63 protein-coding genes are annotated in these 47755 nt (G+C 72.1%); 54 read left to right on the top strand and 9 right to left on the bottom strand.

Features of this window, described 5'->3' with window-relative positions; genetic code table 11:
* Window positions 1-138 precede the first annotated feature (138 nt).
* The 34 genes from ABGA99_RS34480 (at window position 139) to ABGA99_RS34315 (ending at window position 21219) form a co-directional block, all read left to right on the top strand.
* Window positions 139-963, top strand: a complete 825-nt coding sequence (locus ABGA99_RS34480; RefSeq protein WP_347581495.1) for a hypothetical protein — start codon at window positions 139-141, stop codon at window positions 961-963.
* 410 nt (window positions 964-1373) lie between these two features.
* Window positions 1374-1682 (top strand): 30S ribosomal protein S10, encoded by a 309-nt coding sequence (gene rpsJ / locus ABGA99_RS34475; protein ID WP_014054162.1) that lies wholly within the window; start codon window positions 1374-1376, stop codon window positions 1680-1682.
* Between the two features lie 14 nt (window positions 1683-1696).
* Window positions 1697-2341 (top strand): 50S ribosomal protein L3, encoded by a 645-nt coding sequence (rplC, locus tag ABGA99_RS34470; protein WP_018834848.1) that lies wholly within the window; start codon window positions 1697-1699, stop codon window positions 2339-2341.
* Between the two features lie 4 nt (window positions 2342-2345).
* Window positions 2346-3029, top strand: a complete 684-nt coding sequence (gene rplD / locus ABGA99_RS34465) for a 50S ribosomal protein L4 (protein ID WP_347581496.1) — start codon at window positions 2346-2348, stop codon at window positions 3027-3029.
* Window positions 3029-3397: a 50S ribosomal protein L23 gene (gene rplW / locus ABGA99_RS34460; protein WP_181785223.1), complete on the top strand. Its 369-nt coding sequence runs from the start codon at window positions 3029-3031 to the stop codon at window positions 3395-3397. The genes rplD and rplW overlap by 1 nt, the downstream gene beginning before the upstream one ends.
* Before the next feature lie 43 nt (window positions 3398-3440).
* Window positions 3441-4277, top strand: coding sequence for a 50S ribosomal protein L2 (rplB, locus tag ABGA99_RS34455; protein ID WP_347581497.1), 837 nt, complete (start codon window positions 3441-3443; stop codon window positions 4275-4277).
* Between the two features lie 17 nt (window positions 4278-4294).
* A complete protein-coding gene (gene rpsS / locus ABGA99_RS34450; RefSeq protein ID WP_018834844.1) occupies window positions 4295-4576 on the top strand; it encodes a 30S ribosomal protein S19 in 282 nt (93 codons plus the stop codon).
* Window positions 4577-4619: 43 nt separating this feature from the next.
* Window positions 4620-4967 carry a 50S ribosomal protein L22 gene (gene rplV / locus ABGA99_RS34445; protein ID WP_018834843.1) on the top strand — a complete coding sequence of 116 codons (348 nt, stop codon included), beginning with the start codon at window positions 4620-4622 and terminating at the stop codon, window positions 4965-4967.
* Complete coding sequence (gene rpsC / locus ABGA99_RS34440; RefSeq protein ID WP_347581498.1) at window positions 4967-5839, top strand: 30S ribosomal protein S3; 873 nt, start codon at window positions 4967-4969, stop codon at window positions 5837-5839. The genes rplV and rpsC overlap by 1 nt, the downstream gene beginning before the upstream one ends.
* Before the next feature lie 3 nt (window positions 5840-5842).
* Complete coding sequence (gene rplP, locus ABGA99_RS34435) at window positions 5843-6262, top strand: 50S ribosomal protein L16 (RefSeq protein ID WP_027754754.1); 420 nt, start codon at window positions 5843-5845, stop codon at window positions 6260-6262.
* Entirely contained in the window at window positions 6262-6486 is a 225-nt protein-coding gene (gene rpmC, locus ABGA99_RS34430; protein WP_281622657.1) for a 50S ribosomal protein L29, read from the top strand. Before rplP ends, rpmC begins: the two co-directional genes overlap by 1 nt.
* Window positions 6486-6773, top strand: a complete 288-nt coding sequence (gene rpsQ, locus ABGA99_RS34425; protein ID WP_145898344.1) for a 30S ribosomal protein S17 — start codon at window positions 6486-6488, stop codon at window positions 6771-6773. The genes rpmC and rpsQ overlap by 1 nt, the downstream gene beginning before the upstream one ends.
* A gap of 99 nt (window positions 6774-6872) precedes the next feature.
* Entirely contained in the window at window positions 6873-7241 is a 369-nt protein-coding gene (gene rplN, locus ABGA99_RS34420; RefSeq protein ID WP_018834838.1) for a 50S ribosomal protein L14, read from the top strand.
* 3 nt (window positions 7242-7244) lie between these two features.
* Window positions 7245-7568, top strand: coding sequence for a 50S ribosomal protein L24 (gene rplX, locus ABGA99_RS34415; RefSeq protein WP_027754750.1), 324 nt, complete (start codon window positions 7245-7247; stop codon window positions 7566-7568).
* Complete coding sequence (gene rplE / locus ABGA99_RS34410) at window positions 7568-8128, top strand: 50S ribosomal protein L5 (protein ID WP_347581499.1); 561 nt, start codon at window positions 7568-7570, stop codon at window positions 8126-8128. Before rplX ends, rplE begins: the two co-directional genes overlap by 1 nt.
* Before the next feature lie 3 nt (window positions 8129-8131).
* On the top strand, window positions 8132-8317 hold the full coding sequence (locus ABGA99_RS34405; RefSeq protein WP_018834835.1) for a type Z 30S ribosomal protein S14: 186 nt from the start codon (window positions 8132-8134) through the stop codon (window positions 8315-8317).
* Window positions 8318-8446: 129 nt separating this feature from the next.
* The gene (gene rpsH / locus ABGA99_RS34400) at window positions 8447-8845 is read left to right on the top strand and encodes a 30S ribosomal protein S8 (RefSeq protein WP_018834834.1); all 399 of its coding nucleotides are present in this window, start codon (window positions 8447-8449) and stop codon (window positions 8843-8845) included.
* Between the two features lie 23 nt (window positions 8846-8868).
* Complete coding sequence (gene rplF, locus ABGA99_RS34395; protein ID WP_347581500.1) at window positions 8869-9408, top strand: 50S ribosomal protein L6; 540 nt, start codon at window positions 8869-8871, stop codon at window positions 9406-9408.
* A gap of 3 nt (window positions 9409-9411) precedes the next feature.
* Window positions 9412-9795, top strand: coding sequence for a 50S ribosomal protein L18 (rplR, locus tag ABGA99_RS34390; RefSeq protein WP_347581501.1), 384 nt, complete (start codon window positions 9412-9414; stop codon window positions 9793-9795).
* Between the two features lie 13 nt (window positions 9796-9808).
* The gene (gene rpsE / locus ABGA99_RS34385) at window positions 9809-10411 is read left to right on the top strand and encodes a 30S ribosomal protein S5 (protein WP_125936648.1); all 603 of its coding nucleotides are present in this window, start codon (window positions 9809-9811) and stop codon (window positions 10409-10411) included.
* Window positions 10411-10593 (top strand): 50S ribosomal protein L30, encoded by a 183-nt coding sequence (gene rpmD, locus ABGA99_RS34380; protein ID WP_347581502.1) that lies wholly within the window; start codon window positions 10411-10413, stop codon window positions 10591-10593. Before rpsE ends, rpmD begins: the two co-directional genes overlap by 1 nt.
* Before the next feature lies 1 nt (window position 10594).
* The gene (rplO, locus tag ABGA99_RS34375) at window positions 10595-11065 is read left to right on the top strand and encodes a 50S ribosomal protein L15 (RefSeq protein ID WP_018834829.1); all 471 of its coding nucleotides are present in this window, start codon (window positions 10595-10597) and stop codon (window positions 11063-11065) included.
* 196 nt (window positions 11066-11261) lie between these two features.
* Window positions 11262-12575, top strand: a complete 1314-nt coding sequence (gene secY, locus ABGA99_RS34370) for a preprotein translocase subunit SecY (protein ID WP_347581503.1) — start codon at window positions 11262-11264, stop codon at window positions 12573-12575.
* A complete protein-coding gene (locus ABGA99_RS34365) occupies window positions 12575-13243 on the top strand; it encodes an adenylate kinase (RefSeq protein WP_347581504.1) in 669 nt (222 codons plus the stop codon). Before secY ends, ABGA99_RS34365 begins: the two co-directional genes overlap by 1 nt.
* Window positions 13244-13497: 254 nt before the next feature.
* Window positions 13498-14334, top strand: a complete 837-nt coding sequence (gene map, locus ABGA99_RS34360; RefSeq protein ID WP_347581505.1) for a type I methionyl aminopeptidase — start codon at window positions 13498-13500, stop codon at window positions 14332-14334.
* A gap of 179 nt (window positions 14335-14513) precedes the next feature.
* Window positions 14514-14735, top strand: a complete 222-nt coding sequence (gene infA, locus ABGA99_RS34355; RefSeq protein ID WP_003948620.1) for a translation initiation factor IF-1 — start codon at window positions 14514-14516, stop codon at window positions 14733-14735.
* A gap of 58 nt (window positions 14736-14793) precedes the next feature.
* Window positions 14794-14907 carry a 50S ribosomal protein L36 gene (gene rpmJ / locus ABGA99_RS34350; protein WP_009740505.1) on the top strand — a complete coding sequence of 38 codons (114 nt, stop codon included), beginning with the start codon at window positions 14794-14796 and terminating at the stop codon, window positions 14905-14907.
* Between the two features lie 196 nt (window positions 14908-15103).
* Window positions 15104-15484: a 30S ribosomal protein S13 gene (rpsM, locus tag ABGA99_RS34345; RefSeq protein WP_027772208.1), complete on the top strand. Its 381-nt coding sequence runs from the start codon at window positions 15104-15106 to the stop codon at window positions 15482-15484.
* 69 nt (window positions 15485-15553) lie between these two features.
* Entirely contained in the window at window positions 15554-15958 is a 405-nt protein-coding gene (gene rpsK, locus ABGA99_RS34340; RefSeq protein ID WP_018834824.1) for a 30S ribosomal protein S11, read from the top strand.
* 27 nt (window positions 15959-15985) lie between these two features.
* Window positions 15986-16612, top strand: coding sequence for a 30S ribosomal protein S4 (gene rpsD / locus ABGA99_RS34335; RefSeq protein WP_347581506.1), 627 nt, complete (start codon window positions 15986-15988; stop codon window positions 16610-16612).
* A 119-nt stretch (window positions 16613-16731) separates the two neighbouring features.
* Window positions 16732-17754, top strand: a complete 1023-nt coding sequence (locus tag ABGA99_RS34330; protein ID WP_347581507.1) for a DNA-directed RNA polymerase subunit alpha — start codon at window positions 16732-16734, stop codon at window positions 17752-17754.
* 77 nt (window positions 17755-17831) lie between these two features.
* A complete protein-coding gene (gene rplQ, locus ABGA99_RS34325) occupies window positions 17832-18389 on the top strand; it encodes a 50S ribosomal protein L17 (protein ID WP_347581508.1) in 558 nt (185 codons plus the stop codon).
* Between the two features lie 75 nt (window positions 18390-18464).
* Window positions 18465-19319 (top strand): tRNA pseudouridine(38-40) synthase TruA, encoded by an 855-nt coding sequence (truA, locus tag ABGA99_RS34320; RefSeq protein WP_347584175.1) that lies wholly within the window; start codon window positions 18465-18467, stop codon window positions 19317-19319.
* A 91-nt stretch (window positions 19320-19410) separates the two neighbouring features.
* Window positions 19411-21219, top strand: coding sequence for a glycoside hydrolase family 3 protein (locus ABGA99_RS34315; protein ID WP_347584174.1), 1809 nt, complete (start codon window positions 19411-19413; stop codon window positions 21217-21219).
* 83 nt (window positions 21220-21302) lie between these two features.
* Here ABGA99_RS34315 and ABGA99_RS34310 read toward each other — a convergent pair whose 3' ends face one another.
* Together ABGA99_RS34310 and ABGA99_RS34305 are read right to left on the bottom strand one after the other, a co-directional pair.
* Entirely contained in the window at window positions 21303-22265 is a 963-nt protein-coding gene (locus tag ABGA99_RS34310) for an NAD(P)-dependent oxidoreductase (protein ID WP_347581511.1), read from the bottom strand.
* 102 nt (window positions 22266-22367) lie between these two features.
* Entirely contained in the window at window positions 22368-23237 is an 870-nt protein-coding gene (locus ABGA99_RS34305; protein WP_347584173.1) for a hypothetical protein, read from the bottom strand.
* A gap of 163 nt (window positions 23238-23400) precedes the next feature.
* Between ABGA99_RS34305 and ABGA99_RS34300 the strand changes: the two genes are divergently transcribed.
* The 4 genes from ABGA99_RS34300 (at window position 23401) to glmM (ending at window position 27800) form a co-directional block, all read left to right on the top strand.
* Complete coding sequence (locus ABGA99_RS34300) at window positions 23401-25020, top strand: ATP-binding cassette domain-containing protein (RefSeq protein ID WP_347581513.1); 1620 nt, start codon at window positions 23401-23403, stop codon at window positions 25018-25020.
* Between the two features lie 252 nt (window positions 25021-25272).
* Window positions 25273-25716, top strand: coding sequence for a 50S ribosomal protein L13 (rplM, locus tag ABGA99_RS34295; RefSeq protein WP_027772201.1), 444 nt, complete (start codon window positions 25273-25275; stop codon window positions 25714-25716).
* Window positions 25717-25758: 42 nt separating this feature from the next.
* Window positions 25759-26256: a 30S ribosomal protein S9 gene (gene rpsI, locus ABGA99_RS34290; protein ID WP_047017585.1), complete on the top strand. Its 498-nt coding sequence runs from the start codon at window positions 25759-25761 to the stop codon at window positions 26254-26256.
* A 179-nt stretch (window positions 26257-26435) separates the two neighbouring features.
* A complete protein-coding gene (glmM, locus tag ABGA99_RS34285) occupies window positions 26436-27800 on the top strand; it encodes a phosphoglucosamine mutase (RefSeq protein ID WP_347581514.1) in 1365 nt (454 codons plus the stop codon).
* Between the two features lie 48 nt (window positions 27801-27848).
* On the opposite strand, the gene ABGA99_RS34280 is transcribed toward glmM, so the two are convergent.
* Both ABGA99_RS34280 and coaA read right to left on the bottom strand, forming a co-directional pair.
* Window positions 27849-28832 (bottom strand): DUF389 domain-containing protein, encoded by a 984-nt coding sequence (locus ABGA99_RS34280; RefSeq protein WP_347581515.1) that lies wholly within the window; start codon window positions 28830-28832, stop codon window positions 27849-27851.
* Between the two features lie 28 nt (window positions 28833-28860).
* The gene (coaA, locus tag ABGA99_RS34275; RefSeq protein ID WP_347581534.1) at window positions 28861-29823 is read right to left on the bottom strand and encodes a type I pantothenate kinase; all 963 of its coding nucleotides are present in this window, start codon (window positions 29821-29823) and stop codon (window positions 28861-28863) included.
* 128 nt (window positions 29824-29951) lie between these two features.
* Between coaA and ABGA99_RS34270 the strand changes: the two genes are divergently transcribed.
* The gene (locus ABGA99_RS34270; protein ID WP_347584172.1) at window positions 29952-30218 is read left to right on the top strand and encodes a hypothetical protein; all 267 of its coding nucleotides are present in this window, start codon (window positions 29952-29954) and stop codon (window positions 30216-30218) included.
* Window positions 30219-30226: 8 nt separating this feature from the next.
* Here ABGA99_RS34270 and ABGA99_RS34265 read toward each other — a convergent pair whose 3' ends face one another.
* The 3 genes from ABGA99_RS34265 to ABGA99_RS34255 form a co-directional block, all read right to left on the bottom strand.
* A complete protein-coding gene (locus ABGA99_RS34265) occupies window positions 30227-30601 on the bottom strand; it encodes a holo-ACP synthase (RefSeq protein ID WP_347584171.1) in 375 nt (124 codons plus the stop codon).
* A 38-nt stretch (window positions 30602-30639) separates the two neighbouring features.
* Window positions 30640-31110 (bottom strand): ATP-binding protein, encoded by a 471-nt coding sequence (locus ABGA99_RS34260; protein WP_347584170.1) that lies wholly within the window; start codon window positions 31108-31110, stop codon window positions 30640-30642.
* Between the two features lie 81 nt (window positions 31111-31191).
* The gene (locus ABGA99_RS34255; protein ID WP_347581519.1) at window positions 31192-31923 is read right to left on the bottom strand and encodes a GntR family transcriptional regulator; all 732 of its coding nucleotides are present in this window, start codon (window positions 31921-31923) and stop codon (window positions 31192-31194) included.
* Between the two features lie 64 nt (window positions 31924-31987).
* On the opposite strand from ABGA99_RS34255, the gene ABGA99_RS34250 reads away from it, so the two are divergent.
* The 7 genes from ABGA99_RS34250 to ABGA99_RS34220 all read left to right on the top strand — a co-directional run bounded on the left by ABGA99_RS34250 (window position 31988) and on the right by ABGA99_RS34220 (window position 38679).
* Window positions 31988-32806: a class I SAM-dependent methyltransferase gene (locus ABGA99_RS34250; RefSeq protein WP_347584169.1), complete on the top strand. Its 819-nt coding sequence runs from the start codon at window positions 31988-31990 to the stop codon at window positions 32804-32806.
* 52 nt (window positions 32807-32858) lie between these two features.
* Window positions 32859-34367: an NAD(P)H-hydrate dehydratase gene (locus ABGA99_RS34245; RefSeq protein WP_347584168.1), complete on the top strand. Its 1509-nt coding sequence runs from the start codon at window positions 32859-32861 to the stop codon at window positions 34365-34367.
* Window positions 34368-34393: 26 nt separating this feature from the next.
* Complete coding sequence (alr, locus tag ABGA99_RS34240; RefSeq protein WP_347584167.1) at window positions 34394-35599, top strand: alanine racemase; 1206 nt, start codon at window positions 34394-34396, stop codon at window positions 35597-35599.
* Window positions 35592-36884 carry an alpha/beta hydrolase gene (locus ABGA99_RS34235; protein ID WP_347581523.1) on the top strand — a complete coding sequence of 431 codons (1293 nt, stop codon included), beginning with the start codon at window positions 35592-35594 and terminating at the stop codon, window positions 36882-36884. Before alr ends, ABGA99_RS34235 begins: the two co-directional genes overlap by 8 nt.
* Window positions 36885-36895: 11 nt before the next feature.
* Window positions 36896-37480 (top strand): tRNA (adenosine(37)-N6)-threonylcarbamoyltransferase complex ATPase subunit type 1 TsaE, encoded by a 585-nt coding sequence (tsaE, locus tag ABGA99_RS34230; RefSeq protein WP_347584166.1) that lies wholly within the window; start codon window positions 36896-36898, stop codon window positions 37478-37480.
* Between the two features lie 87 nt (window positions 37481-37567).
* Entirely contained in the window at window positions 37568-37768 is a 201-nt protein-coding gene (locus tag ABGA99_RS34225; protein WP_347581525.1) for a hypothetical protein, read from the top strand.
* A gap of 44 nt (window positions 37769-37812) precedes the next feature.
* Window positions 37813-38679 (top strand): LLM class flavin-dependent oxidoreductase, encoded by an 867-nt coding sequence (locus tag ABGA99_RS34220; protein ID WP_347581526.1) that lies wholly within the window; start codon window positions 37813-37815, stop codon window positions 38677-38679.
* A 51-nt stretch (window positions 38680-38730) separates the two neighbouring features.
* Here ABGA99_RS34220 and ABGA99_RS34215 read toward each other — a convergent pair whose 3' ends face one another.
* Window positions 38731-39249 (bottom strand): hypothetical protein, encoded by a 519-nt coding sequence (locus ABGA99_RS34215; protein WP_347584176.1) that lies wholly within the window; start codon window positions 39247-39249, stop codon window positions 38731-38733.
* Window positions 39250-39490: 241 nt separating this feature from the next.
* Between ABGA99_RS34215 and tsaB the strand changes: the two genes are divergently transcribed.
* Genes tsaB through ABGA99_RS34195 form a run of 4 tightly spaced genes read left to right on the top strand, consistent with a single transcriptional unit; the run spans window position 39491 to window position 42072 of the window.
* On the top strand, window positions 39491-40162 hold the full coding sequence (gene tsaB, locus ABGA99_RS34210) for a tRNA (adenosine(37)-N6)-threonylcarbamoyltransferase complex dimerization subunit type 1 TsaB (RefSeq protein WP_347581536.1): 672 nt from the start codon (window positions 39491-39493) through the stop codon (window positions 40160-40162).
* A gap of 37 nt (window positions 40163-40199) precedes the next feature.
* Entirely contained in the window at window positions 40200-40670 is a 471-nt protein-coding gene (gene rimI, locus ABGA99_RS34205; RefSeq protein WP_347581527.1) for a ribosomal protein S18-alanine N-acetyltransferase, read from the top strand.
* A gap of 8 nt (window positions 40671-40678) precedes the next feature.
* Complete coding sequence (gene tsaD / locus ABGA99_RS34200) at window positions 40679-41788, top strand: tRNA (adenosine(37)-N6)-threonylcarbamoyltransferase complex transferase subunit TsaD (protein ID WP_347581528.1); 1110 nt, start codon at window positions 40679-40681, stop codon at window positions 41786-41788.
* Complete coding sequence (locus ABGA99_RS34195) at window positions 41785-42072, top strand: hypothetical protein (protein ID WP_347584165.1); 288 nt, start codon at window positions 41785-41787, stop codon at window positions 42070-42072. Before tsaD ends, ABGA99_RS34195 begins: the two co-directional genes overlap by 4 nt.
* Here ABGA99_RS34195 and ABGA99_RS34190 read toward each other — a convergent pair.
* Window positions 42035-43288: a class I SAM-dependent methyltransferase gene (locus ABGA99_RS34190; RefSeq protein WP_347584164.1), complete on the bottom strand. Its 1254-nt coding sequence runs from the start codon at window positions 43286-43288 to the stop codon at window positions 42035-42037. The genes ABGA99_RS34195 and ABGA99_RS34190 overlap by 38 nt on opposite strands.
* Before the next feature lie 105 nt (window positions 43289-43393).
* Here ABGA99_RS34190 and ABGA99_RS34185 point away from each other — a divergent pair, with 105 nt between their 5' ends.
* The 4 genes from ABGA99_RS34185 to groL all read left to right on the top strand — a co-directional run bounded on the left by ABGA99_RS34185 (window position 43394) and on the right by groL (window position 47554).
* Window positions 43394-44326, top strand: coding sequence for a polysaccharide deacetylase family protein (locus ABGA99_RS34185; RefSeq protein ID WP_347581531.1), 933 nt, complete (start codon window positions 43394-43396; stop codon window positions 44324-44326).
* Window positions 44323-45258 (top strand): polysaccharide deacetylase family protein, encoded by a 936-nt coding sequence (locus ABGA99_RS34180; RefSeq protein WP_347584163.1) that lies wholly within the window; start codon window positions 44323-44325, stop codon window positions 45256-45258. The genes ABGA99_RS34185 and ABGA99_RS34180 overlap by 4 nt, the downstream gene beginning before the upstream one ends.
* Window positions 45259-45494: 236 nt before the next feature.
* Entirely contained in the window at window positions 45495-45803 is a 309-nt protein-coding gene (groES, locus tag ABGA99_RS34175) for a co-chaperone GroES (protein WP_047017603.1), read from the top strand.
* A 125-nt stretch (window positions 45804-45928) separates the two neighbouring features.
* Window positions 45929-47554: a chaperonin GroEL gene (gene groL / locus ABGA99_RS34170; protein ID WP_347581533.1), complete on the top strand. Its 1626-nt coding sequence runs from the start codon at window positions 45929-45931 to the stop codon at window positions 47552-47554.
* Window positions 47555-47755 lie beyond the last annotated feature (201 nt).

Raw genomic sequence — 47755 nt, 5'->3', positions numbered from 1 at the left:
CTCCCCCCCCACCGCCGCCCCACCCCCCACCCGCCTCCGCGCGGAAGCCGTCGCCCTGGGCTCCCCTCCCCGCCCAGTGACTACCTACAGGCCCCCGATGGATACTGAACGTGGATATCCAGCCGAGGGGGAACACACATGGCGCGTCCAGAGATCCCGGGAAACCCCGAGCGCGACCGGCCCCGTATCCGGCCCCGCGAGGCGCCCCGGGAGCTGCCCCGGCAGGCCCCCCGGGAGTTACCCGCCCCCGGCGGACGTCCCCTCCCCGCCCGCCGCCGCGGCGAGGAAGCCGCCGCCCGGATTCACCCGCCCGGCGAGCTCCCCCTCGAAGACGTCCCCACCCGCGAGGAGTGCTGGGACATGCTCGGTTCCGACGTACGGGCCCGGCTCCAGGCCAGGGCCGGCACCATCCTGGAGTGGTGGGCCCGCCTCGACCGCACCGGCCGCCCCCGCGCCGTCGTCCTCGGGCCCAACGGGCTGTGCAAGGCGAACCCCGTCAGCCTCCACGGCAGGGAGACCCACGTCGTCGCCCCGCTTCGGCTGGACCCCCGCGCCATGCGCCGGCAGTCCTTCACCGGCCGCCAGTCCTCCGACACCGGCGGCCAGTCCTTCGACGCCACCGGTACGCCCCCCGCCGCCCGCGCGACCGGCGGCGCCCGCCCCGTCCCCACCATCGACCTCGGCCTCGACGCCGACACCACAGCCGTCCTCGGGAACTTTCCCCCCGCCGTCCAGGACTTCCTCCAGCGCCCCTTCCTGCACGGCGACTCCCGCGGCGTCGTCTCGGACTGGGACTACCAGGAGGCGACCGAGTTCACCCACCGGCGCCTCTCGCTGCTCTTCGTCCTGTCCGCCGACCGCAACGTGACCTTCGCCTCGGGCGTACGCATCCTGCCCCGCGGGCACTCCCCGGAGCACGCACACTGGGAAGTCGAGTGCTACCACGCGCCCGTACGGGGGTAGGGGCGCGCCGCTGAGGCCGTGTGGTATTTGGGCCGATTGGCGCGAGCCGAGCGCCGTATGGCACACTATCCGGGTTGCTCGGCTGAGCGTCGATGCTGCGCGCCTCCCGCCGGGAGGACCGGAAGCGAGTCCCACGTATTCGTCGCCCCTCATCAGGGGCGGAAGTACGGGAATCTTCCGGGAAGCGTCAGCGGGGTGCAGGCCAGGGCACTCGGTGGGATCTTCCCCCCTCTTCCTGCAAGGAAAACTCCTGCGGACCACGGACCTCCGTGGGTGTCCGTAGGAGAAATGCTTTCGCGGGAGAAATGCGGGGAGGGTTGCGACACGCCCGACCGCGTGGGTCGGGGAACGGGTACGCGACGAGACCACCGGGCGCCGGAGCGCTACGAGAACAGGACTGCTGAGAAGCCATGGCGGGACAGAAGATCCGCATCCGGCTCAAGGCCTACGACCACGAGGTCATCGACTCCTCGGCGAAGAAGATCGTCGAGACGGTGACCCGCACTGGTGCGTCGGTCGCGGGCCCGGTGCCGCTGCCCACTGAGAAGAACGTGTACTGCGTCATCAAGTCGCCGCACAAGTACAAGGACGCGCGCGAGCACTTCGAGATGCGTACCCACAAGCGTCTGATCGACATCCTCGACCCGACCCCCAAGACCGTTGACTCGCTGATGCGCCTGGACCTCCCGGCCGGCGTCGACATCGAGATCAAGCTCTGAGAGGTCGCGAAGAGATGGCTAAGCAGATCAAGGGTGTCCTGGGCGAGAAGCTCGGCATGACCCAGGTCTGGGACGAGAACAACCGTGTCGTCCCCGTGACCGTGGTCAAGGCCGGCCCCTGTGTCGTCACCCAGGTCCACACCGCAGACTCCGACGGCTACGACGCCGTCCAGATCGCCTTCGGCGAGATCGACCCGCGCAAGGTGAACAAGCCCCTCAAGGGCCACTTCGCCAAGGCCGACGTCACTCCCCGCCGCCACCTGGTGGAGATCCGCACCGCGGATGCCTCCGAGTACACCCTCGGCCAGGAGGTGACCGCCGAGACCTTCGAGGCCGGCGTGAAGGTCGACGTGACCGGCAAGAGCAAGGGCAAGGGCTTCGCCGGTGTCATGAAGCGCCACGGCTTCGCCGGCGGCAAGGCCAGCCACGGCGCCCACCGCGTGCACCGCAAGCCGGGCTCCATCGGTGGCTGCGCCACCCCGGGCCGCGTGTTCAAGGGCATGCGGATGGCCGGCCGGATGGGCAACCAGCGGGTCACCACCCAGAACCTGACCGTCCACGCCGTTGACGCGGAGAAGGGACTGCTGCTCATCAAGGGCGCCGTCCCCGGTCCGAACGGCGGCCTCGTCCTGGTCCGTAGCGCGGCCAAGGGGGCCTGAGGTAATGAGCACCGTTGACATCCTTTCGCCGGCGGGCGAGAAGGCCGGGACCGTCGAACTCCCCGCGGAGATCTTCGACGCGCAGGTCAGCATTCCGCTGATCCACCAGGTCGTCACCGCCCAGCTGGCCGCTGCCCGCCAGGGCACGCACAAAGTGAAGACCCGCGGCGAGGTCCGCGGCGGCGGCAAGAAGCCGTACCGCCAGAAGGGCACCGGCCGTGCCCGGCAGGGCTCGATCCGCGCCCCGCAGTTCGCGGGCGGCGGCGTCGTGCACGGCCCCGTGCCGCGCGACTACTCGCAGCGGACCCCGAAGAAGATGAAGGCCGCCGCGCTGCGCGGCGCCCTCTCGGACCGGGCGCGCCTCGGCCGGATCCACGTCGTCACCGGCGTGGTCGACGGCGAGGTCTCGACGAAGGCCGCCAAGACCCTCCTCGGCAAGGTCAGCGAGCGCAAGAACGTGCTGCTGATCATCGAGCGGGACGACGACCTGTCGCTGCTGTCCGCCCGGAACCTGCCCGACGTGCACATCCTGGACGCCGGTCAGCTCAACACGTACGACGTGCTCGTCTCCGACGACGTGGTCTTCACGCAGGCCGCCTTCGAGCGGTTCGTGACCGGCCCCGTCAAGGGCGGCAAGGCCGTGGCCGACGAGGTCGAGCTCCAGAAGGCTGAAGGGAGCGACGCCTGATGGTCGACATGGACAAGACCGAGACCGAGGCCGCGGACGAGACGGCGACCGGGTTCACCGTCACCAGCAAGACCTACGACGACCCGCGCGACGTGCTGCTCAAGCCCGTCGTCTCGGAGAAGAGCTACGCGCTGCTCGACGAGAACAAGTACACGTTCATCGTCGACCCGCGGGCGAACAAGACCCAGATCCGGCAGGCCGTGGAGAAGGTCTTCCAGGTCAAGGTCATCGGGGTCAACACGATCAACCGCCAGGGCAAGCGCAAGCGCACCCGCACCGGCTACGGCAAGCGCGCCGACACCAAGCGCGCCATCGTGACCGTCGCCGAGGGCGAGCGCATCGACATCTTCGGCGGCCCGGTCTCCTGACGGGGACCGACAGGGCTGTCCGTCACGGACGAGGACTGAAGAAATGGGTATCCGCAAGTACAAGCCGACGACTCCTGGCCGTCGTGGCGCCAGCGTCGCCGACTTCGTCGAGGTAACGCGGTCCACGCCGGAGAAGTCGCTGGTCCGCCCGCTGCACAGCAAGGGCGGCCGAAACAATTCCGGTCGTGTGACCGTCCGCCACCAGGGCGGTGGCCACAAGCGCGCCTTCCGCGTGATCGACTTCCGTCGGCACGACAAGGACGGCGTCCCCGCCCGGGTCGCGCACATCGAGTACGACCCGAACCGCACCGCGCGCATCGCGCTGCTGCACTACGCCGACGGCGAGAAGCGCTACATCCTCGCGCCGGCCGGCCTGAAGCAGGGCGACCGGATCGAGAACGGCGCCGGCGCGGACATCAAGCCGGGCAACGCGATGCCGCTGCGCAACATCCCGGTCGGTACCGTCATCCACGCCATCGAGCTGCAGCCCGGCGGCGGTGCGAAGTTCGCCCGCTCCGCCGGTGCGCACGTGCAGCTGCTGGCGAAGGAGGGCCGCATGGCCCACCTGCGGATGCCGTCCGGCGAGATCCGGCTGGTCGACATCCGCTGCCGCGCCACGGTCGGCGAGGTCGGCAACGCCGAACAGTCGAACATCAACTGGGGCAAGGCCGGCCGCATGCGCTGGAAGGGCGTGCGCCCGACCGTCCGCGGTGTCGTGATGAACCCGATCGACCACCCGCACGGCGGTGGCGAGGGCAGGACCTCCGGTGGTCGCCACCCGGTCTCGCCCTGGGGCCAGAAGGAAGGCCGTACGCGCTCGCCGAAGAAGGCGAGCAGCAAGTACATCGTCCGCCGCCGCAAGACGAACAAGAAGCGCTAGGAGCGGGTGGAGTAGAGATGCCGCGCAGTCTGAAGAAGGGGCCCTTCGTCGACGACCACCTCATCAAGAAGGTGGACACGCAGAACGAAGCAGGCACCAAGAACGTCATCAAGACCTGGTCCCGCCGCTCGATGATCATCCCGGCCATGCTGGGTCACACGATCGCGGTGCATGACGGCAAGAAGCACGTCCCGGTGTTCGTCACCGAGTCGATGGTCGGGCACAAGCTCGGCGAGTTCGCGCCTACCCGCACCTTCAAGGGCCACGTCAAGGACGACCGCAAGTCGCGTCGTCGCTGACCTGCGGAGTGCGAAGACCATGACTCACACCGAAGGGACAACCATGGAAGCCAGGGCCTCCGCGCGCTATGTGCGCGTCACGCCCATGAAGGCCCGCCGTGTGGTGGACCTCATCCGTGGCATGAATGCCACGGAGGCTCAGGCGGTCCTGCGTTTCGCCCCGCAGGCCGCGAGCTTGCCCGTCGGCAAGGTGCTGGACAGCGCCATCGCCAACGCGGCGCACAACTACGACCACACCGACGTCGACAGCCTCTTCGTCAAGGAGGCGTACGTCGACGAGGGCCCGACCTGGAAGCGGTTCCGGCCCCGCGCGCAGGGCCGGGCGTACCGGATCCGCAAGCGCACCAGCCACATCACGCTGGTCGTCGGCAGCAAGGAAGGGACCCGGTAATGGGCCAGAAGGTAAACCCGCACGGGTTCCGGCTTGGCATCACCACCGACTTCAAGTCGCGCTGGTATGCCGACAAGCTGTACAAGGACTACATCAAGGAAGACGTCGCCATCCGCCGGATGATGACGAAGGGCATGGAGCGCGCCGGCATCTCCAAGGTGGAGATCGAGCGCACCCGTGACCGCGTCCGCGTCGACATCCACACCGCCCGGCCGGGCATCGTCATCGGCCGCCGCGGCGCGGAGGCCGATCGCATCCGCGGCGAGCTGGAGAAGCTCACCGGCAAGCAGGTGCAGCTCAACATCCTTGAGGTCAAGAACCCCGAGACCGACGCGCAGCTCGTGGCCCAGGCCGTCGCCGAGCAGCTCTCCTCGCGTGTCTCCTTCCGCCGGGCCATGCGCAAGAGCATGCAGTCCTCGATGAAGGCGGGCGCGAAGGGCATCAAGATCCAGTGCGGCGGGCGGCTCGGCGGCGCCGAGATGTCCCGCTCGGAGTTCTACCGCGAGGGCCGGGTCCCCCTGCACACCCTGCGCGCCAACGTCGACTACGGCTTCTTCGAGGCCCGTACGACCTTCGGCCGCATCGGTGTGAAGGTCTGGATCTACAAGGGCGACGTGAAGAACATCGCCGAGGTCCGCGCCGAGAACGCCGCGGCCCGTGCCGGCAACCGCCCGTCCCGTGGCGGTGGCGGTGGCGGCGGCGGTGGCGGTGGCGACCGTCCGCGTCGCGGCGGTGAGCGCGGTGGCCGTGGCCGTCGTCCGCAGCGCGAGCAGCAGCAGGCTCCGGCTGCCGAGGCCCCCCGGGCCGAGGCCGCGAGCGCCGCAGGTAGCGCCGCGGGCCCGGCAGCCGACAGCACCGGAACGGAGGGCTGACCCATGCTCATCCCTCGTAGGGTCAAGCACCGCAAGCAGCACCACCCGAAGCGCCGCGGTCTCGCCAAGGGCGGCACCGAGCTGGCGTTCGGTGACTACGGCATCCAGGCCGCCACGGCCGCGTACGTCACCAACCGGCAGATCGAGGCCGCGCGTATCGCCATGACGCGGCACATCAAGCGTGGCGGCAAGGTGTGGATCAACATCTACCCGGACCGCCCGCTGACCAAGAAGCCCGCCGAGACCCGCATGGGCTCCGGTAAGGGCTCGCCGGAGTGGTGGGTCGCGAACGTCAAGCCCGGGCGCGTGATGTTCGAGCTGTCGTACCCGAACGAGAAGACCGCTCGTGAGGCGCTGACCCGCGCGGCTCACAAGCTTCCGATGAAGTGCCGGATCGTCCGGCGCGAGGGTGGTGAGTCGTGATGGCCGCCGGCACCAAGGCGACCGAGCTGCGTGGGCTGTCCAACGATGACCTCGTGGAGAAGCTGCGCGAGGCCAAGGAAGAGCTGTTCAACCTCCGCTTCCAGGCGGCGACCGGACAGCTTGAGAACCACGGTCGGCTGAAGGCCGTCCGCAAGGACATCGCCCGGATCTACACCCTCATGCGGGAGCGCGAGCTCGGCATCGACACGGTGGAGAGCGCCTGATGAGCGAGACGAATGTGACAGAAGAGACCAAGACCGAGCGCGGCTTCCGCAAGACCCGCGAGGGCCTCGTCGTCAGCGACAAGATGGACAAGACCGTCGTCGTCGCCGTCGAGGACCGCGTCAAGCACGCGCTGTACGGCAAGGTCATCCGCCGTACGAACAAGCTCAAGGCACACGACGAGCAGAACAGCTGCGGCGTCGGCGACCGAGTCCTCCTCATGGAGACCCGGCCGCTGTCGGCGACCAAGCGCTGGCGCGTCGTCGAGATCCTCGAGAAGGCCAAGTAAGTATTCCTGGGGGGAGCCCCCAGGACGGTTCCGCCAGGCTCGGCGGGTCCCCGCGTAGGCGGGTCCCGCCGGGAACCGGCAGACGATCAGGAGATAGACGTGATCCAGCAGGAGTCGCGACTCAAGGTCGCCGACAACACGGGTGCAAAGGAGATTCTTTGCATCCGTGTGCTCGGCGGATCGGGCCGCCGCTACGCAGGTATCGGTGACGTGGTCGTCGCCACCGTCAAGGATGCGATCCCGGGTGGCAACGTCAAGAAGGGCGACGTCGTCAAGGCGGTCGTCGTGCGCACCGTCAAGGAGCGCCGCCGGCCGGACGGCTCGTACATCCGCTTCGACGAGAACGCCGCCGTCATCCTCAAGGCCGACGGCGACCCCCGTGGCACCCGTATCTTCGGCCCGGTCGGCCGTGAGCTGCGCGAGAAGAGGTTCATGAAGATCATCTCGCTCGCGCCGGAGGTGCTGTAGCACATGAAGATCAAGAAGGGCGACCTGGTTCAGGTCATCACCGGCAAGGACAGGGGCAAGCAGGGCAAGGTCATCGCGGCCTTCCCGCGCGAGGACCGTGTCCTGGTCGAGGGTGTCAACCGGGTCAAGAAGCACACCAAGGCCGGCCAGACGGCCCGCGGGTCCAAGACCGGCGGGATCATCACGACCGAGGCCCCGATTCACGTCAGCAACGTTCAGTTGGTGGTGGAGAAGGACGGCCAGAAGGTCGTGACCCGGGTCGGCTACCGCTTCGACGACGAGGGCAACAAGATCCGCGTTGCCAAGCGGACGGGTGAGGACATCTGATGACTGCCACCACCACCGTCCCGCGCCTCAAGCAGCGCTACCGGGACGAGCTCCAGGCCAAGCTGAAGGACGAGTTCTCGTACGAGAACGTCATGCAGATCCCCGGCCTGACCAAGATCGTGGTCAACATGGGTGTGGGCGATGCCGCCCGCGACTCCAAGCTGATCGAGGGCGCCATCAAGGACCTCGCCACGATCACCGGCCAGAAGCCGTCCGTGACGAAGGCCCGGAAGTCCATCGCGCAGTTCAAGCTGCGCGAGGGCATGCCGATCGGCGCCCACGTCACGCTCCGCGGCGACCGGATGTGGGAGTTCCTCGACCGGCTGCTGTCGCTCGCGCTGCCGCGCATCCGCGACTTCCGCGGCCTGTCGCCGAAGCAGTTCGACGGCCGGGGCAACTACACCTTCGGTCTCACGGAACAGGTCATGTTCCACGAGATCGACCCTGACAAGATCGACCGGGTCCGGGGCATGGACATCACCGTGGTCACCACGGCGAGCAACGACGACGAGGGCCGCGCCCTGCTTCGTCTCCTCGGCTTCCCGTTCAAGGAGGCATGAGCCGTGGCAAAGAAGGCCCTGATCGCGAAGGCCGGCCGTAAGCCGAAGTTCAAGGTGCGCGGTTACACGCGCTGCCAGCGCTGCGGCCGTCCGCACTCCGTGTACCGCAAGTTCGGCCTGTGCCGCGTGTGCCTGCGTGAGATGGCGCACCGGGGCGAGCTGCCGGGCGTGACCAAGAGCTCCTGGTGATCCGCCGGATCACCGGGACGCTTTGACCGACTACTACGCCGTAGGTCCCCGCACCACACCCGTCCTCGTACCGAGGGAGAGGGACGGTGCAGACAGGAAACCGCGGCGAGAGAGGCCGAAGGCCATCACATGACCATGACCGATCCGATCGCAGACATGCTGACCCGTCTGCGGAACGCGAACTCGGCGTACCACGACACCGTGACGATGCCGCACAGCAAGATCAAGACGCACATCGCGGAGATCCTCCAGCAGGAGGGCTACATCAGCGGCTGGAAGACCGAGGAGGCCCGTGTGGGCCAGAGCCTCGTTCTGGAGCTGAAGTACGGCCCGAACCGCGAGCGCTCGATCGCGGGCATCAAGCGGATCTCGAAGCCGGGTCTGCGGGTCTACGCAAAGTCCACCAACCTGCCGAAGGTGCTCGGCGGCCTGGGGGTGGCGATCATCTCCACCTCCCACGGGCTGCTCACCGACAAGCAGGCAGGCAAGAAGGGCGTGGGCGGGGAAGTCCTCGCCTACGTCTGGTAACGGAAGGGAACGGAGGTAAAGCCATGTCGCGTATTGGCAAGCTGCCCATCCAGGTTCCCGCCGGCGTGGACGTCACCATCGATGGCCGTACGGTCAACGTGAAGGGCCCCAAGGGCTCCCTCGCGCACACCGTCGTCGCGCCCATCGACGTCGCCCGTGGCGACGACGGCACGATCGTCGTCAGCCGCCCGAACGACGAGCGCAAGAGCCGGGCGCTGCACGGCCTGTCGCGCACGCTGGTGGCGAACATGGTCACCGGTGTGACCCAGGGCTACGTGAAGAAGCTGGAGATCAGCGGGGTCGGCTACCGCGTCCAGGCGAAGGGCTCCCACCTGGAGTTCTCGCTGGGCTACAGCCACCCGATCCTCATCGAGGCCCCCGAGGGCATCACCTTCAAGGTCGAGAACCCGACGCACTTCAGCGTCGAGGGCATCGACAAGCAGAAGGTCGGCGAGGTCGCCGCGAAGATCCGCAAGCTCCGCAAGCCCGACCCGTACAAGGCCAAGGGCGTCAAGTACGAGGGCGAGTACATCCAGCGCAAGGTCGGAAAGGCGGGTAAGTAAGCCATGGCATACGGTGTGAAGATCGCCAAGGGCAGTGCCCGCAAGGCGGCCGCCGTCAAGCGCCGGCACATCCGCGTGCGGAAGAAGATCTCCGGTACGCCGGACCGCCCGCGCCTGGTCGTGACCCGCTCGAACCGCCACATGGTCGCGCAGGTCGTCGACGACATCGCCGGCCACACGGTGGCCTCGGCCTCCTCGATGGACACGTCCGTCCGCGGAGCCGAGGGCGACAAGACGGCGCAGGCCAAGCAGGTCGGCGCGCTGGTCGCCGAGCGGGCGAAGGCCGCCGGAGTCGAGGCCGTGGTGTTCGACCGCGGTGGCAACAAGTACGCCGGGCGCATTGCCGCCCTGGCCGACGCCGCCCGCGATGCCGGGCTGAAGTTCTGAGAGAGGAAGTCCAATGGCTGGACCCCAGCGCCGCGGTGGCGGCGCCGGCGGCGGCGAGCGGCGGGACCGGAAGGGCCGGGACGGCGGCGCTGCTGCCGACAAGACCGCGTATGTTGAGCGCGTTGTCGCGATCAACCGAGTCGCCAAGGTTGTGAAGGGTGGTCGTCGCTTCAGCTTCACCGCGCTGGTCGTGGTGGGTGACGGCGACGGCACCGTGGGTGTCGGGTACGGGAAGGCCAAGGAGGTGCCGGCCGCCATCGCCAAGGGTGTCGAGGAGGCCAAGAAGCACTTCTTCAAGGTCCCCCGGATCCAGGGCACCATCCCGCACCCGATCCAGGGTGAGGAGGCCGCGGGTGTCGTGCTGCTGAAGCCGGCGTCGCCCGGTACCGGTGTGATCGCCGGTGGCCCGGTGCGTGCCGTGCTGGAGTGCGCGGGCATCCACGACGTGCTGAGCAAGTCGCTCGGCTCGTCGAACCCGATCAACATCGTGCACGCCACGACGGCCGCACTGAAGGGCCTGCAGCGCCCCGAGGAGATCGCCGCCCGCCGTGGCCTGCCGCTGGAGGACGTGGCGCCCGCCGCTATGCTGCGCGCCCGCGCTGGGGTGAACGGCTGATGGCACAGCTGAAGATCACCCAGCGCAAGTCCTACATCGGGAGCAAGCAGAACCACCGGGACACGCTGCGTACGCTCGGCCTGCGCCGGCTCCACGACAGCGTGGTCCGCGAGGACAGTCCCCAGGTGCGCGGCATGGTGCACACCGTCCGCCACCTGGTGACGGTCGAGGAGGTCGACTGACATGGCCGTCCAGGACGCGGCGGAGCAGAAGCCGCTGAAGATCCACAACCTGCGGCCGGCTCCGGGCGCCAAGAAGCCGAAGACCCGTGTGGGTCGAGGCGAGGCGTCCAAGGGCAAGACCGCGGGCCGCGGTACCAAGGGCACCAAGGCCCGCTACCAGGTGCCGGAGCGCTTCGAGGGCGGGCAGATGCCGCTGCACATGCGGCTGCCGAAGCTCAAGGGCTTCAAGAACCCCGCCCGCAAGGTGTACCAGGTGGTGAACCTGGACAAGCTGGCCGAGCTGTACCCCGAGGGCGGCGAGGTCACGGTGGCCGACCTGGTCGCCAAGGGCGCGGTGCGCAAGAACGAGCTCGTGAAGGTGCTGGGCAACGGGGACGTCTCCGTGGCGCTGCAGGTGGCCGTCGACAAGGTCTCCGGCTCCGCCCGCGAGAAGATCACCGCCGCCGGTGGCTCGGTCACCGAGCGCGTCTGAGTGTGACGAGCAACCGGGGATGTCCCGCATGGGCATCCCCGGTTGGTCGTTCCACGGCAGCCGCACCCCCCGGTAAGGTGGCGTGCACTGTCCCTACCCATGTGGGCGTACGCCTGCGTGGTACGTCTACCGACCATCCGCTGAACAAATGACCCGTCAGCCCTCGTGATGAAGCATGGGGGCCGCAGGAGGCACCGTGCTCACCGCGTTCGCCCGGGCGTTCAAGACACCCGACCTGCGCAAGAAGCTGCTGTTCGTGCTGGGCATCATCGTGATCTACCGGCTCGGTGCGCAGGTTCCCGTCCCCGGAACCGACTACCAGGCCGTGCAGCAATGCATGGACGAGGCCAACGCCAACCAGGGCCTGTTCGGCCTGGTCAACATGTTCAGCGGTGGGGCCCTCCTGCAGATCACCATCTTTGCGCTGGGGATCATGCCGTACATCACGGCGAGCATCATCCTGCAGCTGCTGACGGTGGTGATCCCACGGCTGGAGGCCCTCAAGAAGGAGGGCCAGTCCGGCACTGCGAAGATCACACAGTACACGCGCTATCTGACCGTCGCCCTCGCAATCCTGCAGGGCACCGGTCTGGTCGCCACGGCGCGTAGCGGCTCGCTTTTCCCGCAGTGTCAGGTCAACGACCAGATCATCCCCGACGACTCGATCTTCATCGTGATCACGATGGTGATCTGCATGACCGCCGGTACGGCGATGGTCATGTGGCTCGGCGAGCTGATCACCGACCGCGGCATCGGCAACGGCATGTCGATGCTGATGTTCATCTCGATCGCCGCCGGCTTCCCCGGCGCCCTGTGGAACATCAAGCAGTCCGGCAAGATCATCGACGGCTGGGGCGAGTTCATCGTCGTCATCGCGCTCGGCCTGGCGATGGTCGGCCTGGTGGTCTTCGTCGAGCAGGCGCAGCGCCGCATTCCCGTGCAGTACGCGAAGCGCATGATCGGGCGCCGTTCCTACGGCGGTACCTCGACGTACATCCCGCTGAAGGTCAACCAGGCGGGCGTCATCCCGGTGATCTTCGCGTCCTCGCTGCTGTACATCCCCGCCCTGGTGGTGCAGTTCACCGGCTCCAACTCCGGCGCGGCACAGTGGGTCGAGGAGAACTTCGTCACCGGTGATCATCCGGTGTACATCATCACGTACTTCCTCATGATCGTGTTCTTCGCGTTCTTCTACGTGGCCATCACGTTCAACCCCGAGGAAGTCGCGGACAACATGAAGAAGTACGGTGGCTTCATCCCGGGCATCCGGGCCGGCCGTCCCACCGCGGAGTACTTGAGCTACGTGCTCAACAGGATCACCTGGCCGGGCTCGCTCTATCTGGGTCTGATCGCGCTGGTACCGACAGTGGCGTTGGTGCTGTTCAACGCGAACCAGAACTTCCCCTTCGGCGGCACGAGCATCCTCATCATCGTGGGTGTCGGGCTTGAGACGGTGAAGCAGATCGAGAGCAAGCTGCAGCAGCATCACTACGAAGGGTTCCTCCGCTGATGCGAATCGTCCTCGTCGGGCCTCCCGGTGCGGGCAAGGGCACGCAGGCCGCCCTGCTCGCCAAGAACCTGTCCATTCCGCACGTCTCCACCGGTGACCTCTTCCGTGCCAACATCAGCAAGGGCACGGAGCTGGGCCGCCAGGCGAAGGCGTACATGGAGGCGGGCAACCTGGTGCCGGACGAGGTAACCGTGGGGATGGCCTGGGACCGCATGGAGCAGCCCGACGCTGCCGGCGGCTTCCTGCTGGACGGCTTCCCGCGGAACGTGGCGCAGGCGGTGGCGCTCGACGGGCTGCTGAAGGAGGCCGGGCTTGAGCTGGACGCCGTGCTCGACCTGGAGGTGCCGGAGGACGAGGTCGTCAAGCGGATCGCCGGCCGGCGGATCTGCCGGAACGACAGCAGCCACGTCTTCCATGTCACGTACTCCCCGCCGGAGCGCGAGGGCGTGTGCGACATCTGCGGCGGCGAGCTGTACCAGCGCGACGACGACAACGAGGACACGGTCCGCCGCCGGCTGGAGGTCTACCACGAGGAGACCGAGCCGATCATCGACTACTTCAAGGCCCAGGGCCTGGTGACGACGATCTCGGCGCTCGGCTCCGTGGCCGAGGTCACCCGGCGGGCGATGGAGGCGCTGCCCGGCGAGGTTCCCGCAGACCGGTCCTGAACCGCCGCGCAGGCCGCGAACACCCAGCCGGTCCCCGCCCGCCCGCGGGGGCCGGCTGACGCGGTTCCACGGCCCGTACGGCCCCCTGCACGGCCCGTGCCTCCGGGGGCGTACGATCCTTGCGCCACGGGCCCGTACGACCCCTGTACGACCCTTCTACGCCTTGCCCACCGGCCCCCGCCCGGCGGCCCGCGGCGGGCACGTATCGTGGACGGGGGAGACGTCCCTCGCCGGCCCAGGAGGCAGCAGCCGTCATGGTGGAGATCAAGACCCCGGAACAGATCGCGAAGATGCGGGCCGCCGGCCTCGTCGTCGCGGCCATGCACCAGGCGTGCGCCGCCGCCGCCGTGCCCGGGGCCACCACGAAGGACCTCGACGAGATCGCCGCCAAGGTCCTCGCCGACCACGGTGCCAAGCCGAACTTCCTGGGGTACGGGGGCTTCCCCGGCAACATCTGCACGTCGGTCAACGACGTCGTCGTCCACGGCATCCCGGACCGCGAGACCGTGCTGCGCGAGGGCGACGTGATCTCCATCGACGCCGGCGCCATCGTGGAGGGCTGGCACGCGGACGCCGCCATCACGGCCTTCGTCGGCTCCGGTCACAAGGCGGAGCTGCACGAGCTGAGCCGGGTGACCGAGGAGTCCATGTGGGCCGGCATCGCGGCCGTCCGCAAGGGCAACCGGCTGGTGGACATCTCCGCGGCCATCGAGGGCTACATCCGCCGCCAGCCGCGCCCGGCCGCCGGCAAGTACGGCATCGTCGAGGACTACGGCGGCCACGGCATCGGCTCGCAGATGCACATGGACCCGCACCTGCTGAACTACGTCGACAAGCGTCGCGGGCGCGGCCCCAAGCTGGTCCCGGGCTTCTGCATCGCGATCGAGCCGATGGTCAGCCTCGGCACCCCGCGCACGCACGTGCTGGCCGACGAGTGGACGGTCAAGACGGACGACGGCAGCTGGTCGAGCCACTGGGAGCACTCCGTGGCCCTCACCGAGGCCGGTCCGCTGGTGCTCACGGCCCCGGACGGCGGTCGCGAGAAGCTCGCGGCGTACGGGATCACGGCGGCCCCGGACCCGCTGGACTGAGGCCGCGGCCCGCGCGTGCCGGCGCCCGGTGTGCCCATGGGCTTAATGATCTTGCGGAACGGGCACACTCCCGATTTCGCCTTTCTGGCGCGGTCGCGTAGACTGACTCGTCGGTCCCCGTGCACCCGTGTGCCCAGGACCATCCAGGTAGCCGAATCCGGAAGGTGAAGCGCTCAAGCATGGCCAAAAAACAAGGGGCCATCGAGATCGAGGGCACCGTCGTCGAGTCTCTGCCGAACGCGATGTTCAAGGTGGAGCTCCAGAACGGGCACCAGGTCCTCGCGCACATCAGCGGCAAGATGCGGATGCACTACATCCGTATCCTTCCCGACGACAGGGTCGTGGTGGAGCTGTCTCCGTACGACCTGACGCGCGGACGGATCGTCTACCGCTACAAGTAGATCTTGCTTCGTCCCGCTCCCGTGGGGCGGGGCACCGACCCGGAGAACCTCCAGACACATGAAGGTCAAGCCGAGCGTCAAGAAGATCTGCGACAAGTGCAAGGTGATCCGCCGCCACGGCCGGGTCATGGTCATCTGCGAAAACCTGCGCCACAAGCAGCGCCAGGGCTGACGTACGCCGACCCATCGCCTCGCACCGCTCGCAGTTCCTCGCGCGACGCAACATGCGAACAAGTAAAGAAGCAGCCACCCGACCCCCACGAACGTGTGTGGGACGAAACCCCCGGCTCGGAGGCCGGGGACCCGGCTCGTAGCGAACTACGGGAACGGTGCTGCGGAAGACCTCCGACAAGACACAGGAGCCTTCAATGGCACGCGTTGCAGGTGTCGACATCCCGCGCGAGAAGCGCGTGGAGGTCGCCCTCACCTACGTGTTCGGCATCGGCCGGACGCTCTCCCAGCAGACGCTGGCCGCGACCGGGGTGAACCCCGACACCCGCGTCCGCGATCTGACCGAGGAAGAGCTCGTCAAGATCCGCGAGTTCGTGGACAACAACCTCAGGACCGAGGGTGACCTCCGCCGGGAGATCCAGGCGGACATCCGGCGCAAGGTCGAGATCGGCTGCTACCAGGGCCTGCGGCACCGCCGCGGACTGCCCGTCCACGGCCAGCGCACCTCCACCAACGCCCGCACCCGCAAGGGTCCGCGTCGCGCCATCGCCGGCAAGAAGAAGCCGGGCAAGAAGTAGTCCGCAGCGGTCCGCTCCATGCGCCCGCATCGCTGCAGGACCGACCACCTCCACGGGAGATAACACCGAATGCCTCCGAAGAGCCGAGCGGCCGGGGCCAAGAAGGTCCGCCGCAAGGAAAAGAAGAACGTGGCCCATGGCCACGCTCACATCAAGAGCACGTTCAACAACACGATCATCTCGATCACGGACCCGTCCGGGAACGTGATCTCGTGGGCCTCCGCCGGCCATGTCGGCTTCAAGGGCTCGCGCAAGTCGACGCCCTTCGCCGCCCAGATGGCCGCCGAGTCCGCCGCCCGCCGTGCCCAGGAGCACGGCATGCGCAAGGTCGACGTCTTCGTGAAGGGTCCCGGCTCCGGCCGTGAGACCGCGATCCGCTCCCTCCAGGCCACCGGCCTGGAGGTCGGGTCCATCCAGGACGTCACGCCCACCCCGCACAACGGCTGCCGCCCGCCGAAGCGCCGCCGGGTCTGAGAAAAGCGAAGTAGGAGACGACACGACATGGCGCGTTACACCGGGGCCGACTGCAAGCGTTGCCGTCGGGAGAAGCAGAAGCTCTTCCTCAAGGGAGCCAAGTGCGAGAGCGCTAAGTGCCCGATCGAGATCCGTCCTTACCCCCCGGGTGAGCACGGGCGCGGGCGCACCAAGGACAGCGAGTACCTGCTGCAGAAGCGCGAGAAGCAGAAGTGCGCGCGCATCTACGGGGTGCTGGAGAAGCAGTTCCGCGGTTACTACAACGAGGCCAACCGGCAGTCCGGCAAGACCGGTGAGAACCTGCTGCGCATCCTCGAGACGCGGCTGGACAACGTGGTCTACCGGGCCGGCTTCGCCAAGTCCCGCGACCACGCCCGCCAGCTCGTCCGGCACGGCCACATCACGGTCAACGGCCGCAAGACCGACATCCCGTCGGCCCGCGTCGTGCCGAACGACATCATCGAGGTCCGCGAGTCCTCCAGGAACCTGACCCCCTTCGCGGTGGCGCAGGCGGAGGCCGGCGACAGGACCGTCCCGGCCTGGCTGGAGGCGATCCCGACGAATCTGCGGATCCTCGTGCACAGCCTGCCCGAGCGCCAGGTGATCGACACCCAGGTGCAGGAGCAGCTCATCGTCGAGCTCTACTCGAAGTAGGTCTTCGGGCGGAAGCTCGTGGGTACGGGCGGTATGGCGCGTTTGCGCCGTGCCGCCCGTACCCTGGTCAGTACAGCGGGCGTCAAATAGCGGGCGTCCACGACTGAAGGAACACACATATGCTGATCGCTCAGCGTCCCTCTCTCACCGAAGAGGTCGTCGAGGAGTACCGCTCCCGGTTCGTCATCGAGCCGCTGGAGCCCGGCTTCGGCTACACCCTCGGCAACTCCCTCCGCCGTACGCTCCTCTCCTCGATCCCGGGTGCGGCAGTCACCAACATCCGGATCGACGGCGTTCTGCACGAGTTCACCACCGTGCCGGGCGTCAAGGAGGACGTCACCGACGTCATCCTCAACATCAAGCAGCTCGTCATCTCCTCCGAGCACGACGAGCCCGTCGTGATGTACCTGCGCAAGCAGGGCCCGGGTGTGGTGACCGCCGCCGACATCGCCCCCCCGGCCGGCGTCGAGGTGCACAACCCGGACCTGGTCCTGGCCACGCTCAACGGCAAGGGCAAGCTGGAGATGGAGCTGACCGTCGAGCGCGGCCGCGGCTACGTCTCCGCCGTGCAGAACAAGCAGGTCGGCCAGGAGATCGGCCGGATCCCGGTCGACTCCATCTACTCGCCGGTGCTCAAGGTCAGCTACAAGGTCGAGGCGACCCGTGTCGAGCAGCGCACGGACTTCGACAAGCTGATCGTCGACATCGAGTCCAAGCCGTGCATGCGCCCCCGCGACGCGGTGGCCTCGGCCGGCAAGACCCTGGTCGAGCTCTTCGGCCTGGCCCGCGAGCTGAACATCGACGCCGAAGGCATCGACATGGGCCCGTCCCCCACGGACGCCGCCCTGGCCGCGGACCTGGCGCTGCCGATCGAGGAGCTGGAGCTCACGGTCCGCTCGTACAACTGCCTCAAGCGCGAGGGCATCCACTCGGTGGGCGAGCTGGTGGCCCGCTCCGAGGCGGACCTCCTCGACATCCGCAACTTCGGCGCCAAGTCGATCGACGAGGTCAAGGCGAAGCTGGCCGGCATGGGCCTGGCCCTGAAGGACAGCCCGCCCGGATTCGACCCCACCTCGGCCGCCGACACCTTCGGCGCCGACGACGATGCCGACGCGGGCTTCGTCGAGACCGAGCAGTACTGATGTCCCGGGGGGCGCGACGCCCCCCGGACCCCGATCACCGGTACCTGACACGGCCGGTGCGGTAAAGGAGAAACACCATGCCGAAGCCCACCAAGGGCGCCCGACTGGGCGGCGGCGCGGCGCACGAGCGCGCCATGCTGCGGAACCTGGCCACCGCTCTCTTCGAGCACGGTCGCATCACCACGACCGAGGCCAAGGCCCGCAGGCTGCGTCCGTACGCCGAGCGGCTGGTGACCAAGGCGAAGAAGGGCGACCTTCACAACCGCCGGCAGGTCATGCAGCTCATCTCGGACAAGAGCGTGGTGCACACGCTGTTCACCGAGATCGGTCCGCGGTACGAGAACCGCCCGGGTGGCTACACCCGGATCACCAAGATCGGCAACCGTCGCGGCGACAACGCCAAGATGGCGGTGATCGAGCTGGTCGAGGCGCTGACCGTGCAGCAGGAGGCGGTCGGCGAGGCCGAGGCGGCGACGAAGCGCTCCGCGAAGGACGTGGCGGGCGACGAGGCGGCTGCGGGTCTGAAGAAGGACGCGGACACCGCCGAGGCGGCGGACGCGGCCGAGGACGCCGAGCCGGCGGCCGGGGCCGAGGCCGCCGAGTCCGCTGAGGCCAAGGACGCCAAGGACGCCTGACGCGCGTTTCGTGCATGACGACGGGCCCGTTTCCCTCCGGGGGAGCGGGCCCGTCGCGCTGAGAGGAACTGGGCAGTGAGTGACGAGGTGGCGGCCGGCTGGGTACGGGTGCGGCTGGACCTGTCGTACGACGGGAGCGGCTTCTCCGGCTGGGCGCGGCAGCGCGAAGGCCAGCGGACGGTGCAGGAGGAGCTGGAGACGGCCCTGCGCGTCGTCCTGCGGGCGTCCGCGCCGTACGAGCTGACGGTGGCGGGGCGCACGGACGCGGGGGTGCACGCGCGGGGGCAGGTGGCGCACGTCGACCTGCCCGCGGAGGTGTGGGCGGAGCAGGGGGAGGGCGGGGAACGGCTGCTGCGGCGGCTGGCGGGGTGGCTGCCGCACGACGTCCGGGTCTGGCGGGTGACGGCCGCGCCGCCCCACTTCAACGCCCGGTTCTCGGCGATCTGGCGCCGCTACGTCTACCGCGTCGGGGACGACCCCGGGGGCGTCGACCCGCTGCTGCGCGGGCACGTGCTGTGGCACAACCGGCCGCTCGACGCCGCCGCGATGAACGCGGCGGCGGAGCTGCTCCTCGGGGAGCACGACTTCGCGGCGTTCTGCAAGCGCCGGGAGGGGGCGACGACGATCCGGCGGCTGCTGGACCTGCACTGGGAGCGGCGGGCGGACGGGGTGCTGGAGGCGACGGTCAAGGCGGACGCCTTCTGCCACAACATGGTGCGGGCGCTGGTCGGCGCGATGCTTTTCGTCGGCGACGGGCACCGGGAGCCGGCGTGGGTGGGCCGGGTGCTGGGGGCGGCGGTACGGGACTCGGCGGTGCAGGTCGTACGGCCGCACGGGCTGACCCTGGAGGAGGTGGGCTACCCGGCGGACGAGGACCTGGCAGCCCGCAACACGGCCTCCCGCCGCCTGCGGACCTTGGGGGCCGGCTAGGGGCCCGTCCCCGCCCCCTGCCGGGTGACCGTGCGGTCCCGGGCCCGTGTGCCTCGGCCCCCGGTGCCCCCGGCATCGGTTGGGTGGGGGCATGCGCCTCCTCTCCGCCCTCTGTTCCCTCCTTCTCCTCGCCGCCTGCGCCGCCCCCTCCTCCCACACCCCCGGTGCCCGCCCCGGCGACCGCTGCCGCGGTGTCGGCTGCCTCCGTCAGATGACCCTCGCCGAGAAGGCCGGGCAGATGATCCAGGTGCAGAACGCCTTCCTCGCCGACCCCCGCGACCTCGCCCGCCTCGGCATCGGCGCCATGCTCAGCGCCGGCGACGACGGCGGTCCCCGCGGTGGGGGCAACGACGCCGCCGCGTGGGCCCGGATGGTCGAGGGGTACCAGCGGGCCGCCCTGCGCAGCAGGCTCCGCATTCCGCTGCTCTACGGCGCCGACGCCGTGCACGGCATGAGCGGCGTCACCGGGTCCGTGATCTTCCCGCACCACATCGGCATGGGCGCCACCCGCGATCCCGCTCTCGTCCGGCGCACCGAGCGCGTCGCGCGGGACGAGACGCTCGGCGCCGGGGTGCGGTGGGCGTTCACGCCGTGTGTGTGCGTACCGCGGGACGTGCGGTGGGGGCGTACGTACGAGGGGTACGCCGAGGATCCCGCCGTCGTGGGGGAGTTGGGCGCCGCCTCCGTGCGCGGCCTCCAGGGGGCCGCCCTCGGCCCCCGCTCCGTGCTCGCCACCGCCAAGCACTACGTCGGCGACGGCGGCACCGCCTACGGCACCGCCACCGGCCGGGGCCGGCTGCTGGACCAGGGCGACGTGCGGGTCTCCGAGGCGGAGCTGCGCCGCGTGCACCTCGCCCCGTACCGCGACGCCGTCGCCGCAGGCGTCGGCTCCGTCATGGCCGGCTACAGCAGCGTCCACGGCACGAAGACCCACGGCGACCGGCGGCTGCTCACCGGGGTCCTCAAGGGCGAACTCGGCTTCGGCGGCTTCGTCGTCAGCGACTACGACGCCGTGCAGCAGCTCCCCGGCAAGGACCTCGCGGCCCAGGTCGCGCGCGCCGTCGACGCCGGCATCGACATGGTCATGGTCTCCAGGGACTACCGCGGCGTGCACCGTGCGATCGTCGCCGGTGTCCGGAGCGGGGACATCCCCCTCCCGCGGGTGGACGACGCCGTGCGGCGCATCCTCGCGGCCAAGGACCGCCTCGGGCTCTTCGACCGCCCCTTCACCGACCCCGCCCGCACCGCCGGCGTCGGCTCGCCCCGGCACCGTGCCGTCGCGCGGCAGGCCGTACGGGCCTCCCAGGTGCTGCTCCGCAACGAGGGCGGCGCGCTGCCGCTGCCGCGGCGCGGCCCGTACCGCATCGTCGTCGGCGGCAACGGCGCCGACGACCTGGGGCGGCAGCTCGGCGGCTGGTCGGTCGGCTGGCAGGGCGGTACGGGCCGGACGACGCGGGGGACGACCTTCCTGGAGGCGCTGCGGCGGGCGACGGCGGGCACGGGCATCGAGGTGGCGACCGAGGGGCGCGGCGACGTCGGGATCTGGGTCGGCGGCGAGGATCCGTACGCGGAGTGGTTCGGCGACTCCGCGACCCTGGCGCTCGGGGGGCGGAACGAGGCGGACCTCGCGGACGTGTGCGGGCGCGCGAAGACGTGCGTGGGCGTCCTGTACTCCGGGCGGCCGCTGGTGCTGGGGGAGGCCCTGGCCCGTACGGACGCCTTCGTGGCGGCGTGGCTGCCGGGGACGGAGGCGCGGGGGATCACGGACGCGCTGTTCGGGGCCGGGTTCAGCGGGCGGCTGCCGGTCACCTGGCCGCGCCGGGCGGCGGACGCGGCGACGTCACGGGAGGCGGGGGCGGAGCCCCTGTTCCGGTACGGGTACGGGCGCCGGCCCTACTGAGGGGCGAGGGTCGCGGGTCCCGAGGTGTGTCGCGGGGCGGGCCCCAAGGAGGCGGGCCCGCCCCGCCCCCGTGGCCTGCGCCCCTACCGCGCCGCGAACACCTCCTTGAACCCGTCCCGCCACGACGGATGCCCCGGCTGCCACCCCAGCTCGCTCTTCGCCTTGTCGTTCGACGCCCCCCTGCCCTCCGTCATCACCATCGTCAGCCACTTCCCCGCCGCGAACCGCGCCAGCCACACCGGCACCCGCCGCGGCGGCCGTGCGCCCATCGCCGCCGCCAGCCGCGGCAGCCACTCCTTCTGTGCCGCCGGGTCGTCGTCCGTGACGTTGTAGATGCCCGGCGTGCCCCGCTCCACCGCCGCGGCCGTCGCCGCCGCCGCGTCGTCGATGTGGATCAGCGACATCACGCCGTCGCCGCTGCCCACCACCGGCAGGAGCCGCTTGCGGACCATCTCCGCCTGCTCGCCGCCCGGGTAGATCGTCGTGCCGGGGCCGTAGAAGCCGCCGTAGCGCAGGACGACGCCCTCGATGCCGGGGGCTGTGGTGACCGCCTCCTCCAGGTGCTTCATGGCGGCGAGGCTCTGCTCGGTGCCGGGGGGCGGGGTGCTGTCGAGCGGGTCTTCCTCGGTCTTGATCCGGCCGCCCTCGCGTTTGTACGGCCAGCCCGCGAAGCTCTGCGCGACGAACCGGCGGGTGCCGCTCTCGGCGGCTGCCGCCAGCAGGTTGTCGGTGCCCTCGCTGCGCAGCCGGTTGGTGGTGGCGAAGACGGCGTCGAGGCGGCGGAGGTCGCGGGCGCGCAGGTCGGTCTGCTGGGACAGGGCGGTGGCCTCGTGCACGATCACCTCGGGGGCGGCGTTCGCCACCGCTTCCCGTACGGCCGCGGCGTCGAGGACGTCGAGCACGACCGGCTCCACGCCCGCCGCGCGCAACTGCTCCGTCTTGGTCTCGTGGACGGTGGTGCCGGTGACGGTGTGGCCGGCCGCGGTGAGCAGGGGTACGAGCCGGCTGCCGAGGGCGCCCGTGGCGCCGGTGACCAGGATCTTCATGGGGCCAGCCGACCACCCTGCGCGCCCGTGCACCACGCGGGTTGCGCCTTTCGGGGGCCGTTCGTCACCCGAAAGGCGGGCGGGGCATCGCCGGACGGGGCGTTACTGCTCGGTCGACTTCAGCGCCTGCTCGCGGCCGCGGTCCATGATGCGGCGGTAGACGTACGCGCCGGTGTCCCGCACGGCCTCGCTCGTCGGGCCGTCGTCGGCGGTGACGGCCTTGCCGTCGGCGTAGCCGGCGATGGTGAAGTAGGCGTAGCGGCCGAGGGTGTTGCTGGTCAGCCGGCAGGCGGTGGCGCGGCAGAACTCGGGCACGCCCTTGCCGGGCAGTGACTCCAGGTTGCCGTTGGCCTGCTCGGCGGTGCGGGCGGCCGGGCCCTCGTCGGCGAAGACCGCGACGCCGACGGTGACCGCGGTGCCCTCGCGGGTGAACGTGGCGCGCAGCAGCCGGTCGCAGCCGTTGGCGGTGAGGATCTTGCCGAGCTTGGTGGAGGCGCCGGAGGCGCACTCGCGGGTGTGGTGGGTGGCCCTGCGCTCGTACGTGTGGCCGCTGACGGTGATCTTCGCGTTGGGGAAGAAGCTGTCGACGGCCAGCGGGGCCGTGTCCTTGTCCGCGGAGGCGATGAACTCCTTGGGGTCCGGCGGCGGGGCGACCGACGAGAACGACGGGTCGCCCTTCCCGCTCTCGCTCCCCGCGCCGGATATCCGGTCCTCCGAGGCGCTGCTCGACGGGTCGTCCTCGCCGCCCGAGGTGGTGACGACCGCCGCGGCGACGGCGCCGGCTATCACGACCGTGGCCAGCGCCCCGCCGACGATCGTCACCAGCCGGCGCTTGCGGCGCCGCTCGGCCGCCGCGGTGTCGGCGAGCGCGCTCCAGTCGGGCGCGGGCCCGCCGGATCCCGGCGGACCGAAGCCCGATCCCTGCCCCTGCCCCCCGGGGCCGCCGTAGCCGCCCCCCTGCCCGAAGCTCATGGCGGGCATCTTAACCGGGCCCACCGTCACCCGGACGGCGGCGTGGGGGCGTTGGGCGCCTCGGGGGCGGCCGGGGGCGTACCGGGACGGGTGGGGCGGGTGCGGCGGGTGCGGCGTGGAAAACCCGTTTCGCCGGGCCGCCGCGGGCCGGGAGGATGGGGGCATGGGACACCTGGAGGCCGCGCACCTGGAGTACTACCTGCCGGACGGGCGGCCGCTGCTCGGCGACGTCTCGTTCCGCGTCGGCGAGGGCGCCGCCGTGGCGCTGGTGGGGGCCAACGGGGCCGGGAAGACGACCCTGCTGCGGCTGCTCTCCGGCGAGCTGCAGCCGCACGGCGGCAGCGTCTCGACCGGCGGCGGGCTGGGCGTGATGCCGCAGTTCGTCGGCTCGGTGCGGGACGAGCGTACGGTCCGTGACCTGCTGGTCTCCGTCGCCCAGCCGCGGATCCGGACGGCCGCCGCGGCGGTCGACGAGGCCGAGCTGGCGATCGTGGAGCGTGACGACGAGCGCGCCCAGCTCGACTACGCGCAGGCACTGAGCGACTGGGCGGAGGCCCGCGGGTACGAGGCGGAGACGCTGTGGGACAAGTGTACGACGGCCGCCCTGGGCGTGCCGTACGAGCGGGCCCAGTGGCGCGAGGTGCGGACGTTGTCGGGCGGCGAGCAGAAGCGGCTGGTGCTGGAGGCGCTGCTGCGCGGCACGGACGAGGTGCTGCTGCTCGACGAGCCGGACAACTATCTGGACGTACCGGGCAAGTTGTGGCTGGAGCGGCAGCTCCGCGAGACGCCGAAGACCGTGCTGTTCGTCAGCCACGACCGGGAGCTGCTGGCGCGCAGCGCGGAGAAGCTCGTCAGCGTCGAGCCGGGCCCCGCGGGCAGCGACGTGTGGGTGCACGGGGGCGGTTTCGGCACGTACCACCAGGCGCGCAAGGAGCGCTTCGAGCGGTTCGAGGAGCTGCGCCGGCGCTGGGACGAGGAGCACGCGAAGCTCAAGCGGCTGGTGATCATGTACAAGCAGAAGGCCGCGTTCAACTCCGACATGGCCTCGCGCTACCGGGCCGCGCAGACGCGGCTGCGGAAGTTCGAGGACGCCGGCCCGCCGATGGCGCCGCCGCGGGAGCAGGACATCCGGATGCGGCTGCGCGGCGGGCGCACCGGGGTGCGGGCGGTCACGTGCGAGGAACTGGAGCTGAGCGGGCTGATGAGCCCGTTCTCGCTGGAGGTCTTCTACGGCGAGCGGGTCGCGGTGCTCGGCTCGAACGGCTCGGGGAAGTCGCACTTCCTGCGGCTGCTGGCGGGCGGGGAGGTGGCCCACAGCGGGGCGTGGAAGCTGGGCGCGCGCGTGGTCCCGGGGCACTTCGCGCAGACCCACGCGCACCCGGAGCTGCAGGGGCGCACGCTTGTGGACATCCTGTGGAAGGACCACGCGAAGGACAAGGGCGCGTCGATGTCGGCTCTGCGCCGGTACGAGCTGGACCGGGCGGCGGAACAGCCCTTCGACCGGCTCTCCGGCGGGCAGCAGGCGCGATTCCAGATCCTGCTGCTGGAGCTGGAGGGGTCGACGGCGCTGTTGCTGGACGAGCCGACGGACAACCTGGATCTGGAGAGTGCGGAGGCGTTGCAGGAGGGTCTTGAGGCGTACGAGGGGACGGTGCTGGCGGTGACGCACGACCGGTGGTTCGCGCGCAGCTTCGACCGGTTCCTGCTCTTCGGCGCGGACGGCCGCGTACGGGAGACGCCGGAGCCGGTATGGGACGAGGGCCGGGTGGCCCGGCGGCGTTGATCTTCGGGGCCGGGCCGGGCCGTGGGGAAGCGGCAGGGGTGTTTTGACCTGGTGGCGCGGGCCCCGGTATTCTGCTGGATTGTTGTGCGTATTGGCTGCTCGTTCTCACGCGTGAGGCCGTTACGCCTGGTCCACCAGGACGATTGATCAGCGATCAGCCGTCGGTTTGCGTCGCCGGCGCGGTCTACTGCTGCCGTGATCTCCGGGTGACCTTGTCAGAGAACACCCACTGAAGAAGCGAAGGCTACGACCGTGCGTACGTACAGCCCCAAGCCCGGCGACGTCCAGCGTCAGTGGCACGTCATCGACGCCACCGACGTCGTTCTGGGCCGCCTGGCCTCCCAGGTCGCCCAGTTGCTGCGTGGTAAGCACAAGCCGGTGTACGCGCCTCACGTCGACGCTGGTGACTTCGTCATCATCATCAACGCCGACAAGGTGCACCTCTCCGGCAACAAGCGGACCCAGAAGCTCGCCTACCGCCACTCCGGCTACCCCGGCGGTCTCCGCTCCGTCCGCTACGACGAGCTGATGGACAAGAACCCGGAGAAGGCCGTCGAGAAGGCCGTCCGCGGCATGCTGCCGAAGAACACCCTGGGCCGTCAGATGCTCAGCAAGCTGAAGGTGTACCGCGGTGCCGAGCACCCGCACGCCGCTCAGCAGCCGGTCCCGTACGAGATCACCCAGGTCGCGCAGTAGTCCCGGCCACACCCCCTAGAGACAGAGAAGCTGAGGAGAATCGTGGCTGAGACCACCGCTGAGGCGCCCGTCGAGGACGTCGAGGAGTACACCACCGAGACGCCCGCCGAGGACTACACCACCGAGTCCGTCGCGGGGCGTTTCGGCGACCCGCAGCCGGCCGCGGGCACCGGCCGCCGCAAGAACGCCATCGCCCGGGTGCGCATCGTTCCGGGCTCCGGCAAGTGGAAGATCAACGGCCGCACCCTGGAGGGTTACTTCCCCAACAAGGTGCACCAGCAGGAAGTCAACGAGCCCTTCAAGGTGCTCGAACTGGACGACCGTTACGACGTCGTCGCCCGCATCGCCGGCGGCGGCATCTCCGGCCAGGCCGGCGCGCTGCGCCTGGGCGTGGCCCGTGCGCTCAACGAGGCGGACGCGGACAACAACCGCGGCCCGCTGAAGAAGGCCGGCTTCCTGACCCGTGACGACCGTGCGGTCGAGCGGAAGAAGGCCGGTCTGAAGAAGGCCCGTAAGGGAACGCAGTACAGCAAGCGCTGATCATCGTACTGCTACTGTGCTCAGCCCCGGCGGCCCCCGGAGAGATCCGGGTGGGCGCCGGGGCGCGCTTGTATGGTCGGCATACGGTCCGCGGGTATGGTCACGTGAGGACATTTAACGGTCCGTAGCCGAACGTATTCGCTCAGAATTGAGCACTCGGGAGTACTCGGAGGAGATCAGTGGGACGACTCTTCGGCACCGATGGCGTGCGCGGCGTCGCCAACGCGGACCTCACCGCGGAGATGGCCCTCGGGCTGTCCGTGGCGGCGGCACACGTGCTCGCCATCGCCGACGCCGCCCAGCCGGCCGACCAGCGCCCGAAGGCGGTGGTCGGGCGCGATCCACGGGCGTCCGGAGAGTTCCTGGAGGCGGCCGTCGTCGCCGGCCTGGCCAGCGCGGGCGTCGACGTCCTGCGCGTCGGCGTGCTGCCGACCCCCGCGGTCGCGTACCTCACCGGCGCGCTCGGCGCCGACCTCGGCGTGATGCTCTCCGCCAGCCACAACCCGATGCCCGACAACGGCGTGAAGTTCATCGCCCGCGGCGGCCACAAGCTCTCCGACGAGCTGGAAGACGAGATCGAGGCGCTCTACCACAAGCACGAGCGCGGCGAGCCGTGGGAGCGCCCGACCGGCTCCGGCGTCGGCCGCGTCGAGCGCTACGAGCAGGGCTTCGACCGCTACGTCGCCCACCTGCTGGGCGTCCTGCCGCACCGCCTCGACGGGCTCAAGGTCGTCGTCGACGGCGCCCACGGCGCCGCCGCCCGCGTCTCCCCGGAGGCGTTCCAGCGGGCCGGCGCCGAGGTGATCCCCATCGGCACCGACCCCACCGGCCTCAACATCAACGACGGCTACGGCTCCACCCACCTCGACCAGCTCAGCGCCGCCGTCGTCGAACACGGCGCCGACCTCGGCATCGCCCACGACGGGGACGCCGACCGCTGCCTCGCCGTCGACGCCGAGGGCAAGGAGATCGACGGCGACCAGATCCTCGCCGTCCTCGCCCTCGGGCTGCGCGAGGCCGGCCGGCTGCGCAACAACACCGTCGTCGCCACCGTGATGTCCAACCTCGGCTTCAAGCTCGCGCTGGAGCGCGAGGGCGTGGATCTGATCCAGACCGCGGTCGGCGACCGCTATGTGCTGGAGGAGATGAAGCGCGGCGGCTACGCCCTCGGCGGCGAGCAGTCGGGCCACGTCATCGTCCTCGACCACGCCACCACCGGCGACGGCACGCTCACCGGCCTGCTGCTCGCCTCCCGGGTGGCCGCCAGCGGCCGGCCGCTGGCCGAGCTGGCGGCGGTGATGGACCGGCTGCCGCAGGTGCTGATCAACGTGCGGGACGTCGACAAGTCCCGGGTCGCCAGCTCCCCCGAGGTGCGCCAGGCCGTCCTGGAGGCGGAGCGGGAGCTGGGCGCCACGGGGCGGGTGCTGCTGCGCTCCTCCGGTACGGAGCCGGTGGTGCGGGTCATGGTGGAGGCGGCCGACATCGACCAGGCGCGGTCGGTGGCCGGGAAGCTGGCCGACGTGGTGAAGTCGGCACTGGGCTGAGGCGGTTGCCGGACGCCGTACGGGACCTGCCCGTACGGCGTACGGCCGTCAGAGCCGCCGGTGCGGGTGCTGCGGGGTCCGCGTCTGCCGGAGGTGCTCGCCGAGCGTCTGCTCGGTGTGCCAGGCCCAGTACAGCTTCTGCGCCAGCAGCGTCAGCGTCCCGGCGACGACGATGCCCAGCAGGTTGAGCAGCAACTGCTCGGACGAGCCGCGCGCCTGGTCCCACTCCCCGTAACTGAACGCGACCGCCGCGTTGGCCGCCGCCGGCACCGTCGTCACCGAGATCGCGACGCCCACCAGCGCCCCCGACTTCGACGACGTCAGCGACAGCGTGCCCGCGGTGCCCGCCAGCAGCCCGACGATGAACGAGAACCAGTCCGGCGCGAAGATGAACCCCGTCTGCGGCCGCGCCGCGTCCAGGTGCGCCTCGGTGAACAGCCCGAAGCCGTCCATCATCACGCTGAACCCCATCGTCAGCGCCATCGCCGCCGCGAACCCCGCGAGCAGCGCCGCCAGCGACCGCGCCGCCAGCCGTGGCCGCCATTGCACCAGCGCCACGCACAGCCCCGCCACCGGCCCGAACTCCGGCCCCACCGCCATCGCCCCGACGATGAGGATCGCGCTGTCGATCATCACGCCGCAGGCCGCGAGCAGCGTGGCGACGCCGAGCATGGCGAGGTACGTGAGCGACAGCGTCGACTCCTCGTGCGTCTCCTCGACCAGCGACTCCCACACCACCGCGTCAGCGGCCTCGCCCGGCGCGGCCTCCTCTGCCCGGTCGGCGCGGCGCGAGAGCGTCAGGTCGACCTGGTCGACGCAGACCGCCCCCTCGTCGTACAGCCCGCGCACGCGCAGCTCCTGCAGCAGCTTGTCGGCGGCCTCGCGGGCGATGTCGCACAGCACGACGTCGCCCTGGGGGTCGAGGGAGGCGCCGCGGAGCACGGCGAGGTGGGCCGTGCCGACGGTCTTGTGCAGAAGCCCGACGACCTCTTCGGTCCGGGCGGCGGGGCACTGGATCCGCAGGTGCAGCATGCGCCGAGGTTAGCGGGTGCCGTGCGCGCTACAGCTTGCGCAGGGAGAGGCGCTGGACCTTGTGGTCCGGGCCCTTGCGGAGGATGAGGGTCGCGCGGCCGCGGGTCGGGGCGATGTTCTGGCGCAGGTTGGGCTCGTTGATCGTGCTCCAGTTGCGTTTCCCGTACGCCATCGCGTCGGCCTCCGGCACCTCGGCATAGCGGCGGAAGTACGACAGGGGGTTCTGGAAGGCCGTCTCGCGCAGCTTGCGGAACCGCTCGGCGTACCAGCGCTCGATGTCCTCGATGCGGGCGTCCACGTACACGCTGAAGTCGAAGAAGTCGGCGAGCGTGACGCGGGTGCGGCCGTCGCGGCCCGGGAGCGCGGGCTGCAGGACGTTCAGGCCCTCGACGATGAGTATGTCGGGGCGCTGCACCTTCAGCCGCTCGCCGGGGACGATGTCGTACGTGAGGTGGGAGTAGACGGGCGCGGTGACCTCGTCCTTCCCGGACTTCACGTCGGCGACGAAACGGGTCAGCGCGCGGCGGTCGTACGACTCCGGGAAGCCCTTGCGCGACATCAGCCCGCGGGCTTCGAGTTCGGCGTTGGGCAGCAGGAACCCGTCGGTGGTGACGAGTTCCACACGCGGGTGCTCGGGCCAGCGCGCGAGCAGCGCCCGGAGCAGCCGCGCGACGGTCGACTTGCCGACGGCCACGCTGCCGGCGACCCCGATGACGAACGGCGGGCCGGCCTGGGGGTCGGCGGAGGCGCCGGGGCCGCCGAGGAAGGTGTTGACGGCGTGCCGCAGGCCGTGGGTGGCGCCGACGTAGAGGTTGAGCAGGCGGGAAAGCGGAAGGTAGACGTCCCGTACCTCGTCGAGGTCGATCACGTCGCCGAGGCCGCGCAGCCGCTCGACCTCCTCCGCGGACAGCGGCAGCGGGGTCCGGTCGCGCAGGGCGCTCCACTCGGCGCGGGAGAGGTCGACGTACGGGGAGGGGCTGTGCGTGCTCATCGGCGAGGCCACGGGGCCATTGTGCGCGGGCGCGCGCGGGAGCGCGCGAGCGGGGCGTGCCGTACCTCTAGGCCGGGGCCGGACGGAGGGCTACAGTCCGGATGCGTATTCGATTCCCGGGGGGCGAGATGTCAGTACTGCAGACGGTATGGCACGAGAGACGCAGGCAGCTCGCGGCGGCGGGCGCCCGGCGGCGGCGGGCCCGGGGTGCGCGCGAGGCGTTCGCGGGCCGCATCCGGGGCGACCTGGCGGCGGAGCTGCCGGACGAGGACCTGGGGGAGGACCTGGTCGAGTCGCTGGACCTCTACCGCATGGGCAGCAAGCCGCGGTGCGAGGAAGTGGAGTACCTGGACCTGGTGCAGGAGGCGGTGGAACGGATGGCGTGGGGCAGGTAGCCCCCGGGTCACCCCTCGGCGATGACGACGGCGGAGGCGACGCCTGCGTCGTGGCTCAGCGACACGTGCCAGGTACGGACCCCCAGCTCGTCGGCCCGCGCGGCGACGGTGCCGCGCACGCGCAGATGGGGCCGCCCGTTGTCGTGGACGCACACCTCGGCGTCGTGCCAGTGCAGACCGGGCGGCGCCCCCAACGCCTTGGCCAGCGCCTCCTTCGCCGCAAACCGCACCGCCAGCGAAGCCACCCCGCGCCGCCCCCCGTCGGGCAGCACCTGCTCCGCAGGCAGAAACAACCGATCCACCAACTCCGGCGTCCGTTCCAACGCGGCCCCGAACCGCCCCACCTCGGCGACATCGATCCCGACCCCGACGATTCCACTCATGCGCGGCACACTAACGGGTGGGCACGCAGGCGCCGCGATCACGGCAGCTCCGCACTGTCGGCGCGGCTGCTCACCGTCCCGTACAGGATGACCGCCCAGACGGTCTTGCCGATGCCCCCGGGGCGTGGCGTGACACCCCACGCGTCGGCCAGCGCATCGACGATCCGGAGCCCCCGGCCCTCCTCTGCGTCGTCGGGTGCGCGGGTGAGGACCGGGGGCGCGGGTTCGGCGTCGTCTACTTCCAGTTGCAGCCGTCCGCCACCCCGGGTGACCCGTACGAAGAAGTGACGGCCGGGTACGTGGCCGTGGCGAACAGCGTTGCCCGCCAGTTCGGCCACGACCTGCATGGCATCACGGATGGTCGTGGCGTCGACGCCCCAGCCGCCGAGGGTGTCGGCGATGTCCATGCGCGCCAGGTGAGCGGTGCGTGGGCTGGGTGCGTACGTGCGTCCCCAGGTGGTGAACGGAGGGCCAGCGGGGGTGAGGGCGGCGGTGGGTGTGGTGGTCATGGTGCCTCGCTGGAGTGAACGCGGTGAGTAGCGGCGACATGACACATAGTGGTCCGGTGGACCGGTCCAGTCAAGCGGCGCTCAGCGATCTCCGCCCATCGGGTACTCGTCGCTCCGCTCCCACAACTCCCCGGGCGTGACGCCCTCTTCGCACACCAGCGGCCTCCCGTTGCCGTCGTACGCCGTGTGCAGGTCCACCGCCACGGCCAGGGGCGTCGATCGCTCCAACTGCTCCGCCTCCGCCGCCGTGGCCAGCCGCACGCCCACCAGGTCGATGCCGCGGGCAGGCGCTCGGCCGGTCTCCCGGGTGACGTAGTGCGTGGTGCCCTCCGCCAGCGGGCCCGACTGCGCGAGCCGGGGACACGCGTCGGCCACGTCCGGTGGAAACCATGCGCTGACGTACGTCAGCGGGGTGTTGTCCTCCAGCACCACCAGCCGGTCCCTGCGCAGCGCCCGCTGTCCTGCGTCCAGGCCCAGCGCCTGTGCCACGTGTGCCGGAGGCTCCTCGTGAGCCGGGCGCCCCACGCGGCGGAACGGGTGCCCGCCGGCCATTCGGCTGTTCCCGGAAGCCCGGTGGCCGGCGGGGCGGGCCACCGGCGTCTCCACGACCCGGAAACCCTGGCCCTGCCGCTCCCGGTCGATCAGGCCGTCCAGCCGCAGCACGTCCATCGCCTTGATGGCGGTGGCGCGCGAGACGGCCCAGCGCTCGCACAGCTCCCGTTGCGAGGGCACCACTGCGCCGGGCGCCAGTTCGCCTTCGGTGATCCGGGCGCGGATCCAGTCCGCGATCTGCTCGTACTTCAGCGTTGCCATGCGCCCTCCAGACGGCTTCCCGTGGACTGGACTGGTCCACCGGTCTAGGGAGAGCATGGCCGACATGAGTGCTGCGCCCCAAGTCGCCCCCGAGATCCTGCACTTCTACGGCTCCGACTTCGACGAGGCCACCCGGCTGACCGGCACCGCGGACGGGCGGTTGGAGCTGGTGCGTACGCGGGAGCTGCTGCGGCGGCATCTGCCCGGGGCGCCGGCCGACGTGATCGACGTGGGCGGGGGGCCCGGGGTGCATGCGGCGTGGCTGGCCGGGGACGGGTACCGGGTGCACCTTGTCGACCCGGTCCCGCGGCACGTGGAGGCCGCGCGCCGGGCAGGGGTCGACGCGGCGGTGGGCGACGCCAGGGCGCTGCCGGCGGGGGACGGTGCGTACGACGTGACCCTCGTCCTCGGGCCGCTGTACCACCTGCTGGAGCGCGACGACCGCGACCGGGCCCTCGCCGAGGCCCGCCGCGTCACCCGCCCGGGGGGTCTCGTCGCAGCCGCGGCCATCGGCCGGTACGCCTCCGTCTTCGAGCACACGGCGACCACGTTGCTCACCAAGGACCGCGTCCACGACGCCGTACGCGACATCCTGACCACCGGCCGCCACGACCCCGGGCGCAAGGGCTTCACCGCCGCGTACTTCCACACGGCGGCAGAGCTGGAGGACGAACTGCGCGAGGCGGGGCTGGGGGAGGTGACCCTTTACGGGGTAGAAGGCCCCGGCTGGGCGCAGCTCAAGGCCGTCGAGCAGGACACGGGGCGGGTGTTGGCCGAGGATCACCCGGCGTTTGCGGCGGCTCTGCGGGCGGCCCGGCTGGCCGACGGGTATCCGGATCTGCTGGCCGCCGCGTCACACCTGCTGGCGGTCGCCCGGCGTTGAACGGGGCCTCCACCCGGCTGCGGGCCGTCCCGAGGCGGGGGAGGATGGAGGCATGCGGAGTGCTTATGGGGTGGAGACCGTGCGGGGGGCCGAGGCGGCGCTGATGGCCCGGCTGCCCGAGGGGGCGCTGATGCAGCGGGCCGCCGCGGGGCTCGCCGCTGCCGCGGCCGGGTTGCTCGGGCGGGTCTACGGGCGGCGGGTGGTGCTGCTCGTGGGGAGCGGGGACAACGGCGGGGACGCGCTGTACGCCGGTGCGCGGCTGGCGCGGCGCGGGGTGCGGGTGACGGCCGTGCTGCTCCGCCCGGAGCGTACGCACGAGGGCGGGCTCGCCGCGCTGTGGGCCGCCGGGGGGTGCGTCGTGCCCGCGGCGGAGGGGGGCGACGTGGGTTCGCCCCTGCGCCGGGTGTTCGACCGCGTCGACCTCGTCCTCGACGGCATCGTCGGCATCGGCGGCTCCGGTGGCCTGCGGCCCGCCGCCGCCGCGCTCATGCGCCTCGTCCGCGACACCGGCGCCCCCGTGCTCGCCGTCGACCTGCCCAGCGGGGTCGAGGCCGACACCGGGGAGGTACGGGGCGAGGCCGTGACCGCCGACGCCACCGTGACCTTCGGTACGTACAAGCCCGGGCTGCTCGTCGACCCCGCCGCCGAGCACGCCGGCGCGCTGCGGCTCGTGGACATCGGGCTCGGCCCGTACCTGCCCGCGGTGCCCGACATGGAGGCCCTGCAGCACGCCGACGTCGCCGCGCTGCTGCCGGAGCCCACCGCCGAGAGCGACAAGTACCGGCGGGGCGTCGTCGGCGTCGTCGCCGGCTCCGAGCGCTACCCCGGTGCCGCCGTGCTCGCCGTCGGCGGGGCGCTGCGCGGCGGGGCGGGGGCCGTGCGGTACGTGGGGCCCGCGGCGCGGGCGGTGATCGCGCGGTATCCGGAGACGCTGGTCCACCCCGGGCCGCCCGGCAGGGCCGGCCGGGTCCAGGCGTGGGTCGTCGGGCCCGGGCTGGGGGACGGGCCAGGCGCGGAGGAGGTGCTGGAGCAGGTGCTCGCCACCGACGTGCCGGTGCTGGTCGACGCCGACGGCCTCCGGCTGCTGGACCGGGTACGGGTACGGCGCCGGTCCGCCCCGGCGCTGCTCACCCCGCACGCGGGGGAGGCCGCCGCGCTCCTGGGCGTGGACCGGGCCGAGGTCGAGTCGCGCAGGCTCGCTGCCGTCCGGTCGCTGGCCGACGCGTACGGCGCCACCACCCTGCTCAAGGGCTCCACCACCCTGATCGCCGACCCGGGCGGCGAGCACCCCGTGCGCCTCAACCCCACCGGCACCTCCTGGCTCGCCACCGCCGGCAGCGGCGACGTCCTCTCCGGTCTCACCGGCTCTCTCCTCGCCGCCGGCCTCGCCGCCCGCGACGCCGGCTCCGTCGGCGCGTACCTCCACGGCCTCGCCGCCCGCACCCTCGCCGCGGGCGCCCCGATCACCGCCCACGAACTCCCCGACGCTCTCCCCGCGGTCTGGCGTGACGTGCGTGACGTGCCCGATGTGCCTGACGTCCGCGACGACCGCGACGCCTGATCAGCGGGATGCGAGACTGGCTACCGATGACCGACTCCCCCCTCCGCGCCCGCGCGGAGATCGACCTCACCGCGTACGGCGCGAACATCCGCGCCCTGCGCGGCATCGCCCCGCGCGCGCAGTTCATGGCCGTCGTCAAGGGCGACGCGTACGGCCACGGCATGCTCCCCTGCGCCCGAGCCGCGCGCGCCGCGGGCGCCGAGTGGATCGGGGCCGCCACGCCGCAGGAGGCGCTGCACCTGCGGGCCGCCGGCGATCGGGGGCGGATCCTGTGCTGGCTGTGGACGCCCGGCGGGCCGTGGCGGGAGGCCGTCGAGGCGGACCTCGACCTCACCGTCAGCGGCCTGTGGGCGCTGCGCGAGCTGCTGCCCGCCGCCCGCGCCGCCGGGCGCACCGCGCGCGTGCAGCTCAAGGCCGACACCGGCCTCGGCCGCAACGGCTGCCTCGCCGCCGACTGGCCCGGCCTCGTCGCCGCCGCCCGCGCCGCCGAGGCCGAGGGCGTCATCGACGTCACCGGCGTCTGGTCGCACTTCGCCTGCGCCGACGAGCCCGGCCACCCCTCCGTCCGCAGCCAGCTCGACGCCTTCCACGACGCCCTCGCCGTCGCCGAGCGCGCCGGACTGCGCCCGGAGGTGCGGCACATGGCGAATTCGCCGGCCATGCTCACCCTCCCCGACGCCCACTTCGACCTCGTCCGGCCCGGGATCGCCTCGTACGGGCTGTCGCCGAGCCCCGAGGTGGGCACTTCCGCGGACTTCGGGCTGCGTCCGGTGATGGCGTTCAAGGCGTCGCTGGCGCAGGTCAAGGAGGCGCCGGCCGGCCTGGGCATCTCGTACGGGCACCATTACGTCACCCCGGGCCGGACCACTCTGGCGCTCGTGCCCGTCGGCTACGCGGACGGGGTGCCGCGGCACGCGTCCGGTACCGGGCCCGTGCTGGTCGCCGGGAAGTGGCGGACGGTCGCGGGGCGGGTCGCGATGGACCAGTTCGTCGTGGACCTGGGCGGGGACACCGCGGCGGTGGGCGACGAGGCGGTGCTCTTCGGGGCCGGGGACCACGGCGAGCCGACGGCGGAGGACTGGGCGCGGGCGGCGGGCACGATCGGGTACGAGATCGTCACGCGGATCGGACCCCGCGTACCGCGCGTGTACGTGGGCGGGGCGGGGGATGCCACCCCCATGGACACCGACACGGATACGGACCGCCACCGCGCCTGGCCGAGCCATGGCTGACCCCCTCTCGACTCCCGCCCCGGCCCCCGGCCCCGGCGGCTGGGTCCGGGCCGGCCGGCGCGCCGGGATCGCCGGCGCCGCCATCGGCGTGCTCGCCGCCGGGGCGGCCGCCGGTGTGGCGGTGGAGCGTCTGGCGATGGGCCGCGGCGTACGCCGCCGGGCGAGGCAGGCGCTCGACGCGGCCGGCCCGTACGGCACCCTGCGCGGCACCCCCGGCACGGCCGTCGCGGACGACGGCACCGAGCTGTACTACGAGGTCGAGGAGGCCGACGACTTCCCGGCCGGACCCCCCGACGGCACACCCCCCGGCCCCCGGGCGGCCACCGCCCCCCGCCGCCGGCGCCGCCGCTTCGCCGGCCGCCGCGACCTCGCGCCCCTCACCGTCGTCTTCAGCCACGGCTACTGCCTCACCCAGGACGCCTGGCACTTCCAGCGCGCCGCCCTCCGCGGCCGCGTCCGCGCCGTCTACTGGGACCAGCGCAGCCACGGCCGCTCCGCCCGCGGCATCTCCCAGCTCGCCGGCGACGAGCCGGTCACCATCGAGCAGCTCGGCCGCGACCTCAAGGCCGTCGTCGACGCCGCCGCCCCCGAGGGCCCGCTGCTCCTCGTCGGGCACTCGATGGGCGGCATGACGATCATGGCCTTCGCCGACCAGTTCCCCGATGCCGTACGGGACCGGGTGGCCGGCGCCGCCTTCCTCGGCACCTCCGCGGGCGACCTCGGCCGGGTGACGTTCGGGCTGCCCGCGGCCGGCGCCTGGGCCGTACGGCACTTCGTGCCCGGCGTCCTCAGGGCCCTCGGCAGCCGCGCCGAGCTGGCCGAGCGCGGCCGGCAGGCGACGGCCGACCTCTTCGCCGGGATCATCAAGCACTACTCGTTCGGCACCGAGGGCGTCGACCCGGGCGTCGCGCGCTTCGCCGAACGGCTGCTGGAGAGCACGCCGATAGACGTGGTCGCCGAGTTCTACCCGGCGTTCGCCGTGCACGAGAAGGGCGAGGCGCTGGCGCCCTTCCGCGAACTGCCCGGGCTCGTCCTCGTCGGCGACCGCGACATGGTCACGCCCCCGGCGCACAGCGAGCGGATCGCGGCGCGGCTGCCCGAGGCCGCGTTCGAGGTCGTCGAGGACGCCGGGCACCTGGCCCTGCTGGAGCGCCCGGACCGGGTGAACGACGCGCTGGCCACGCTGCTCGCCCGCGCGGGCGTGCAGCTCCGGGCGGAGCCCGGGGCCGAGCGGGGGGCGGGGCCCGTACGGCATCCGCGCGGCACGTCGCGCCGGACCCTCTAACATCCAGTGCCATGAGCGCCGCCGCGACCACCACCGCCGTCCAGTTGACCGTCGAGACGCCCGAGCAGATGCAGGAGCTGGGCCGCCGGCTGGCCGCGGTGCTGCGCGCCGGGGACCTCGTGCTGCTCACCGGGGCGCTGGGCGCGGGCAAGACGACCCTCGCGCGCGGGCTGGGTGCGGGTCTCGGGGTACGGGGCGCGGTGACGTCGCCGACGTTCGTCATCGCCCGCGTGCACCCGTCGGTCTCGGGCGGGCCGCCGCTGGTCCACGTCGACGCCTACCGGCTGGGCGGCGGTCTGGAGGAGATGGAGGACCTGGACCTCGACGTGTCGCTGCCCGAGTCGGTCGTGGTGGTGGAGTGGGGCGAGGGCAAGGTCGAGGAGCTGGCCGAGGACCGGCTGCACGTCGTCATCGAGCGCAGGACGGGCGGGACGCCCGGGCCGCCGGCGGCGCACCCGAACGCGAACGGGGGCGCCGAGGGCGCGGAGGCCGCCGAGGGCGCCGAGGCGGAGGGTGCCGACGTACGGCACGTCACCGTCACCGGCGTGGGCGAGCGCTGGGCGCACGGCGCGCTGGCCGCGCTCGCCCGCGCCTGAACAGCAGTGCTGTACGTTCCGACAAATATGCCGACGCGCTGTCGGCATATCGTTGCCCCAGGTCGGCGGGCGTGGTCCCATGGGCGTATGGCACCTGAGCAAGACGGGCAGCGCCCCGCCGTGGGAGTCGCCGAGCTGCTCGCCGCCTGCGCGGCGGCAGAGGCGGTCTCGACGCCGCCCGCCCCCGAACCCGAGGCGGGCGGGACAGGCGAGACGGACGGCCGGCCCGCCGCGGAGACCACCGCCGCCGCGGAGAGCACCGCGGCGCCGGAGCAGCACGCCGCGTAACGCAATCGCGTCCGCCCCACCCGGGCACATCTAGGCTGCGCTGCATGGACATCGGCATCGGACTTCCCTCCACCCTCACCGGCATCCCCGGCAAACTGATCCCCGAGTGGGCCGCCGCGGCCGAGCGGGCCGGGTTCTCGACCCTGGGCACCATCGACCGCGTCGTCTACGGCAACCTCGAAACGATCCCCACCCTCGCCGCCGCCGCGGCCGTCACCGAGCGGATCGGCCTGACGACGACCATCCTCATCGCCCCGTACCGCGGCAACGGCGCCCTGCTCGCCAAGCAGCTCGCCTCCGTCGACGTCCTCTCCGACGGCCGGCTCACCGTCGGGGCCGCGGTCGGCGGGCGGCAGGACGACTACGAGGCGACGGGTGTGCCGTTCACCGAGCGCGGCCGGATCTTCGACGACCAGCTCGCCGAGATGCGCGCCGTGTGGCAGCAGGACGCCCGCGGCCGCGCCCACCCCGTCGGTCCGGCGCCGGTGCAGGCGGGCGGGCCGCCGATCCTCGTCGGCGGGGGTGCGCCCGCCGCCTTCCGGCGGGTGGCGGAGTACGGGGCCGGCTGGATCCTCGGCGGCGGCAGCCCCGAGCAACTGGCCGGAGGCGCCGAGAAGGCGAGGGCGGCCTGGCGCGAGGCGGGCCGGGAGGGGGAGCCGCGGGTGGCGGCCCTGGCGTACGCGAGCCTCGGCCCCGACGCCCAGGAGCACGCCCGCCGCTACCTGCTGGACTACTACGGGTTCCTCGGGGACTTCGCCGAGAAGGTCGTCGAGGGGGCGCTGACCTCGCCGAAGGCGATCGCCGCCGCGAAGGCCGCGTTCGCGGACGCGGGCTGCGGGGAACTGGTGCTGTTCCCCTGCAACCCGGACGTGGCGCAGGTCTCGCTGATCGCGGAGGCCGCCGGGCTGTAGGAGCGTGAGAACGGAGGAACGGGACGGCGGGGGCCCGGCTGCGGGTCCCCGCTACTTCACCACCGCGACCGGGACGCCCACGGTCGCGAAGCGCCACAGCGCCTTGCCGTCCGCCCGCGACGAGCGCACGCCGCCCGTCTTCTCCGTCGCATCCGGTTCCGGCCGCGAGCCGTCGACCGCGGCGCTGAACCCTATGACCGTGCCCTCGGACTCCGTGAAGATCACCACGTGCTCGACCGGCACCCCGTCCGAGCCGGTGATCTGCCGCGACCGCGAGGTCACGGCGTACATGCCGACCGGCGGGTCGACGGTGCTCGGGGTCACCTTGTACGTCCGCAGCACCGAGTTGTCCTCGCCGACGAGCCAGACGCGCTTGTCCTTCAGCGCGTACACCACCCGCAGCCCGGAGCCCGAGCGCGCGGGCAGTTCGAGCTTCTTCTCCTTGGCCTTGGACGGCTCGGGGCTGGCGACGCCCGGGCGGTTACGGGCCAGGGAGTCGGGGGCGTTGGCGTTGGCCTGGTAGGCGAGGAAGGCGACCACGCCCAGGGCGGCGGCCGTCAGCCCGGCCACGAATTTCCCGCTGCCTGCCACGCGGTACGCCCCTTCCGGTACGGCGGCCGCCGGCCGCTCTGCCGCAGTCTGCCCCGGGCCCGCCCTCGTTCGACGTGCCCGTCCGCCCCCGCCTGCTCCGCCCGACGGTAGCACCCGCCCCCGGACCGCCCCGGCCCCGCCGCAGCCGGAGTCACCGGCCCGGCGGACGCGCTCCGGGCACCCCTCCCGCGCGACTACCCTGAAGGGCGTGCTCCTCGCCATGGATACCGCCTCCCCCGCCGTCACCGTCGCACTCCACGACGGCGACCCCGCGTCGCCCGCGCTCGCCGCGTCGCACCAGGTCGACGCCCGGCGCCACGGCGAACTGCTGCTGCCCGCCGTCGACCGGGTGCTCACCGAGGCCGGCCGCGGGCTCGGCGAGCTGACCGGCGTCGTCGTCGGCGTCGGGCCGGGGCCGTACACCGGGCTGCGGGTGGGGCTGGTGACCGCCGACGTCCTCGGCATGACGCTCGGCATCCCCGTGTACGGGGTCTGCACGCTGGACGGCATCGCCTACGCCGCCGGCCGCGACGGCGGCATCGCCGGCGGCATGGACAGCCCCTTCGTCGTGGCCACCGACGCCCGGCGCAAAGAGGTGTACTGGGCGCGCTACGCCGACGCCCGCACCCGCGTCACCGAACCCGCCGTCGACCGGCCCGCCGCCGTCGCCGAGCAGGTCGCGGGCCTGCCCGCCGCCGGGGCGGGCGCGGAGCTGTACCCCGAGGCGTTCCCCGACGCCCGCCCTCCGGCGCACCCGCACGCCGCCGCGCTGGCCGCGCTGGCCGCCGAGCGGCTGGCGGCGGGCGCCGAGCTGCTGCCGCCCCGCCCGCTGTACCTGCGCCGCCCCGACGCGCAGATCCCCGCCGCGTACAAGGCGGTCACCCCGCGATGACCGCGCGCCCGGGCCCGTACGAGAGCGTCCCCCGCCCATGACCGCCGTCGCCCTGCGCGAGATGCGGTGGTGGGACATCGACCCCGTGCTCGCACTCGAACGGGACACCTTCCCCGAGGACGCCTGGTCCCCGGCCATGTTCTGGTCGGAGCTGGCCCACGCCCGTGGGCCCGGCGCCACCCGCGCGTACCTCGTCGCCGAGGACGAGGCCGGCCGCGTCGTCGGCTACGGGGGCCTCGCCGCGCTCGACGGCACCGGCGACATCCAGACCATCGCCGCCGCCCGCGACCACTGGGGCACCGGCCTCGGCCCGCGGCTGCTGGAGGCGCTGCTCGCCGCCGCCCGCCGCTTCGGCTGCCACGAGGTGCTCCTGGAGGTGCGCGTCGGCAACGAGCGCGCGCAGCGCCTCTACGAACGCCACGGCTTCGCCGTGATCGGCGTCAGGCGCGGCTACTACCAGCCCGGAAACGTCGACGCGCTCGTCATGCGCCGTACCGAGAAAGAGTGACGCTCCCCATGGCAGACGAACCCCTGGTGCTCGGCATCGAGACGTCCTGCGACGAGACCGGTGTCGGGATCGTCCGCGGGCGCACGCTGCTCGCCGACGCCATCGCCTCCAGCGTCGACGCGCACGCCCGCTTCGGCGGCGTGGTGCCCGAGGTGGCGAGCCGGGCGCACCTGGAGGCGATGGTCCCGACCATCGAGCGGGCGCTGCGCGACGCCGGGGTCGCCGCCCGCGACCTGGACGCGATCGCCGTGACGGCGGGCCCGGGTCTGTCGGGCGCGCTGCTGGTCGGGGTGTCGGCGGCCAAGGCGTACGCGTACGCGCTGGGCAAGCCGCTCTACGGCGTCAACCACCTGGCCTCGCACATCGCCGTCGACCAGCTCGAACACGGCGCGCTGCCCGAGCCGACGATGGCCCTGCTGGTCTCCGGCGGGCACTCCTCGCTGCTGATGTCCGCCGACATCACCTCCGACGTCCGCCCCCTCGGCGCGACCATCGACGACGCGGCGGGCGAGGCGTTCGACAAGGTCGCCCGCGTCCTCGGACTCGGCTTCCCCGGCGGCCCGTTCATCGACAAGGCCGCGCGCGCGGGCGACCCGGCCGCGATCCGCTTCCCGCGCGGCCTGACGGGTCCGCGCGACCCGCTGTACGACTTCTCCTTCTCCGGCCTGAAGACCTCCGTCGCCCGCTGGGTGGAGGCCAGGCGCGCGGCGGGGGAGGACGTGCCGGTGGCGGATGTGGCGGCGTCGTTCCAGGAGTCGGTCGCGGACGTGCTGACGCGCAAGGCGGTACGGGCCTGCCGGGACAACGGCGTCGGGCACCTGATGATCGGCGGCGGCGTGGCGGCGAACTCGCGGCTGCGGACGATGGCGGAGCGGCGCTGCGAGGACGCGGGGATCGTGCTGCGCGTGCCGCGGCCGAAGCTGTGCACGGACAACGGGGCGATGGTCGCGGCCCTGGGCGCGGAGATGGTGGCGCGGGGGCGGGCGGCGTCGGACTGGGAGCTGTCGGCGGACTCGTCGCTGCCGGTCACGGAGACGCACGTACCGGGGCACGAGCACCTGCCCGGCCATGGCCACGACCACGTCCACGAGCTGGCGAAGGACAACCTGTACTCGTGACCGTCGCGTTGATGTGGGAGGCCAAGGCGGCGCCCGGGCGGGCCGGCGACCTGCTGGCGTGGGCCCGCGCGCAGCGCCTGGACGGCGCCGGGGCCGGGGCGCCGCTGCGCCGCGAGACGTTCACGGCGCCGGGCGAGCGGGTGCTCGTCATCACGTGGTGGGACGCGCCCTACGACGCGGAGCTGCCCGAGCTGCCGGCCCCCGGCGACGGCGGGCTGCTGGCGCGGCCCGCGCACCGCTGGCGGTTCACGTCGCTGGGGCCGGACGGCCCAGGAGCACCGTAGGGGCGCCCGCGACGCGGGTCAGGAAGACGGTGCAGGACACCGCGGTCGGGCCGTCGAGCTTCAGCTTGCGCCGCAGCTCCTCGGGCTCGACGGCGGAGCCGCGCTTCTTGACGGTGACGCTGCCGACGCCGCGTTCGCGCAGCAGGGCGCGGAGCTTCTTGAGGTGGAACGGGAGCGTGTCGGTGATCTCGTACGCGGTGGCGTACGGGGTCGGCGCCGGGTCGTCGGCCGTGACGTACGCGATGGTCGGATCCAGCAGCCGGCCGCCGACCTGCGCCGCCACCTCGGCGACGAGGTGCGCGCGGATGACGGCGCCGTCCGGCTCGTACAGATAGCGCCCCACGGGTCCTGCCGCCGGGGCGGGCAGGCCGCGTCCCACGAGGGTGGCGCCGCCGGGCAGCAGGGTCGCGCGACGGCCGCCGGGGGAGACGGCGCCGGATGCAGCGCCGAACCAGAGCACGGCCTCCTTCACGTCGCCGGCGTCGGAGACCCACTCCGCCTCGGCGGCGTCCGGCACCGCCTCGTGCGGGATGCCGGGGGCGACCTTCAGCGCGGCGTGCGAGACCCGGCCGGCGACCTCGACGGCCCAGGACAGCGGCGGGGAGTACGCCTCGGGGTCGAAGATCCGCCCGCGCCCGGACCCGCCCCGGCCGCCGGCCCGCCGCGCCAGGGCACCCCCTCCGACCCGCCGCGCCGGGTCGACGAACACGGCGTCGTACCCGGAGATGTCCACGTCCCCGACGTCCGCGCACCGCACGTCCACCAGCTCCGCGACCCCCAGCGCCGCCGCGTTGGCCCGCGCGGCGGCGGCCGTCGCCGGGTCCCGGTCGACGGCGAGCACCGCGATCCCGGCCCGCGCCAGCGCCACCGCGTCGCCGCCGATGCCGCAGCACAGGTCGGCGACCCGGTCGACGCCGAGCGCCGCGAACCGGGCCGCGCGGTGCGCCGCCACCGCCGTACGGGTCGCCTGCTCGACGCCGTCGGGGGTGAAGTACATCCGCGCCGCGTCCGCCCCGAACTTCGCCCTCGCCCGCTGCCGCAGCCGGGCCTGCCCGAGCGCGGCGGAGACCAGCTCTGCGGGGTGGGTGCGGCGCAGCCGGGTGGCGAGGGCCAGTTCGTCGGCGGGGTCGTGGTCGCGCAGTTCGGCGAGGAGCGCCTGCCCCTCGGGGGCGAGGAGGGCGGCGAAGGGGCCGTCGGGGGCGTCGGGGCCGTGCATGGGCCCATTGTCCGCCAGCCGGAGGAGCCTGCGGCGTGGCGCCATGCCCCGCCGTTCCGCACTGGGAGGATGCGGGCTCAAGAACTAATACGACAAAAGGATAAAATGCACGCACCTGCCCTCTCCCGCGCCGGCCTCCCCGCCCTGGCCGTCACCGCCGCCCTCCTCGCCTCCGCCTGCTCCTCCGGCACCGCGGAGGCCGACCACCCCCGCCCCCTCACCCACCCCCACGGGGACGCCAAGCCCGCCGTCGCCGGCGGCCCCGCCGCCGCACCCGCCCGCGCGCTCGCCCGCACCGCGCAGCACCAGCGGCGCGTCCACGCGCGGCGGCTCGCCACCGCCCGCGCCTGGGGCCTGGACGCCACCCCGCTGCTGCCGCCGGCCCCGCCGCGTACCAAGCCCGCGCTCGTCACCGAACCCGGCTTCGAGGCGAACGGCGGCGGCCCCGGCCTGCCGCCCGTCATCACCCGGGTCCCGACCGACGACCGGGTGATCTTCCTGACCATCGACGACGGCCACCGCAAGGACCCCGAACTGCTGCGCATGCTGCGCGAACTCGACGTGCCCGTCAGCGCCTTCCTCACCGACGAGGTCGCGCGCGACGACTACGCCTACTTCCGGACCCTCCGCGACCTCGGCACCACCGTCAACAACCACACCCTCCACCACCCCAACCTCCGCGAACTGCCCTACGCGGCCCAGCGCGAGGAGATCTGCGGCCAGCAGCGCGTCCTGGAGCGCGAGATGGGCGCGGCACCGCGCATCTTCCGCCCGCCGTACGGCAACTACAACGCCGACACCCTGCGCGCCGCGAAGGACTGCGGCATCGGACTCGTACCGCTGTGGCAGCAGGAGGCGTTCCCCGGCCGCTGGACGTACTCCCGGGGGGACACCGCGCTCCACCCCGGCGATATCGTGCTCACCCACTTCGAAGGACCTTCCGAATTCGGCGGCACGATGACCGATATGCTCCGTACGGTGCTCCGTAAGGCGAACGACGAGGGCTTCGCCGTTGCTCGCTTGGAGGACTACGTATGAGGCGCACCCGCCGCTCCGGGCGGCGGTCGTCGGCCGCCGCGATAGCCGGCGTCTGTCTGCTGGCGCTCACCGCCTGCGCGGACGCGGCCCGGCCGACGCAGGAGTGGTTCCCGAAGGGCGCGGAGGAGTCCGCGGCGCCCCGGGACGGGCACGCGGACGGCAAGCCGGGCACGCGGCAGGCGGGGCGTACGCCGCGCGCGCTGCCCGGCGGTGACGACAGGACCCGCAAGGACGTCGCACGCGCCACCGGCCCCGGCGCGTACCGCCGCTGGGGCCTCGACCGGCCCCTCGCCCCGCCGCCCGCGCCCCCCGCGAGCCGCCCGGTGCAACCGGGGGACTCCGGGCTGCCGGCCGTGGCGGGCCGGGTGCCGACGCGGGACAAGATCGTCTTCCTCACGATCGACGACGGCTGGGACAAGGACCCCGAGCTGATCCGGATGGCGGCGGATCTGCGGCTGCCGTTCAGCATGTTCCTCTCCGACTCGGCGGCCGGCGGGGACTACGGCTACTTCGAGGAACTGCGGCGCCTCGGCAACTCCGTACACGGCCACACCCTCACCCACCCCGACCTCACCTCCCTCCCGTACGCCGAGCAGCGCCGCCAGATCTGCCGCCAGCAGGAGCGCGTCGCGGACTCCTTCGGCGTCCGCCCGACGCTCTTCCGGCCGCCCTACGGCAAGTACGACGCGGCGACGCTGCGGGCCGCCGCGTCCTGCGGCGTGCGCGCGATGCCGCTGTGGCGGGCCGACATGAAGGCGAGCGGCCTGGAGTACCGCAGCGGCGACCGGCTGCGCCCCGGCGACATCGTGCTGGCGCACTTCACCGGTCCTGAGCAGCAGGGCGGGCGGACGATGACGGACGTGATGGCGGAGTTCGTACGGGAGGTCCAGCGGCAGGGCTTCACGGTGGCCCGCCTGGAGGACTACATGTGACGCGGCAGACGCGGGATTCGTACGACCGTACGGCCGGGTGGAGGGCGACGCGGGTGGCAATCTGGCACTCGGCTTGACCGAGTGCTAAAGGGCGGCATAACCTCGGCTCTGGCACTCCCCCAGGGAGAGTGCCAACACAGCGACGAGGCGGATCCGGCACCCGCGACGACGGGTCCTCCAGGGTCGCCACCCCAGACATTCAACCCCGCGAGATCTCCGAAGGGGGAGGTCGGATCGTGACGACCGCCAGCACCAAGGTTGCCATCAAGCCGCTTGAGGACCGCATCGTGGTCCAGCCGCTCGACGCAGAGGAGACCACGGCCTCGGGCCTGGTCATCCCGGACACCGCCAAGGAGAAGCCCCAGGAGGGCGTCGTCCTTGCCGTCGGCCCGGGCCGCTTCGAGGACGGCAACCGACTGCCGCTCGACGTCTCCGTCGGCGACGTCGTTCTCTACAGCAAGTACGGCGGCACCGAGGTGAAGTACAACAACGAGGACTACCTCGTCCTCTCTGCCCGCGACGTGCTCGCGATCATCGAGAAGTAATCGGGGCGCTTCCCGCTTCTTCCCACACCAGGCCGCGCCCCGGATCCGTTCATCGAGCAGGACCTATCGAAACGGGCCGGGGCGTCGGCGCTCCCTACGGCGCCCCTTGAGAGGACCCACGTTCCATGGCGAAGACTCTGAAGTTCGACGAGGACGCCCGCCGCGCTCTTGAGCGCGGCGTGGACAAGCTTGCCGACACCGTGAAGGTGACGATCGGTCCCCGGGGCCGCAACGTCGTCATCGACAAGAAGTTCGGTGCCCCGACCATCACCAACGACGGCGTGACCATCGCCCGTGAGATCGAGGTCGAGGACCCGTACGAGAACCTCGGCGTGCAGCTCGTGAAGGAGGTGGCGACCAAGACCAACGACGTCGCGGGCGACGGCACCACCACCGCCACCGTGCTGGCCCAGGCGCTGGTCCGCGAGGGCCTGCGCAACGTGGCCGCCGGCGCCTCCCCCTCCGCGCTCAAGCGGGGCATCGACGCCGCCGTCGCGGCGATCTCCGACGAGCTGCTGAAGGCCGCCAGCCCGATCGACTCCAAGTCCGACATCGCCGCGGTCGCCGCGCTGTCCGCGCAGGACGAGCAGGTGGGCCAGCTCATCGGCGAGGCCATGGACAAGGTCGGCAAGGACGGGGTCATCACCGTCGAGGAGTCCAACACCTTCGGCCTGGAGCTGGACTTCACCGAGGGCATGGCCTTCGACAAGGGCTACCTGTCGCACTACATGGTGACCGACCAGGACCGCATGGAGGCGGTGCTGGAGGACCCGTACATCCTGATCACCCAGGGCAAGATCTCCTCCATCCAGGACCTGCTGCCGCTGCTGGAGAAGGTCATGCAGGCCGGCTCGGCGAAGCCGCTGCTGATCGTCGCCGAGGACGTGGAGGGCGAGGCGCTGTCCACCCTCGTCGTCAACAAGATCCGCGGCACCTTCAACTCCGTCGCGGTCAAGGCCCCCGGCTTCGGCGACCGCCGCAAGGCGATGCTCGGCGACATGGCCACCCTCACGGGCGGCACCGTGGTCTCCGAGGAGGTCGGCCTCAAGCTCGACCAGGTGGGCCTTGAGGTGCTGGGCACCGCCCGCCGCGTGGTCATCACCAAGGACGACACCACGATCGTCGACGGCGCCGGCAAGTCCGACGAGGTCGCCGGCCGGGTCGCGCAGATCAAGGCCGAGATCGACGCCACGGACTCCGACTGGGACCGCGAGAAGCTGCAGGAGCGGCTGGCGAAGCTGGCCGGCGGCGTGTGCGTCATCCGCGTCGGCGCGGCCACCGAGGTCGAGCTGAAGGAGAAGAAGCACCGCCTGGAGGACGCCATCTCCGCCACCCGCGCGGCGGTCGAGGAGGGCATCGTCTCCGGCGGCGGCTCGGCGCTCGTCCACGCCGCGAAGGTGCTGGAGGACGGCCTCGGCCTCACCGGCGACGAGGCCACGGGCGTCGCGGTCGTCCGCCGCGCGTCGGTCGAGCCGCTGCGGTGGATCGCGGAGAACGCGGGCCTGGAGGGCTACGTCATCACCTCCAAGGTCGCGGAGCTGACCGCGGGCCAGGGCTTCAACGCCGCCACCGGCGAGTACGGCGACCTGGTGAAGGCCGGCGTCATCGACCCGGTGAAGGTGACCCGCTCGGCGCTGGAGAACGCGGCGTCGATCGCGTCGCTGCTGCTGACGACGGAGAGCGCGGTGGTGGAGAAGCCGGAGCCCGAGGACGACCACGGCCACAGCCACGGCCACGGTCACTCCCACTGACCTCCGGTCGGCACCACGGGCAGCACAAGCCGCAGGGCCTCGCCTCCGTACGGGGGGCGAGGCCCTGCGGCGTGCGCCCGCCGGATCACGTACCCGCCGTTCGGGCCGGGGGCCCGGTGGCCCCCCGCGCGGCGAAGCCCCGCGGGGGGCCGGGGGGGGGGGGCCCCCGCGCCGGTGGCGTCGCCCGGCGGCAGGACCTAC

Origin of the sequence: Streptomyces sp. B5E4 (genome assembly GCF_039871555.1) — a bacterium.
Classification (GTDB): Bacteria; Actinomycetota; Actinomycetes; order Streptomycetales; family Streptomycetaceae; genus Streptomyces.
Note: the sequence above shows the minus strand (reverse complement) of the source record. Positions and strands in the feature narration are given on the sequence as shown.

What these genes read in the sequence shown, in the direction of transcription:
- ABGA99_RS34480 (WP_347581495.1), top strand. Translation starts at nt 139, where the DNA reads ATGGCGCGTCCAGAGATCCCGGGAAACCCCGAGCGCGACCGGCCCCGT.
- rpsJ (WP_014054162.1), top strand. Translation starts at nt 1,374, where the DNA reads ATGGCGGGACAGAAGATCCGCATCCGGCTCAAGGCCTACGACCACGAG.
- rplC (WP_018834848.1), top strand. Translation starts at nt 1,697, where the DNA reads ATGGCTAAGCAGATCAAGGGTGTCCTGGGCGAGAAGCTCGGCATGACC.
- rplD (WP_347581496.1), top strand. Translation starts at nt 2,346, where the DNA reads ATGAGCACCGTTGACATCCTTTCGCCGGCGGGCGAGAAGGCCGGGACC.
- rplW (WP_181785223.1), top strand. Translation starts at nt 3,029, where the DNA reads ATGGTCGACATGGACAAGACCGAGACCGAGGCCGCGGACGAGACGGCG.
- rplB (WP_347581497.1), top strand. Translation starts at nt 3,441, where the DNA reads ATGGGTATCCGCAAGTACAAGCCGACGACTCCTGGCCGTCGTGGCGCC.
- rpsS (WP_018834844.1), top strand. Translation starts at nt 4,295, where the DNA reads ATGCCGCGCAGTCTGAAGAAGGGGCCCTTCGTCGACGACCACCTCATC.
- rplV (WP_018834843.1), top strand. Translation starts at nt 4,620, where the DNA reads ATGGAAGCCAGGGCCTCCGCGCGCTATGTGCGCGTCACGCCCATGAAG.
- rpsC (WP_347581498.1), top strand. Translation starts at nt 4,967, where the DNA reads ATGGGCCAGAAGGTAAACCCGCACGGGTTCCGGCTTGGCATCACCACC.
- rplP (WP_027754754.1), top strand. Translation starts at nt 5,843, where the DNA reads ATGCTCATCCCTCGTAGGGTCAAGCACCGCAAGCAGCACCACCCGAAG.
- rpmC (WP_281622657.1), top strand. Translation starts at nt 6,262, where the DNA reads ATGGCCGCCGGCACCAAGGCGACCGAGCTGCGTGGGCTGTCCAACGAT.
- rpsQ (WP_145898344.1), top strand. Translation starts at nt 6,486, where the DNA reads ATGAGCGAGACGAATGTGACAGAAGAGACCAAGACCGAGCGCGGCTTC.
- rplX (WP_027754750.1), top strand. Translation starts at nt 7,245, where the DNA reads ATGAAGATCAAGAAGGGCGACCTGGTTCAGGTCATCACCGGCAAGGAC.
- rplE (WP_347581499.1), top strand. Translation starts at nt 7,568, where the DNA reads ATGACTGCCACCACCACCGTCCCGCGCCTCAAGCAGCGCTACCGGGAC.
- rpsH (WP_018834834.1), top strand. Translation starts at nt 8,447, where the DNA reads ATGACCATGACCGATCCGATCGCAGACATGCTGACCCGTCTGCGGAAC.
- rplF (WP_347581500.1), top strand. Translation starts at nt 8,869, where the DNA reads ATGTCGCGTATTGGCAAGCTGCCCATCCAGGTTCCCGCCGGCGTGGAC.
- rplR (WP_347581501.1), top strand. Translation starts at nt 9,412, where the DNA reads ATGGCATACGGTGTGAAGATCGCCAAGGGCAGTGCCCGCAAGGCGGCC.
- rpsE (WP_125936648.1), top strand. Translation starts at nt 9,809, where the DNA reads ATGGCTGGACCCCAGCGCCGCGGTGGCGGCGCCGGCGGCGGCGAGCGG.
- rpmD (WP_347581502.1), top strand. Translation starts at nt 10,411, where the DNA reads ATGGCACAGCTGAAGATCACCCAGCGCAAGTCCTACATCGGGAGCAAG.
- rplO (WP_018834829.1), top strand. Translation starts at nt 10,595, where the DNA reads ATGGCCGTCCAGGACGCGGCGGAGCAGAAGCCGCTGAAGATCCACAAC.
- ABGA99_RS34365 (WP_347581504.1), top strand. Translation starts at nt 12,575, where the DNA reads ATGCGAATCGTCCTCGTCGGGCCTCCCGGTGCGGGCAAGGGCACGCAG.
- map (WP_347581505.1), top strand. Translation starts at nt 13,498, where the DNA reads ATGGTGGAGATCAAGACCCCGGAACAGATCGCGAAGATGCGGGCCGCC.
- infA (WP_003948620.1), top strand. Translation starts at nt 14,514, where the DNA reads ATGGCCAAAAAACAAGGGGCCATCGAGATCGAGGGCACCGTCGTCGAG.
- rpmJ (WP_009740505.1), top strand. Translation starts at nt 14,794, where the DNA reads ATGAAGGTCAAGCCGAGCGTCAAGAAGATCTGCGACAAGTGCAAGGTG.
- rpsM (WP_027772208.1), top strand. Translation starts at nt 15,104, where the DNA reads ATGGCACGCGTTGCAGGTGTCGACATCCCGCGCGAGAAGCGCGTGGAG.
- rpsK (WP_018834824.1), top strand. Translation starts at nt 15,554, where the DNA reads ATGCCTCCGAAGAGCCGAGCGGCCGGGGCCAAGAAGGTCCGCCGCAAG.
- rpsD (WP_347581506.1), top strand. Translation starts at nt 15,986, where the DNA reads ATGGCGCGTTACACCGGGGCCGACTGCAAGCGTTGCCGTCGGGAGAAG.
- ABGA99_RS34330 (WP_347581507.1), top strand. Translation starts at nt 16,732, where the DNA reads ATGCTGATCGCTCAGCGTCCCTCTCTCACCGAAGAGGTCGTCGAGGAG.
- rplQ (WP_347581508.1), top strand. Translation starts at nt 17,832, where the DNA reads ATGCCGAAGCCCACCAAGGGCGCCCGACTGGGCGGCGGCGCGGCGCAC.
- ABGA99_RS34315 (WP_347584174.1), top strand. Translation starts at nt 19,411, where the DNA reads ATGCGCCTCCTCTCCGCCCTCTGTTCCCTCCTTCTCCTCGCCGCCTGC.
- ABGA99_RS34310 (WP_347581511.1), bottom strand. Translation starts at nt 22,265, where the DNA reads ATGAAGATCCTGGTCACCGGCGCCACGGGCGCCCTCGGCAGCCGGCTC.
- ABGA99_RS34305 (WP_347584173.1), bottom strand. Translation starts at nt 23,237, where the DNA reads ATGAGCTTCGGGCAGGGGGGCGGCTACGGCGGCCCCGGGGGGCAGGGG.
- ABGA99_RS34300 (WP_347581513.1), top strand. Translation starts at nt 23,401, where the DNA reads ATGGGACACCTGGAGGCCGCGCACCTGGAGTACTACCTGCCGGACGGG.
- ABGA99_RS34280 (WP_347581515.1), bottom strand. Translation starts at nt 28,832, where the DNA reads ATGCTGCACCTGCGGATCCAGTGCCCCGCCGCCCGGACCGAAGAGGTC.
- coaA (WP_347581534.1), bottom strand. Translation starts at nt 29,823, where the DNA reads ATGAGCACGCACAGCCCCTCCCCGTACGTCGACCTCTCCCGCGCCGAG.
- ABGA99_RS34270 (WP_347584172.1), top strand. Translation starts at nt 29,952, where the DNA reads ATGTCAGTACTGCAGACGGTATGGCACGAGAGACGCAGGCAGCTCGCG.
- ABGA99_RS34265 (WP_347584171.1), bottom strand. Translation starts at nt 30,601, where the DNA reads ATGAGTGGAATCGTCGGGGTCGGGATCGATGTCGCCGAGGTGGGGCGG.
- ABGA99_RS34260 (WP_347584170.1), bottom strand. Translation starts at nt 31,110, where the DNA reads ATGACCACCACACCCACCGCCGCCCTCACCCCCGCTGGCCCTCCGTTC.
- ABGA99_RS34255 (WP_347581519.1), bottom strand. Translation starts at nt 31,923, where the DNA reads ATGGCAACGCTGAAGTACGAGCAGATCGCGGACTGGATCCGCGCCCGG.
- ABGA99_RS34250 (WP_347584169.1), top strand. Translation starts at nt 31,988, where the DNA reads ATGAGTGCTGCGCCCCAAGTCGCCCCCGAGATCCTGCACTTCTACGGC.
- ABGA99_RS34245 (WP_347584168.1), top strand. Translation starts at nt 32,859, where the DNA reads ATGCGGAGTGCTTATGGGGTGGAGACCGTGCGGGGGGCCGAGGCGGCG.
- alr (WP_347584167.1), top strand. Translation starts at nt 34,394, where the DNA reads ATGACCGACTCCCCCCTCCGCGCCCGCGCGGAGATCGACCTCACCGCG.
- ABGA99_RS34235 (WP_347581523.1), top strand. Translation starts at nt 35,592, where the DNA reads ATGGCTGACCCCCTCTCGACTCCCGCCCCGGCCCCCGGCCCCGGCGGC.
- tsaE (WP_347584166.1), top strand. Translation starts at nt 36,896, where the DNA reads ATGAGCGCCGCCGCGACCACCACCGCCGTCCAGTTGACCGTCGAGACG.
- ABGA99_RS34225 (WP_347581525.1), top strand. Translation starts at nt 37,568, where the DNA reads ATGGCACCTGAGCAAGACGGGCAGCGCCCCGCCGTGGGAGTCGCCGAG.
- ABGA99_RS34220 (WP_347581526.1), top strand. Translation starts at nt 37,813, where the DNA reads ATGGACATCGGCATCGGACTTCCCTCCACCCTCACCGGCATCCCCGGC.
- tsaB (WP_347581536.1), top strand. Translation starts at nt 39,491, where the DNA reads ATGGATACCGCCTCCCCCGCCGTCACCGTCGCACTCCACGACGGCGAC.
- rimI (WP_347581527.1), top strand. Translation starts at nt 40,200, where the DNA reads ATGACCGCCGTCGCCCTGCGCGAGATGCGGTGGTGGGACATCGACCCC.
- tsaD (WP_347581528.1), top strand. Translation starts at nt 40,679, where the DNA reads ATGGCAGACGAACCCCTGGTGCTCGGCATCGAGACGTCCTGCGACGAG.
- ABGA99_RS34190 (WP_347584164.1), bottom strand. Translation starts at nt 43,288, where the DNA reads ATGCACGGCCCCGACGCCCCCGACGGCCCCTTCGCCGCCCTCCTCGCC.
- ABGA99_RS34185 (WP_347581531.1), top strand. Translation starts at nt 43,394, where the DNA reads ATGCACGCACCTGCCCTCTCCCGCGCCGGCCTCCCCGCCCTGGCCGTC.
- ABGA99_RS34180 (WP_347584163.1), top strand. Translation starts at nt 44,323, where the DNA reads ATGAGGCGCACCCGCCGCTCCGGGCGGCGGTCGTCGGCCGCCGCGATA.
- groL (WP_347581533.1), top strand. Translation starts at nt 45,929, where the DNA reads ATGGCGAAGACTCTGAAGTTCGACGAGGACGCCCGCCGCGCTCTTGAG.